At 50.2% G+C, this 57,671-nt stretch carries 47 protein-coding genes and 2 pseudogenes (1 of these 49 only partly in view); 23 read left to right on the top strand and 26 right to left on the bottom strand.

What is annotated here, in order from left to right; all coding sequences use genetic code 11:
* Nucleotides 1–189 precede the first annotated feature (189 nt).
* The 21 genes and pseudogenes from ACJHX4_RS07200 to ACJHX4_RS07300 all read left to right on the top strand — a co-directional run bounded on the left by ACJHX4_RS07200 (nucleotide 190) and on the right by ACJHX4_RS07300 (nucleotide 21,909).
* Nucleotides 190–1,062, top strand: coding sequence for a GTPase family protein (locus tag ACJHX4_RS07200; RefSeq protein WP_001531950.1), 873 nt, complete (start codon nucleotides 190–192; stop codon nucleotides 1,060–1,062).
* A gap of 371 nt (nucleotides 1,063–1,433) precedes the next feature.
* On the top strand, nucleotides 1,434–4,556 hold the full coding sequence (gene agn43 / locus ACJHX4_RS07205; protein ID WP_001531951.1) for an autotransporter adhesin Ag43: 3,123 nt from the start codon (nucleotides 1,434–1,436) through the stop codon (nucleotides 4,554–4,556).
* Between the two features lie 120 nt (nucleotides 4,557–4,676).
* A pseudogene (locus ACJHX4_RS07210) lies at nucleotides 4,677–7,194 on the top strand (hypothetical protein).
* Between the two features lie 75 nt (nucleotides 7,195–7,269).
* Nucleotides 7,270–7,725, top strand: coding sequence for an IrmA family protein (locus tag ACJHX4_RS07215; RefSeq protein ID WP_000581502.1), 456 nt, complete (start codon nucleotides 7,270–7,272; stop codon nucleotides 7,723–7,725).
* A gap of 142 nt (nucleotides 7,726–7,867) precedes the next feature.
* Nucleotides 7,868–7,957, top strand: a complete 90-nt coding sequence (locus tag ACJHX4_RS07220) for a DUF905 family protein (protein WP_112031555.1) — start codon at nucleotides 7,868–7,870, stop codon at nucleotides 7,955–7,957.
* Nucleotides 7,958–8,135: 178 nt separating this feature from the next.
* Nucleotides 8,136–8,957: a DUF932 domain-containing protein gene (locus ACJHX4_RS07225; protein ID WP_001531953.1), complete on the top strand. Its 822-nt coding sequence runs from the start codon at nucleotides 8,136–8,138 to the stop codon at nucleotides 8,955–8,957.
* 54 nt (nucleotides 8,958–9,011) lie between these two features.
* On the top strand, nucleotides 9,012–9,497 hold the full coding sequence (locus tag ACJHX4_RS07230) for an antirestriction protein (protein ID WP_001531954.1): 486 nt from the start codon (nucleotides 9,012–9,014) through the stop codon (nucleotides 9,495–9,497).
* 15 nt (nucleotides 9,498–9,512) lie between these two features.
* On the top strand, nucleotides 9,513–9,989 hold the full coding sequence (locus ACJHX4_RS07235) for a RadC family protein (RefSeq protein ID WP_001186726.1): 477 nt from the start codon (nucleotides 9,513–9,515) through the stop codon (nucleotides 9,987–9,989).
* Nucleotides 9,990–10,051: 62 nt separating this feature from the next.
* Nucleotides 10,052–10,273: a DUF987 domain-containing protein gene (locus ACJHX4_RS07240; RefSeq protein ID WP_000692329.1), complete on the top strand. Its 222-nt coding sequence runs from the start codon at nucleotides 10,052–10,054 to the stop codon at nucleotides 10,271–10,273.
* A 162-nt stretch (nucleotides 10,274–10,435) separates the two neighbouring features.
* The gene (locus ACJHX4_RS07245; RefSeq protein ID WP_001531802.1) at nucleotides 10,436–10,804 is read left to right on the top strand and encodes a type IV toxin-antitoxin system YeeU family antitoxin; all 369 of its coding nucleotides are present in this window, start codon (nucleotides 10,436–10,438) and stop codon (nucleotides 10,802–10,804) included.
* 89 nt (nucleotides 10,805–10,893) lie between these two features.
* Nucleotides 10,894–11,268 (top strand): TA system toxin CbtA family protein, encoded by a 375-nt coding sequence (locus ACJHX4_RS07250; protein WP_000854753.1) that lies wholly within the window; start codon nucleotides 10,894–10,896, stop codon nucleotides 11,266–11,268.
* Nucleotides 11,265–11,753 (top strand): DUF5983 family protein, encoded by a 489-nt coding sequence (locus ACJHX4_RS07255; RefSeq protein WP_000777541.1) that lies wholly within the window; start codon nucleotides 11,265–11,267, stop codon nucleotides 11,751–11,753. The genes ACJHX4_RS07250 and ACJHX4_RS07255 overlap by 4 nt, the downstream gene beginning before the upstream one ends.
* Before the next feature lie 11 nt (nucleotides 11,754–11,764).
* Nucleotides 11,765–11,962 carry a DUF957 domain-containing protein gene (locus ACJHX4_RS07260; RefSeq protein ID WP_000839281.1) on the top strand — a complete coding sequence of 66 codons (198 nt, stop codon included), beginning with the start codon at nucleotides 11,765–11,767 and terminating at the stop codon, nucleotides 11,960–11,962.
* Between the two features lie 96 nt (nucleotides 11,963–12,058).
* Nucleotides 12,059–12,628, top strand: coding sequence for a DUF4942 domain-containing protein (locus tag ACJHX4_RS07265; RefSeq protein WP_001290247.1), 570 nt, complete (start codon nucleotides 12,059–12,061; stop codon nucleotides 12,626–12,628).
* 329 nt (nucleotides 12,629–12,957) lie between these two features.
* A pseudogene (locus ACJHX4_RS07270) lies at nucleotides 12,958–13,140 on the top strand (IS110 family transposase); the annotation flags it as partial.
* A gap of 809 nt (nucleotides 13,141–13,949) precedes the next feature.
* On the top strand, nucleotides 13,950–14,933 hold the full coding sequence (locus tag ACJHX4_RS07275) for an SIS domain-containing protein (protein WP_001335608.1): 984 nt from the start codon (nucleotides 13,950–13,952) through the stop codon (nucleotides 14,931–14,933).
* Between the two features lie 71 nt (nucleotides 14,934–15,004).
* Nucleotides 15,005–16,153 (top strand): capsule polysaccharide transporter, encoded by a 1,149-nt coding sequence (locus ACJHX4_RS07280; RefSeq protein WP_000905914.1) that lies wholly within the window; start codon nucleotides 15,005–15,007, stop codon nucleotides 16,151–16,153.
* A 23-nt stretch (nucleotides 16,154–16,176) separates the two neighbouring features.
* Nucleotides 16,177–17,853 (top strand): polysaccharide biosynthesis/export family protein, encoded by a 1,677-nt coding sequence (locus ACJHX4_RS07285; RefSeq protein ID WP_001335609.1) that lies wholly within the window; start codon nucleotides 16,177–16,179, stop codon nucleotides 17,851–17,853.
* Between the two features lie 9 nt (nucleotides 17,854–17,862).
* Entirely contained in the window at nucleotides 17,863–18,603 is a 741-nt protein-coding gene (gene kdsB, locus ACJHX4_RS07290) for a 3-deoxy-manno-octulosonate cytidylyltransferase (protein WP_000030760.1), read from the top strand.
* Entirely contained in the window at nucleotides 18,600–20,627 is a 2,028-nt protein-coding gene (locus ACJHX4_RS07295; RefSeq protein WP_000579509.1) for a capsular polysaccharide biosynthesis protein, read from the top strand. Before kdsB ends, ACJHX4_RS07295 begins: the two co-directional genes overlap by 4 nt.
* Before the next feature lie 34 nt (nucleotides 20,628–20,661).
* Nucleotides 20,662–21,909: a capsule biosynthesis protein gene (locus ACJHX4_RS07300; protein WP_001161838.1), complete on the top strand. Its 1,248-nt coding sequence runs from the start codon at nucleotides 20,662–20,664 to the stop codon at nucleotides 21,907–21,909.
* 481 nt (nucleotides 21,910–22,390) lie between these two features.
* On the opposite strand, the gene ACJHX4_RS07305 is transcribed toward ACJHX4_RS07300, so the two are convergent.
* From ACJHX4_RS07305 to glcD, 25 genes are all read right to left on the bottom strand, one after another.
* The gene (locus tag ACJHX4_RS07305; RefSeq protein ID WP_000657788.1) at nucleotides 22,391–23,020 is read right to left on the bottom strand and encodes a CatB-related O-acetyltransferase; all 630 of its coding nucleotides are present in this window, start codon (nucleotides 23,018–23,020) and stop codon (nucleotides 22,391–22,393) included.
* On the bottom strand, nucleotides 23,017–25,299 hold the full coding sequence (locus tag ACJHX4_RS07310) for a hypothetical protein (protein ID WP_001534463.1): 2,283 nt from the start codon (nucleotides 25,297–25,299) through the stop codon (nucleotides 23,017–23,019). Before ACJHX4_RS07310 ends, ACJHX4_RS07305 begins: the two co-directional genes overlap by 4 nt.
* An 84-nt stretch (nucleotides 25,300–25,383) precedes the next feature.
* Nucleotides 25,384–26,403 carry a UDP-glucose 4-epimerase GalE gene (galE, locus tag ACJHX4_RS07315; protein WP_001024189.1) on the bottom strand — a complete coding sequence of 340 codons (1,020 nt, stop codon included), beginning with the start codon at nucleotides 26,401–26,403 and terminating at the stop codon, nucleotides 25,384–25,386.
* 21 nt (nucleotides 26,404–26,424) lie between these two features.
* Complete coding sequence (locus ACJHX4_RS07320) at nucleotides 26,425–27,093, bottom strand: ABC transporter ATP-binding protein (protein ID WP_000590241.1); 669 nt, start codon at nucleotides 27,091–27,093, stop codon at nucleotides 26,425–26,427.
* Nucleotides 27,090–27,866, bottom strand: a complete 777-nt coding sequence (locus tag ACJHX4_RS07325) for an ABC transporter permease (protein WP_000124294.1) — start codon at nucleotides 27,864–27,866, stop codon at nucleotides 27,090–27,092. Before ACJHX4_RS07325 ends, ACJHX4_RS07320 begins: the two co-directional genes overlap by 4 nt.
* 1,055 nt (nucleotides 27,867–28,921) lie before the next feature.
* Complete coding sequence (yghD, locus tag ACJHX4_RS07330; protein WP_000942822.1) at nucleotides 28,922–29,458, bottom strand: GspM family type II secretion system protein YghD; 537 nt, start codon at nucleotides 29,456–29,458, stop codon at nucleotides 28,922–28,924.
* Between the two features lies 1 nt (nucleotide 29,459).
* Entirely contained in the window at nucleotides 29,460–30,638 is a 1,179-nt protein-coding gene (gspL, locus tag ACJHX4_RS07335) for a type II secretion system protein GspL (protein ID WP_000097202.1), read from the bottom strand.
* Nucleotides 30,635–31,612, bottom strand: a complete 978-nt coding sequence (gene gspK / locus ACJHX4_RS07340; RefSeq protein WP_000631648.1) for a type II secretion system minor pseudopilin GspK — start codon at nucleotides 31,610–31,612, stop codon at nucleotides 30,635–30,637. Before gspK ends, gspL begins: the two co-directional genes overlap by 4 nt.
* Nucleotides 31,609–32,214, bottom strand: coding sequence for a type II secretion system minor pseudopilin GspJ (gene gspJ, locus ACJHX4_RS07345; RefSeq protein WP_001531957.1), 606 nt, complete (start codon nucleotides 32,212–32,214; stop codon nucleotides 31,609–31,611). Before gspJ ends, gspK begins: the two co-directional genes overlap by 4 nt.
* Nucleotides 32,211–32,582: a type II secretion system minor pseudopilin GspI gene (gene gspI, locus ACJHX4_RS07350; protein ID WP_001531959.1), complete on the bottom strand. Its 372-nt coding sequence runs from the start codon at nucleotides 32,580–32,582 to the stop codon at nucleotides 32,211–32,213. The genes gspJ and gspI overlap by 4 nt, the downstream gene beginning before the upstream one ends.
* The gene (gene gspH / locus ACJHX4_RS07355) at nucleotides 32,579–33,142 is read right to left on the bottom strand and encodes a type II secretion system minor pseudopilin GspH (protein WP_001115120.1); all 564 of its coding nucleotides are present in this window, start codon (nucleotides 33,140–33,142) and stop codon (nucleotides 32,579–32,581) included. Before gspH ends, gspI begins: the two co-directional genes overlap by 4 nt.
* Before the next feature lie 3 nt (nucleotides 33,143–33,145).
* Nucleotides 33,146–33,601 (bottom strand): type II secretion system major pseudopilin GspG, encoded by a 456-nt coding sequence (gene gspG / locus ACJHX4_RS07360; RefSeq protein ID WP_001087296.1) that lies wholly within the window; start codon nucleotides 33,599–33,601, stop codon nucleotides 33,146–33,148.
* 16 nt (nucleotides 33,602–33,617) lie between these two features.
* Nucleotides 33,618–34,841: a type II secretion system inner membrane protein GspF gene (gene gspF, locus ACJHX4_RS07365; protein ID WP_001173414.1), complete on the bottom strand. Its 1,224-nt coding sequence runs from the start codon at nucleotides 34,839–34,841 to the stop codon at nucleotides 33,618–33,620.
* Nucleotides 34,841–36,334 (bottom strand): type II secretion system ATPase GspE, encoded by a 1,494-nt coding sequence (gene gspE / locus ACJHX4_RS07370; RefSeq protein WP_000249339.1) that lies wholly within the window; start codon nucleotides 36,332–36,334, stop codon nucleotides 34,841–34,843. The genes gspF and gspE overlap by 1 nt, the downstream gene beginning before the upstream one ends.
* Nucleotides 36,334–38,394, bottom strand: a complete 2,061-nt coding sequence (gene gspD, locus ACJHX4_RS07375) for a type II secretion system secretin GspD (RefSeq protein WP_000498844.1) — start codon at nucleotides 38,392–38,394, stop codon at nucleotides 36,334–36,336. Before gspD ends, gspE begins: the two co-directional genes overlap by 1 nt.
* A gap of 29 nt (nucleotides 38,395–38,423) precedes the next feature.
* Nucleotides 38,424–39,383 (bottom strand): type II secretion system protein GspC, encoded by a 960-nt coding sequence (gspC, locus tag ACJHX4_RS07380; RefSeq protein WP_001531960.1) that lies wholly within the window; start codon nucleotides 39,381–39,383, stop codon nucleotides 38,424–38,426.
* 17 nt (nucleotides 39,384–39,400) lie between these two features.
* Nucleotides 39,401–39,811: a type II secretion system pilot lipoprotein GspS-beta gene (gene gspS2 / locus ACJHX4_RS07385; protein ID WP_001298257.1), complete on the bottom strand. Its 411-nt coding sequence runs from the start codon at nucleotides 39,809–39,811 to the stop codon at nucleotides 39,401–39,403.
* A gap of 65 nt (nucleotides 39,812–39,876) precedes the next feature.
* Nucleotides 39,877–40,686, bottom strand: a complete 810-nt coding sequence (pppA, locus tag ACJHX4_RS07390) for a prepilin peptidase PppA (protein ID WP_001531961.1) — start codon at nucleotides 40,684–40,686, stop codon at nucleotides 39,877–39,879.
* A gap of 129 nt (nucleotides 40,687–40,815) precedes the next feature.
* Nucleotides 40,816–45,378 carry a lipoprotein metalloprotease SslE gene (sslE, locus tag ACJHX4_RS07395; RefSeq protein ID WP_001531963.1) on the bottom strand — a complete coding sequence of 1,521 codons (4,563 nt, stop codon included), beginning with the start codon at nucleotides 45,376–45,378 and terminating at the stop codon, nucleotides 40,816–40,818.
* A 482-nt stretch (nucleotides 45,379–45,860) separates the two neighbouring features.
* Nucleotides 45,861–47,543 (bottom strand): glycolate permease GlcA, encoded by a 1,683-nt coding sequence (glcA, locus tag ACJHX4_RS07400; protein WP_000259280.1) that lies wholly within the window; start codon nucleotides 47,541–47,543, stop codon nucleotides 45,861–45,863.
* Nucleotides 47,544–47,898: 355 nt separating this feature from the next.
* Entirely contained in the window at nucleotides 47,899–50,070 is a 2,172-nt protein-coding gene (gene glcB, locus ACJHX4_RS07405) for a malate synthase G (protein WP_000084098.1), read from the bottom strand.
* Between the two features lie 21 nt (nucleotides 50,071–50,091).
* The gene (locus tag ACJHX4_RS07410) at nucleotides 50,092–50,496 is read right to left on the bottom strand and encodes a GlcG family protein (RefSeq protein ID WP_000853256.1); all 405 of its coding nucleotides are present in this window, start codon (nucleotides 50,494–50,496) and stop codon (nucleotides 50,092–50,094) included.
* Nucleotides 50,497–50,500: 4 nt separating this feature from the next.
* The gene (gene glcF, locus ACJHX4_RS07415; protein WP_001194814.1) at nucleotides 50,501–51,724 is read right to left on the bottom strand and encodes a glycolate oxidase subunit GlcF; all 1,224 of its coding nucleotides are present in this window, start codon (nucleotides 51,722–51,724) and stop codon (nucleotides 50,501–50,503) included.
* A gap of 10 nt (nucleotides 51,725–51,734) precedes the next feature.
* Nucleotides 51,735–52,787 (bottom strand): glycolate oxidase subunit GlcE, encoded by a 1,053-nt coding sequence (gene glcE, locus ACJHX4_RS07420; protein WP_000943075.1) that lies wholly within the window; start codon nucleotides 52,785–52,787, stop codon nucleotides 51,735–51,737.
* Nucleotides 52,787–54,286 carry a glycolate oxidase subunit GlcD gene (gene glcD, locus ACJHX4_RS07425; protein WP_000026146.1) on the bottom strand — a complete coding sequence of 500 codons (1,500 nt, stop codon included), beginning with the start codon at nucleotides 54,284–54,286 and terminating at the stop codon, nucleotides 52,787–52,789. Before glcD ends, glcE begins: the two co-directional genes overlap by 1 nt.
* A 250-nt stretch (nucleotides 54,287–54,536) precedes the next feature.
* Between glcD and glcC the strand changes: the two genes are divergently transcribed.
* Entirely contained in the window at nucleotides 54,537–55,301 is a 765-nt protein-coding gene (glcC, locus tag ACJHX4_RS07430) for a transcriptional regulator GlcC (RefSeq protein WP_001314155.1), read from the top strand.
* A 6-nt stretch (nucleotides 55,302–55,307) separates the two neighbouring features.
* Here the strand turns inward: glcC and yghO are convergent, their stop codons facing one another.
* Complete coding sequence (gene yghO, locus ACJHX4_RS07435) at nucleotides 55,308–56,450, bottom strand: protein YghO (RefSeq protein ID WP_001312102.1); 1,143 nt, start codon at nucleotides 56,448–56,450, stop codon at nucleotides 55,308–55,310.
* A gap of 370 nt (nucleotides 56,451–56,820) precedes the next feature.
* Here yghO and ACJHX4_RS07440 point away from each other — a divergent pair, with 370 nt between their 5' ends.
* Nucleotides 56,821–57,671 carry the start of a fatty acyl-AMP ligase gene (locus tag ACJHX4_RS07440; RefSeq protein ID WP_001531964.1) on the top strand. It continues 874 nt past the right edge of the window, so the window shows 851 of its 1,725 coding nt (coding positions 1–851); its start codon is at nucleotides 56,821–56,823; the stop codon falls past the right edge of the window.

Below are 57,671 nucleotides of genomic sequence, written 5' to 3' on the forward strand. Positions count from 1 at the left end.
CTGTTTAACAATAACGGCGTATTTTCATGGAAGGAGATCACCCAGTAACGGATAAGTCCTGATCTCCTTCATGTTAATACGCAACAATCCCATCGATTCAAAACAATTTCAGACAGATATTATCTCCGTGAATCCCCCGCCACCTTTCCGGTGCGCGGGGTTTTGTCTTTTTTCACCGGGAATACATGTATGAATCCGTCTGATGCCATTGAGGCAATTGAAAAACCGCTCTCCTCCCTGCCTTACTCGCTTTCCCGTCACATCCTGGAACATCTGCGCAAACTCACCCGTCACGAACCCGTGATTGGCATTATGGGTAAAAGCGGGGCCGGTAAATCCTCACTCTGTAATGCACTGTTTCAGGGGGAGGTCACCCCGGTCAGTGATGTTCACGCCGGCACCCGGGAAGTACGGCACTTCCGTCTGAGTGGCCACGGTCACAGCATGGTTATCACTGACCTGCCCGGGGTGGGCGAGAGCCGGGACAGGGATGCAGAGTATGAGGCCCTGTACCGTGACATTCTGCCTGAACTGGACCTGGTACTGTGGCTGATTAAAGCCGATGACCGTGCCCTGTCTGTGGATGAGTATTTCTGGCGACACATCCTGCACCGGGGACATCAGCGGGTACTGTTTGTGGTGACGCAGGCCGACAAAACGGAGCCCTGCCATGAATGGGATATGGCCGGTATTCAGCCTTCTCCTGCACAGGCACAGAATATTCGCGAAAAAACGGAGGCGGTATTCCGTCTGTTCCGGCCCGTACATCCGGTTGTGGCCGTATCGGCCCGCACCGGCTGGGAACTGGATACGCTGGTCAGTGCGCTCATGACAGCGCTTCCCGACCATGCCGCCAGTCCCCTGATGACCCGACTGCAGGACGAGCTGCGCACGGAATCTGTCCGGTCTCAGGCCCGTGAACAGTTTACCGGTGCGGTGGACCGGATATTTGACACGGCGGAGAGCGTCTGTATTGCCTCTGTTGCACGCACGGTTCTGCGTGCCGTCCGTGACTCGGTGGTCTCTGTTGCCCGCGCTGTATGGAACTGGATTTTCTTCTGAACACTCTGCCAGGGGAAATGCCTGATTATATTGCATTAACAAACTGAAAACATGACACAACCCCCTCATACCCTCCTGTTTCTCTTGCGTGACCGCCCTGCTATCAATAGAATAAAACGATCGATAAAACAGGTATCGATCGCTGATATCGATCGTTTATAGTGGTTAATGGCCTGCGAAAAGGCAGCTGAATCTCTTCATCATGCAGAACGGAATTGCACACAACGGACTGATACTTCTCTGGCGGATGAGAGAGGGGAAGCATTTATGTCCGGGAAAAACCACTTTATCTGACCATGCTGTTTTGTACCTGCCGGTATCCACATTTGTGGGTACCGGCTTTTTTATTCACCCTCTGTAAGGAAAAGCTGATGAAACGACATCTGAACACCAGCTACAGGCTGGTATGGAATCACATTACGGGCACCCTGGTGGTGGCCTCCGAACTGGCCCGCTCACGGGGAAAAGGCGCCGGTGTGGCGGTTGCTCTGTCTCTTGCTGCTGTCACGTCAGTCCCGGCCCTGGCTGCTGACAGTATTGTACAGGCAGGTGAAACCGTGAACGGCGGAACACTGGAAAATCATGACAACCAGATTGTCCTCGGTACGGCCAACGGAATGACCATCAGTACCGGGCTGGAACTGGGGCCGGACAGTGAAGAAAACACCGGTGGGCAATGGATACAGAATGGCGGGATAGCCGGAAACACCACTGTTACCACAAATGGTCGTCAGGTCGTGCTGGAGGGGGGAACAGCCAGTGATACGGTTATTCGTGACGGCGGGGGACAGAGCCTGAACGGGCTGGCGGTGAACACCACGCTGAATAACAGAGGCGAGCAGTGGGTTCATGAGGGCGGGGTTGCCACCGGTACAATTATCAACCGCGACGGTTACCAGAGCGTTAAAAGTGGCGGGCTGGCAACAGGAACCATCATCAACACCGGCGCAGAAGGCGGCCCGGATTCTGACAACTCGTACACGGGTCAGAAGGTCCAGGGAACAGCAGAATCCACCACCATCAACAAAAATGGACGGCAGATTATCTTATTTTCCGGGATAGCCCGTGACACTCTCATTTACGCAGGTGGTGACCAGTCGGTACACGGAAGGGCCCTGAATACCACACTGAATGGCGGTTACCAGTATGTGCACAAGGACGGACTTGCGCTGAACACGGTAATTAACGAGGGGGGCTGGCAGGTTGTTAAGGCAGGTGGTGCTGTCGGTAACACCACCGTTAATCAGAACGGTGAACTGAGGGTACATGCCGGCGGGGAAGCCACTGCAGTCACCCAGAACACGGGCGGTGCACTGGTTACCAGTACGGCTGCAACCGTTACCGGCATAAACCGCCTTGGAGCATTCTCGGTTGTGGAGGGTAAAGCTGATAATGTCGTACTGGAAAATGGCGGACGCCTGGATGTGCTGACCGGACACACAGCCACTAATACCCGCGTGGATGATGGCGGAACGCTGGATGTCCGCAACGGTGGTACCGCCACCACCGTATCCATGGGAAATGGCGGTGTACTGCTGGCCGATTCCGGTGCCGCTGTCAGTGGTACCCGGAGCGACGGAAAGGCATTCAGTATCGGAGGCGGTCAGGCGGATGCCCTGATGCTGGAAAAAGGCAGTTCATTCACGCTGAACGCCGGTGATACGGCCACGGATACCACGGTAAATGGCGGACTGTTCACCGCCAGGGGCGGCACACTGGCGGGCACCACCACGCTGAATAACGGCGCCATACTTACCCTTTCCGGGAAGACGGTGAACAACGATACCCTGACCATCCGTGAAGGCGATGCACTCCTGCAGGGAGGCTCTCTCACCGGTAACGGCAGCGTGGAAAAATCAGGAAGTGGCACACTTACTGTCAGCAACACCACACTCACCCAGAAAACCGTCAACCTGAATGAAGGCACGCTGACGCTGAACGACAGTACCGTCACCACGGATGTCATTGCTCAGCGCGGTACAGCCCTGAAGCTGACCGGCAGCACTGTGCTGAACGGTGCCATTGACCCCACGAATGTCACTCTCGCCTCCGGTGCCACCTGGAATATCCCCGATAACGCCACGGTGCAGTCGGTGGTGGATGACCTCAGCCATGCCGGACAGATTCATTTCACCTCCACCCGCACAGGGAAGTTCGTACCGGCAACCCTGAAAGTGAAAAACCTGAACGGACAGAATGGCACCATCAGCCTGCGTGTACGCCCGGATATGGCACAGAACAATGCTGACAGACTGGTCATTGACGGCGGCAGGGCAACCGGAAAAACCATCCTGAACCTGGTGAACGCCGGCAACAGTGCGTCGGGGCTGGCGACCAGCGGTAAGGGTATTCAGGTGGTTGAAGCCATTAACGGTGCCACCACGGAGGAAGGGGCCTTTGTCCAGGGGAACAGGCTGCAGGCCGGTGCCTTTAACTACTCCCTCAACCGGGACAGTGATGAGAGCTGGTATCTGCGCAGTGAAAATGCTTATCGTGCAGAAGTCCCCCTGTATGCCTCCATGCTGACACAGGCAATGGACTATGACCGGATTGTGGCAGGCTCCCGCAGCCATCAGACCGGTGTAAATGGTGAAAACAACAGCGTCCGTCTCAGCATTCAGGGCGGTCATCTCGGTCACGATAACAATGGCGGTATTGCCCGTGGGGCCACGCCGGAAAGCAGCGGCAGCTATGGATTCGTCCGTCTGGAGGGTGACCTGATGAGAACAGAGGTTGCCGGTATGTCTGTGACCGCGGGGGTATATGGTGCTGCTGGCCATTCTTCCGTTGATGTTAAGGATGATGACGGCTCCCGTGCCGGCACGGTCCGGGATGATGCCGGCAGCCTGGGCGGATACCTGAATCTGATACACAACGCCTCCGGACTGTGGGCTGACATTGTGGCCCTGGGAACCCGCCACAGCATGAAAGCGTCAACGGACAATAACGACTTCCGCGCCCGGGGTTGGGGCTGGCTGGGTTCACTGGAAACCGGTCTGCCCTTCAGTATCACTGACAACCTGATGCTGGAGCCACAACTGCAGTATACCTGGCAGGGACTTTCCCTGGATGACGGTAAGGACAACGCCGGTTATGTGAAGTTCGGGCATGGCAGTGCACAACATGTGCGTGCCGGTTTCCGTCTGGGCAGCCACAACGATATGACCTTTGGCGAAGGCACCTCATCCCGTGCCCCCCTGCGTGACAGTGCAAAACACAGTGTGAGTGAATTACCGGTGAACTGGTGGGTACAGCCTTCTGTTATCCGCACCTTCAGCTCCCGGGGAGATATGCGTGTGGGGACTTCCACTGCAGGCAGCGGGATGACGTTCTCTCCCTCACAGAATGGCACATCACTGGACCTGCAGGCCGGACTGGAAGCCCGTGTCCGGGAAAATATCACCCTGGGCGTTCAGGTCGGTTATGCCCACAGCGTCAGCGGCAGCAGCGCTGAAGGGTATAACGGTCAGGCCACACTGAATGTGACCTTCTGACAGAACCATCGCCTCTCTGTGGTCCCGGTCATCATGACCGGGACCCGGACCGGCGCAACGGATCTTCAACGCCACATTCGCTGGCATTAACAATAACATGATATTCATCACGGAGTGACTATGTTACAGATAGTCGGCGCGCTGATCCTGCTGATCGCAGGATTTGCCATTCTTCGCCTTTTGTTCAGAGCATTAATCAGCACGGCTTCTGCGCTGGCAGGGCTCATATTGCTGTGTCTGTTCGGCCCGGCCTTACTGGCTGGCTATATCACCGAACGCATAACCCGGTTGTTCCATATTCGCTGGCTGGCAGGCGTATTTCTGACGATTGCCGGAATGATCATCAGCTTCATGTGGGGACTTGATGGTAAACATATCGCGCTGGAGGCTCACACCTTTGACTCTGTGAAATTTATTCTGACCACCGCTCTCGCCGGTGGTCTGCTGGCTGTTCCCCTGCAGATCAAAAACATTCAGCAGTACGGGATCACACCAGAAGATATCAGCAAGGAAATTAACGGGTATTACTGCTGTTTTTATACTGCCTTTTTCCTTATGGCGTGTTCTGCATGCGCACCATTGATCGCGTTACAGTACGATATTTCACCGTCACTGATGTGGTGGGGCGGGTTGTTGTACTGGCTGGCTGCATTAGTGACGCTGCTATGGGCGGCCAGCCAGATCCAGGCGCTGAAAAAACTGACCTGTGCCATCAGCCAGACACTGGAAGAACAACCGGTGCTCAACAGTAAATCGTGGCTGACCAGTTTGCAAAACGATTACAGCCTTCCTGACTCACTGACGGAGCGCATCTGGCTGACGCTCATTTCACAACGGATTTCCCGGGGAGAGCTGAGGGAATTTGAACTGGCAGACGGAAACTGGTTACTGAACAATGCCTGGTATGAAAGAAACATGGCAGGGTTTAACGAACAGTTGAAAGAGAACCTGTCATTCACACCTGATGAACTGAAAACGCTCTTCCGGAACCGCCTGAATTTATCACCGGAAGCGAATGACGATTTTCTCGATCGTTGCCTGGACGGCGGTGACTGGTATCCCTTTTCAGAAGGTCGCCGTTTTGTATCATTCCATCACGTGGATGAGCTTCGTATCTGTGCCTCCTGCGGGCTGACAGAAGTACATCATGCCCCGGAAAATCATAAGCCGGATCCGGAATGGTACTGCTCCTCTCTTTGTCGCGAAACAGAAACACTGTGTCAGGAAATTTATGAACGCCCTTACAACAGCTTTATTTCCGATGCAACGGCGAATGGTCTGATTCTCATGAAACTGCCGGAAACCTGGAGTACAAATGAGAAAATGTTTGCTTCCGGAGGGCAGGGACATGGGTTTGCCGCTGAACGGGGAAACCATATTTGTCGACAGAGTCCGTCTGAAAAACGCACGGATCCTCGGTGATAATAATGCCAGAAATGGAGCAGACAGACTGGTCAGCGGAACAGAAATCCAGACGAAATATTGTTCAACTGCAGCCCGTAGCGTCGGTGCGGCATTCGACGGACAAAACGGACAGTATCGTTACATGGGAAATAATGGCCCCATGCAACTGGAAGTCCCCCGTGATCAGTATGCCGGCGCTGTTGAAACCATGAGGAATAAGATCCGCGAAGGTAAAGTACCCGGTGTAACCGATCCCGCAGAAGCGTCCCGGCTGATTCGTCGGGGACATCTGACTTATACTCAGGCCCGTAATATCACCCGGTTCGGGACCATCGAATCGGTCACTTATGATATTGCCGAGGGTTCGGTTGTCAGTCTGGCGGCCGGAGGGATCAGTTTTGCCCTGACGGCATCGGTCTTCTGGCTCAGCACCGGCGATCGCGATGCTGCCCTGCAGACAGCTGCTGTCCAGGCAGGAAAAACCTTCACCCGCACACTGGCTGTCTACGTCACAACCCAGCAACTTCACCGGCTCAGTGTTGTTCAGGGTATGCTGAAGCATATTGATTTTTCGACGGCCAGCCCGACTGTCCGGCAGGCGCTTCAGAAGGGGACCGGTGCAGGAAATATCAGTGCCCTGAACAAAGTGATGAAGGGTACGCTGGTGACATCTCTGGCACTGGTAGCTGTCACAACCGGCCCTGACATGATCAAAATGTTGCGGGGACGGATCTCCGGTGCGCAGTTCATCAGGAATCTTGCCGTGGCATCTTCCTGTGTGGCAGGTGGTGCTGTCGGGTCAGTGGCGGGCGGGATATTGTTCAGTCCACTGGGACCATTTGGTGCACTGACAGGGCGTGTGGTTGGCGGTGTTCTGGGGGGAATGATTGCCTCCGCTGTATCAGGAAAAATTGCCGGAGCGCTGGTTGAAGAAGATCGCGTCAAAATTCTGGCAATGATTCAGGAGCAGGTGACATGGCTTGCCGGCAGTTTCCTGCTGACCGGACATGAGATTGAAAATCTGAACGCGAATCTGGCCCGTGTTATCGATCAGAATGCTCTGGAGATCATTTTCGCTGCCGGTATACAACAACGGGCCGCGACCAACATGTTAATCAAACCACTGGTGGTCAGTATCATCAGGCAACGCCCCGTCATGGAATATGATGCATCCCATCTCGGCAATATGGTTAACCGACTGGAAGAAACATTACCCCCGGAGTTACCGGCATAACGGCTATTCTGCGCCTTTTACGTTTTATCACCTGATTTGTCAGTGTCATCGTCATGACTCAGAGAGGTAAATACCATGATTCACCTGTTCAAAACCTGCATGATTACCGCCTTCATTCTGGGGTTAACGTGGTCTGCCCCACTCCGGGCACAGGATCAACGTTACATCAGTATACGCAATACAGATACGATATGGCTCCCGGGAAATATTTGTGCTTACCAGTTCCGGCTGGATAATGGCGGAAACGATGAAGGATTTGGCCCCCTCACCATCACTCTGCAACTCAAAGACAAATATGGTCAGACGCTGGTGACCAGAAAAATGGAAACGGAAGCCTTTGGTGACAGTAATGCCACGCGAACCACAGACGCATTTCTGGAAACGGAGTGCGTGGAAAATGTCGCCACAACCGAAATCATTAAAGCAACTGAAGAAAGTAACGGCCATCGTGTCAGTCTGCCGTTATCGGTTTTCGATCCCCAGGACTACCATCCACTGCTGATTACCGTTTCCGGAAAAAATGTTAACTGATCCCTGAAGTCAGTTTCATGCTTCAGCCTCTGCCACAACGTATGGCAGAGGCTATTTATCAGGAGAAACCAGATATGCCGGGTTACACACAGAGTATGTCCTGGCTGAAGGATCTTTCTCATACGGGCAGGCGGTTGCTGTCATAACCGCTTACCGCAATGTGTTTATCCAGGATGACCCGGGAATGCATTTCCGTCGGGTTATCCGCAACGCGGAAGGTCAGCGACGCTGACGCAGTCGGAACTCTGAAGCTGATGCCGGAAAACAGCTTAATGCGTGGCTCGCCAGTGGAGGGCTTCTCAGACAATAAACCTCATTGATTTCATCCATCAGGCCGCGTCTTCTCCGGGAGACGCGGCTTTTTTCATTTATTGCACCAGTAAATCTTAACCACCGATAAGGAGCAAAGTATGCGATTAGCCAGTCGTTTTGGTTATGCTGCAAACCAGATACGCCGTGACCGTCCGCTGACACATGAAGAGCTGATGCACCATGTGCCGGGGATTTTCGGGGAAGATAAACACACGTCCCGAAGCCAGAACTATACGTACATCCCCACCATCACCGTACTGGAAAGTCTGCAGCGGGAAGGCTTCCAGCCATTCTTTGCCTGCCAGACCCGTGTGCGCGACCCGGGCCGTCGGGGATACACAAAACACATGCTGCGCCTGCGCCGTAACGGAGAGATAACCGGAGAACATGTCCCTGAAATCATTCTGCTCAACTCTCATGACGGTACCTCCAGCTACCAGATGCTGCCGGGTTACTTCAGGTTCGTCTGCCAGAACGGCTGCGTCTGTGGTCAGTCTCTGGGGGAAGTGCGTGTTCCGCACCGGGGAAATGTGGTGGACAGAGTCATTGAAGGGGCTTACGAGGTGGTGGGCGTGTTTGACCGGATTGAGGAAAAGCGTGATGCCATGCAGTCGCTGATTCTGCCGCCACCGGCACGCCAGGCGCTGGCACAGGCGGCACTGACTTACCGTTATGGTGACGAACATCAGCCCGTCACCACCGCCGACATTCTGACGCCACGACGCCGGGAGGATTACGGTAAGGACCTGTGGAGTGCTTATCAGACCATTCAGGAGAATATGCTGAAAGGCGGAATTTCAGGTCGCAGCGCTAAAGGAAAACGTATCCATACCCGTGCCATTCACAGCATTGACACTGACATTAAGCTCAACCGCGCATTGTGGGTGATGGCGGAAACCCTGCTGGAGAGCCTGCGCTGATTCAGCCATTACCCTGAAAACCACGCATTTATTTGTCCTTTAAGGAGTCATTTCATGAAAACCATTTCACATAATTCCACCACATCTTCTGTTTCCGTAACCGCTGCATCAGGGAATGACCAGCCTCAGTTGGTTGCCACCATAGTCCCTGATGAACAGCGCATCAGCTTCTGGCCGCAGCATTTTGGCCTCATTCCACAGTGGGTGCCCCTGGAGCCCCGTGTTTTCGGCTGGATGGACCGTCTGTGCGAAGACTACTGCGGTGGTATCTGGAATCTGTACACTCTGAACAACGGCGGGGCATTTATGGCCCCCGAACCGGATGACGATGATGACGAAACATGGGTACTGTTCAATGCCATGAACGGCAACCGCGCTGAAATGAGCCCGGAAGCCGCTGGCATTGCTGCCTGTCTGATGACGTACAGTCATCACGCCTGTCGTACGGAGTGTTATGCCATGACGGTCCATTATTACCGGCTGCGGGATTACGCCCTGCAGCATCCGGAATGCAGCGCCATTATGCGCATCATCGACTGAATGGAGGCAGGGACAATGCAGCAGCTTTCCTTTCTGCCCGGAGAAATGACGCCCGGCGAGCGCAGTCTCATTCTGCGGGCTCTGAAAACCCTGGACCGCCATCTTCATGAACCCGGTGTGGCCTTCACCTCCACCCGTGCGGCACGGGAATGGCTGATTCTGAACATGGCGGGACTGGAGCGTGAAGAGTTCCGGGTGCTGTATCTGAATAACCAGAATCAGCTGATTGCCGGTGAAACCCTCTTCACCGGCACCATCAACCGCACGGAAGTCCATCCCCGGGAAGTGATTAAACGCGCCCTGTACCACAATGCCGCTGCCGTGGTGCTGGCGCACAATCACCCGTCCGGTGAAGTCACACCCAGTAAGGCAGACCGGCTTATCACCGAACGTCTGGTACAGGCACTGGGCCTGGTGGATATCCGGGTGCCGGACCATCTGATAGTCGGTGGCAACCAGGTTTTCTCCTTTGCCGAACATGGTCTGCTTTAACCCGTCACAACCACATCACACCTGTTTTCACTTTTATCTTCTGTCTTCAGAGGTATCCCATTATGAAAATTATCACTCGTGGTGAAGCCATGCGTATTCACCAACAACATCCGACATCCCGTCTTTTCCCGTTCTGTACCGGCAAATACCGCTGGCACGGCAGCACTGAAGCGTATACCGGTCGTGAAGTGCAGGATATTCCCGGTGTGCTGGCCGTGTTTGCTGAACGTCGTAAGGACAGTTTTGGCCCGTATGTCCGGCTGATGAGCGTCACCCTGAACTGATGTTCCGTCACCCGGAAAACGAGTACGACTGGCTGAGCTCAGACGCCGCTGTGGATGAGGCCCTGCTCATAAACGAATACACCTTTACCGAAGGCGGTCTGCGCGCCGGCTGACCTGTCATCGTTAAACCATTCTTAACCGATTTTCTGTGAGGATTTTATCGTGTCAGACGCACTCTCCGGGACAATGCTTCCCGACGACAATCACGACCGCCCCTGGTGGGGGCTGCCCTGCACCGTGACGCCCTGTTTCGGCGCCCGTCTGGTGCAGGAGGGTAACAGCCTGCATTACCTTGCCGACCGCGCCGGTATCAGAGGCCTGTTCAGCGATGCAGATGCGTACCACCTGGACCAGGCCTTTCCGCTGCTGATGAAACAACTGGAACTCATGCTCACCAGCGGTGAACTGAATCCCCGCCATCAGCATACCGTCACGCTGTATGCAAAAGGTCTGACCTGCAAAGCTGACACTCTCGGTAGCGGTGGTTACGTTTATCTGGCTGTTTATCCGACGCCCGAAACGAAAAAGTAAACCACCGGAATAACCTTCTGCTCCGGCCTGGTGCTTTCACCACGCCACTTTTCCATTTTTCATCTCTGCATATCAGGAAAACCTTCAGTATGAAAACATTACCCGATACACACGTACGGGAGGCATCGAGCTGCCCGTCTCCCGTCACCATCTGGCAGACTCTGCTCTCCCGACTACTGGGCCAGCATTACGGCCTTACACTGAATGACACACCGTTCGCCGATGAACGTGTGATTGAGCAGCATATTGAAGCTGGCATTTCACTGTGTGATGCGGTGAATTTTCTCGTGGAAAAATACGCGCTGGTGCGTACCGACCAGCCGGGATTCAGCACTTGTCCCCGCTCTCAGTTAATAAACAGTATTGATATCCTCCGGGCTCGCCGGGCGACCGGCCTGATGACCCGCGACAATTACAGAACGGTAAATAACATTACCCTGGGTAAGCATCCGGAGAAACGATGAAACTTTCCCTGATGCTGGAAGCCGACAGAATTAATGTGCAGGCACTGAACATGGGGCAAATTGTCGTTGACGTCGATGGTGTTAATCTCACTGAACTGATTAACAAGGTCGCTGAAAACGGTTATTCACTCCGCGTGGTGGAGGAATCCGACCAACAGTCAACCTGCACACTACCACCGTTTGCAACCCTTGCCGGCATACGCTGCAGTACCGCACATATCACGGAAAAGGATAACGCCTGGCTGTACTCGCTGTCGCATCAGACCAGTGACGTTGGTGAATCAGAATGGATTCATTTCACAGGTAGCGGATATCTGTTACGTACCGATGCGTGGTCATATCCGGTTCTGCGGCTTAAACGCCTGGGGCTGTCAAAAACGTTCCGTCGTCTGGTTATCACACTTACCCGACGTTATGGCGTCAGTCTCATTCATCTGGATGCCAGCGCTGAATGCCTGCCGGGTTTACCCACTTTCAACTGGTAACCAGGAACAACATGAAATCATTAACCACGGAAACCGCACTGGATATTCTGATTGCGTGGCTGCAGGACAATATCGACTGCGAATCGGGAATTATCTTTGACAACAATGAGGATAAAACGGATTCAGCAGCACTGTTGCCCTGTATCGAACAGGCCAGAGAGGATATCCGTACCCTGCGCCAACTGCAGCTTCAGCACCAGAACCGGTGAGTCTCACTCATCATCTCACTCACCAGACTTCATTCCACTGACGCCAGCCTGAACACGGCTGGCGTTTTCATTTATCTGCAAAAAGGAATATCGATTATGTCTGAAATCACAGTCTCCCGTCCGGAAGTGGTCAACGAGAATACGGACGTTATCTGCTCCACCTCAGTCAGGTCCAGGTCACTGGAATATGATAATTTTCCGGAAATCAGCGAAGCGAACATTCTGAGCACATTTGAACAACTGCACCAGAACAAAGATGAAGTGTTTGAACGGGGAGTGATCAACGTCTTCAAAGGGCTGAGCTGGGATTACAAAACCAACTCACCCTGTAAATTTGGCAGTAAAATTATCGTCAACAATCTGGTGAGATGGGACCAGTGGGGATTTCATCTTATCAGTGGAATGCAGGCAGATCGCCTGGCTGACCTGGAAAGAATGTTGCATCTGCTCAGCGGTAAACCGATCCCCGACAACCGAGGGAATATCACCATTAATCTGGATGACCACATACAGTCCGTTCAGGGTAAAGGACGCTATGAAGATGAGATGTTCATCATTAAATACTTTAAGAAGGGATCTGCACACATCACTTTCAAAAGGCTGGAGCTGATTGACAGAATTAACGATATAATAGCCAGGCACTTTCCTTCTGTGCTCTCAGCCTGACCCCGAGTTTGATTCCCTTTCGATATCAAAAGGGACTGCGGGTACAAAAGAGGGTACATATTTCACCAAACCAAACAAAATAAACTAATATCAACATGATAGAAGCATTCTTCGATTCCGAGTCCGGCACCACTATTCTAAAGAACCCGCCCACAAGGCGGGTTTTTGCTTTTGGATCTTTATATAAAATAAACTTGGGAGCATAACGCCATCAGGTCTTAAACACTCCCGAATCATCAATAAACATCCCCCGTTAACAAAACACAGTTCAGTTCACATAACATCCCTGTAATCCCACACATATCTGCTGGCCGAACGACGCCAGTGCGCGTACGGAGGCAAGAGCAGCCCTGCACATGGCAGCGCTTGTGGTAACCTGGTTTAATCCGGTGATAAAGGCATTTTACATGCATCTGTCAGCAGCCGGAAAAACCAAAAAAGTGGCGCTGGTTGACTGTATGCGTAAATTGCTGACCATCCTGAACGCAATGCTCAGAAAGAACGAAGAGTGAAATGAATCGTAGCATCATGTTGCTCCATAATTTTTACGTTCAAGACAGTTGATTATCGGCGCATATGACTCAAAAAGAGCCTGATGATTGCCTCTTTTCCATAGGCTCTTTATCTGAAGTGAAGGAAGGCCCGGAAGAAAGCACTCGCTGGCATACGTGACTCCAGCTCAACCGGAGATAATCACCACTGTTATTTTTCTATTTAATAATAATCTCCTGAAAAACAGATATAGCAAAAATACAATCCGGCCAGATTTAATTCCGCATTCATTACCAGAAATAATCAACATCACAACTATCATATCATTCAATAGTCACCGCTAAAATTTTATTATTTTCCTCTTCTTTACATAGAAATTGTCAACCTGTTTATTATGCCGCTTTAAATAGTTAATCACAAAACAACATCACCATTATTTACGTGTTTTATTTATTAATAACATGGTCATACGTTCTTTTTTTACGAGGAAATAATCAATTGATAAATTGTTTTTGGTCTTAATAGTCAAGTGAGAAACATTTTAATAAATGATAAAAATCCTAAATTCCTTGTTCATAATGTAGGGGTGTGTTAAATAGGTGGGCAAAATTTGGTTCCCCTTCTCGCCTGTAATATTGCAGCATCTTCGCACCTCCATGAGACATTGCGACTTAATAAGAAGGTGATAAGTCCTGCATATAAGCATGGACTGACCATGGTTTTATATTCATTAAAAATTTTGTTACAACCCATTGATTTAGCATAAATAAATTATAGTGGGTTCGGGTTTGTTGTGACTGTGGCATTATTTCCGTGCAAAGGAGCTGATATGTCTGAAAGACATTTACCTGATGACCAGAGCAGTACTATCGATCCATATCTAATTACCTCTGTTCGCCAGACTCTGGCAGAACAAGGCGCAGCATTACAAAACTTGTCTAAACAACTGGATTCCGGGCAGTACCAGCGTGTCCTTAATTTGATAATGAACTGTAAAGGGCACGTTATTCTTTCGGGAATGGGTAAATCAGGGCATGTCGGTCGTAAAATGTCAGCGACGCTGGCCTCTACGGGTACGCCTAGTTTCTTTATTCATCCTGCAGAAGCTTTCCATGGCGATCTGGGCATGATTACGCCTTACGATCTTCTGATCCTTATTTCTGCCAGCGGTGAAACGGATGAAATCCTCAAGCTAGTTCCTTCACTGAAAAATTTCGGCAACCGAATTATCGCCATGACCAATAATGGAAATTCCACGCTGGCGAAAAATGCTGATGCCGTGCTGGAACTCCACATGGCGAATGAAACCTGCCCGAATAACCTTGCACCAACAACGTCTACCACGCTGACGATGGCGATCGGCGATGCGCTGGCGATTGCCATGATCCACCAACGCAAATTTATGCCGAATGATTTTGCGCGCTATCACCCGGGCGGTTCATTAGGTCGTCGCCTGCTGACCCGCGTTGCTGATGTCATGCTGCATGATGTTCCTGCGGTACAGCTGGATGCGTCATTTAAAACCGTGATTCAACGTATCACCAGCGGATGCCAGGGAATGGTGATGGTAGAAGACGCAGAAGGTGGGCTAGCGGGCATTATCACCGACGGTGACCTGCGTCGCTTTATGGAAAAAGAGGATTCTCTGACATCCGCCACGGCTGCGCAGATGATGACACGTGAACCGCTGACGCTACCGGAAGACACCATGATCATTGAAGCGGAAGAAAAAATGCAAAAACACCGCGTCTCAACGTTATTGGTGACCAACAAGGCAAATAAAGTCACTGGCCTTGTGCGCATTTTCGACTAATTAAGCAACGGGGTGCGAGAGGTTAGTCTCTCATTGAGTTTGCGCCCCACTGAAACTTTGATAATCGTTACATGTTGATAAAAGTGAAGTCTGCCGTATCCTGGATGTGTGCTCGTCTATCTGCCATCTCACTGGCAGATATCCAAAAACACCTGGCGAAAATCATCATTCTGGCACCGATGGCGGTGCTGCTGATCTATCTGGCTATCTTCAGCCAGCCTCGCTATATGAGCGAGTCGAAAGTCGCCATTAAACGCTCGGATGATTTAAACAGCGGCAGCCTGAATTTTGGTCTGCTTCTGGGTGCCTCTAACCCCAGTTCCGCAGAAGATGCGTTGTATCTGAAAGAGTACATCAACTCGCCGGATATGCTGGCGGCTCTGGATAAGCAACTAAATTTTCGTGAAGCGTTTAGCCACAGCGGGCTCGATTTTCTTAATCATCTTAGCAAGGATGAAACCGCAGAAGGCTTCCTGAAGTACTACAAGGACCGTATCAACGTCTCGTATGACGATAAAACCGGATTACTGAATATTCAGACGCAGGGCTTTAGCCCGGAGTTTGCGCTTAAGTTTAACCAGACCGTGCTGAAAGAGTCAGAGCGCTTTATCAATGAGATGTCACATCGCATCGCGCGTGACCAGCTTGCCTTTGCAGAAACGGAGATGGAAAAGGCACGCCAGCGTCTGGACGCCAGCAAAGCGGAATTGCTCTCTTATCAGGACAACAACAACGTTCTGGATCCACAGGCACAGGCACAGGCGGCGAGCACGTTAGTGAATACGCTGATGGGCCAGAAGATCCAGATGGAAGCGGACCTGCGGAACTTGCTGACGTATCTGCGTGAGGACGCCCCGCAAGTTGTGAGTGCGCGTAATGCGATTCAGTCATTGCAGGCACAAATTGACGAAGAAAAAAGCAAAATCACAGCGCCGCAGGGTGACAAGCTAAACCGTATGGCGGTGGATTTTGAAGAAATCAAATCAAAAGTAGAGTTCAACACCGAGCTGTACAAACTGACCCTGACCTCCATTGAAAAGACCCGTGTAGAAGCGGCTCGTAAGCTCAAGGTGCTGTCAGTGATCAGTTCGCCACAGTTGCCGCAGGAATCGTCTTTTCCAAATATCCCTTATTTGATCGCCTGCTGGTTACTGGTGTGCTGCCTGCTGTTCGGCACCCTGAAACTGTTGCTGGCTGTTATTGAAGATCACCGAGACTAACGCTGTCGCTGAATGAGTTTGTGATGAAATTATTTAAATCAATTTTACTGATTGCCGCCTGTCACGCGGCGCAGGCCAGCGCGGCCATTGATATTAACGCTGACCCAAACCTGACAGGAGCCGCGCCGCTTACCGGTATTCTGAACGGGCAACAGTCGGATACGCAAAACATGAGCGGCTTCGACAATACCCCGCCGCCCGCATCGCCGGTGGTAATGAGCCGTATGTTTGGTGCTCAACTTTTCAACGGCACCAGCGCGGATAGCGGTGCGACGGTAGGATTCAACCCTGACTATATTCTGAATCCGGGTGATAGCATTCAGGTTCGCTTGTGGGGTGCGTTCACCTTTGATGGTGCGTTACAGGTTGATCCCAAAGGTAATATTTTCCTGCCGAACGTTGGTCCGGTGAAAGTTGCTGGCGTCAGTAATAGTCAGCTAAATGCCCTGGTCACATCCAAAGTGAAGGAAGTATACCAGTCCAACGTCAACGTCTACGCCTCCTTATTACAGGCGCAGCCAGTAAAAGTGTACGTGACCGGATTTGTGCGTAATCCTGGTCTGTATGGCGGCGTGACGTCTGATTCGTTACTCAATTATCTGATCAAGGCTGGCGGCGTTGATCCAGAGCGCGGAAGTTACGTTGATATTGTGGTCAAGCGCGGTAACCGCGTGCGCTCCAACGTCAACCTGTACGACTTCCTGCTGAACGGCAAACTGGGGCTTTCGCAGTTCGCCGATGGTGACACCATCATCGTCGGGCCGCGTCAGCATACTTTCAGCGTTCAGGGCGATGTCTTTAACAGCTACGACTTTGAGTTCCGCGAAAGCAGCATTCCCGTAACGGAAGCGTTGAGCTGGGCGCGCCCTAAGCCTGGCGCGACTCACATTACGATTATGCGTAAACAGGGGCTGCAAAAACGCAGCGAATACTATCCGATCAGTTCTGCGCCAGGCCGTATGTTGCAAAATGGCGATACCTTAATCGTGAGCACTGACCGCTATGCCGGCACCATTCAGGTGCGGGTTGAAGGCGCACACTCCGGTGAACATGCCATGGTACTGCCTTATGGTTCCACTATGCGTGCGGTTCTGGAAAAAGTCCGCCCGAACAGCATGTCGCAGATGAACGCAGTTCAGCTTTATCGCCCATCAGTGGCTCAGCGTCAGAAAGAGATGCTGAATCTCTCGCTGCAAAAGCTGGAGGAAGCATCACTTTCTGCCCAGTCCTCCACCAAAGAAGAAGCCAGCCTGCGAATGCAGGAAGCACAACTGATCAGCCGCTTTGTGGCGAAAGCACGCACCGTTGTTCCGAAAGGTGAAGTGATCCTCAACGAATCCAATATTGATTCTGTTCTGCTTGAAGATGGCGACGTCATCAATATTCCGGAGAAAACATCGCTGGTTATGGTTCATGGCGAAGTGCTGTTCCCGAACGCGGTGAGCTGGCAGAAGGGTATGACCACCGAGGATTACATCGAGAAATGTGGTGGCCTGACGCAGAAATCGGGTAACGCCAGAATTATCGTCATTCGTCAGAACGGTGCAGCCGTCAACGCAGAAGATGTGGATTCACTCAAACCGGGCGATGAGATTATGGTTCTGCCGAAATATGAATCGAAAAACATTGAAGTTACCCGTGGTATTTCCACCATCCTCTATCAGCTGGCGGTGGGTGCAAAAGTGATTCTGTCTTTGTAAGGAGTTGAAATGAGCAAAGCAGTTATTGTCATTCCGGCTCGTTATGGCTCATCGCGCCTGCCGGGTAAGCCACTGCTCGATATTGTTGGTAAACCGATGATCCAGCATGTTTACGAGCGTGCGTTACAGGTGGCGGGCGTTGCGGAAGTTTGGGTGGCAACAGACGATCAGCGTGTTGAAAAGGCCGTGCAGGCATTTGGCGGGAAAGCCATCATGACGCGCAACGATCATGAATCCGGCACCGATCGGCTGGTCGAGGTGATGCATAAAGTCGAGGCAGATATCTACATTAACCTGCAGGGCGACGAACCAATGATTCGCCCGCGGGATGTAGAAACGCTGTTACAAGGAATGCGTGATGACCCCGCGTTGCCAGTGGCAACGCTATGCCACGCGATTTCTGCCGAAGAAGCGACCGAGCCAAGCACGGTAAAAGTGGTGGTAAATACCCACCAGGATGCGCTTTATTTCAGCCGTTCGCCTATTCCGTATCCGCGTAATGCTGAAAAAGCGCGCTACCTGAAACACGTTGGTATTTACGCTTATCGTCGCGATGTGCTGCAAAACTACAGCCAGTTACCGGAGTCCATGCAGGAGCAGGCAGAATCACTGGAGCAGCTGCGGTTGATGAGCGCGGGGATCAACATCCGTACATTTGAGGTTGCCGCAACCGGTCCGGGCGTCGACACCCCGGCATGCCTGGAAAAAGTGCGCGCCCTGATGGCACAGGAACTGGCTGAAAACGCATGATTGGCATTTACTCGCTTGGCATCTGGCGTATTCCGCATCTGGAGAAATTTCTGGCGCAACCGTGCCAGAAACTTTCTCTGCTGCGCCCTGTTCCGCAAGAAGTTGATGCTATCGCCGTGTGGGGACATCGTCCCAGCGCGGCGAAACCAGTCGCCATCGCCAAAGCAGCGGGAAAACCCGTCATTCGTCTGGAAGATGGATTTGTGCGTTCGCTGGATCTTGGCGTCAATGGCGAGCCGCCGCTTTCTCTGGTGGTGGATGATTGTGGCATTTACTACGATGCCAGCAAGCCTTCAGCACTGGAGAAACTGGTACAGGATAAAGCCGGAAATACAGCTCTGATAAGCCAGGCCAGAGAAGCGATGCACACCATCGTGACCGGGGATTTGTCGAAATATAACCTGGCACCTGCGTTTGTGGCTGATGAGTCAGAACGTGCAGACATCGTTCTGGTTGTCGATCAGACATTTAATGATATGTCAGTGACGTATGGCAATGCTGGCCCGCATGAGTTTGCTGCCATGCTGGAAGCCGCGATGGCGGAAAATCCTCAAGCCGAAATTTGGGTGAAGGTGCACCCAGATGTACTGGAAGGAAAGAAAACAGGTTATTTCGCTGATCTGCGTGCCACGCAACGAGTACGTTTGATTGCCGAGAATGTCAGCCCGCAGTCGCTATTGCGACACGTTTCCCAGGTTTACGTCGTGACCTCCCAGTACGGCTTTGAAGCCTTGCTGGCAGGAAAACCAGTAACATGTTTCGGCCAGCCTTGGTATGCAGGTTGGGGTTTAACCGACGATCGTCATCCACAGTCCGCTTTGTTATCTGCCCGACGCGGTTCTGCCACGCTGGAGGAACTTTTTGCCGCTGCATACCTGCGTTACTGTCGCTATATCGATCCGCAAACGGGAGAAGTAAGCAATCTATTTACCGTGCTGCAATGGCTGCAATTACAACGTCGGCATCTGCAACAGCGTAATGGTTATTTATGGGCGCCAGGCTTAACGCTGTGGAAGTCAGCGATCCTGAAACCTTTCTTGCAAACGGCAACAAACCGGCTGAGTTTTTCTCGTCGCTGTACTGCGGCGAGCGCCTGCGTGGTATGGGGTGTAAAGGGAGAACAGCAATGGCGAGCCGAAGCGCAGCGAAAATCACTGCCGTTATGGCGAATGGAAGATGGTTTTCTGCGTTCATCCGGACTTGGCTCTGACCTGCTGCCGCCGCTATCGCTGGTGCTGGATAAACGCGGTATTTACTATGACGCCACGCGCCCCAGCGATCTGGAAGTGCTGCTGAATCATAGCCAGCTAACGCTGGCGCAGAAGATGCGAGCTGAAAAATTACGCCAGCGACTGGTTGAAAGCAAACTGAGTAAGTACAACCTGGGAGCCGATTTCTCTCTACCAGCCGAAGCCAAAGATAAAAAAGTTATCCTGGTGCCGGGTCAGGTAGAAGACGATGCCTCAATTAAAACCGGCACCGTTTCTATTAAGAGCAACCTTGAGTTATTACGCACAGTACGCGAGCGTAATCCGCACGCTTACATTATTTATAAACCGCACCCGGATGTACTGGTGGGGAATCGCAAGGGCAATATTCCGACAGAACTAATTGCTGAACTCGCTGATTATCAGGCACTGGACGCAGATATTATTCAATGCATTCAGCGCGCAGATGAAGTGCACACCATGACATCATTGTCCGGGTTTGAAGCGTTATTACATGGCAAGCAAGTTCATTGTTACGGCCTGCCCTTCTATGCCGGTTGGGGTTTAACCGTTGATGAACATCATTGCCCGCGCCGCGAGCAAAAATTAACGATAGCAGACTTGATCTATCAGGCGTTGATTGTTTACCCAACATATATTCACCCAACACGGCTACAGCCTATTACGGTTGAGGAAGCTGCGGAATATTTAATCCAGACGCCGCGTAAGCCGATGTTTATTACCCGAAAAAAAGCGGGACGGGTAATACGCTATTACCGCAAATTAATTATGTTCTGCAAGGTCAGATTTGGCTAAACAATTTCATAGTTGACTATTACGCAGATTATTTATGCAAGGTAATGCACTAACCGTTTTATTATCCGGTAAAAAATATCTGCTATTGCAGGGGCCGATGGGACCTTTTTTCAATGACGTCGCCGAATGGTTAGAGTCATTAGGACGTAACGCTGTGAATGTTGTATTCAACGGTGGGGATCGTTTTTACTGCCGCCATCGACAATACCTAGCCTACTACCAAACGCCGAAAGAGTTCCCCGGATGGTTACGGGATCTCCACCGGCAATATGACTTTGATACCATCCTCTGCTTTGGTGACTGCCGCCCATTGCACAAAGAAGCAAAACGTTGGGCAAAGTCGAAAGGGATCCGCTTTCTGGCATTTGAGGAAGGATATTTACGCCCGCAATTTATTACCGTTGAAGAAGGCGGAGTAAACGCATATTCATCGCTACCGCGCGATCCGGATTTTTATCGTAAGTTACCAGATATGCCTGCGCCGCACGTTGAGAACTTAAAACCTTCAACGATGAAACGTATAGGTCATGCGATGTGGTATTACCTGATGGGCTGGCATTACCGCCATGAGTTCCCTCGCTACCGCCACCATAAATCGTTTTCCCCCTGGTATGAAGCACGTTGCTGGGTTCGTGCATACTGGCGCAAGCAACTTTACAAGGTAACACAGCGTAAGGTATTGCCGAGGTTAATGAATGAGCTGGATCAGCGTTATTATCTTGCCGTTTTGCAGGTGTATAACGATAGCCAGATTCGTAACCACAGCAATTATAACGATGTGCGTGACTATATTAATGAAGTCATGTACTCATTTTCACGTAAAGCACCGAAAGAAAGTTATTTGGTGATCAAGCACCATCCAATGGATCGTGGTCACAGACTCTATCGACCATTAATTAAGCGGTTGAGTAAGGAATATGGCTTAGGGGAACGAGTCATTTATGTGCACGATCTCCCGATGCCGGAATTATTACGCCACGCAAAAGCGGTGGTGACAATTAACAGTACGGCGGGGATCTCTGCGCTGATTCATAACAAACCACTCAAAGTGATGGGCAATGCCCTGTACGACATCAAAGGCTTGACGTATCAAGGACATTTGCACCAGTTCTGGCAGGCCGATTTTAAACCGGATATGAAACTGTTTAAGAAGTTTCGGGGGTATTTATTGGTGAAGACACAGGTTAATTGGGTTTATTATGGAGATGTAAAGAAAGGGTTAAGATGGATTATAAGGACAGATTTTTCTTACATCAAAAATAATAAGATACAATCACCGTGATTATAACAAAAGTCATAATAACAATAACCACATAGGAACTCTTCATATTATTAAAATAAATTATTTTGACATAGGTTATTTTATGATTCAACATTTCATTTTACATTAACCATTTAAAATACATTAAAGTTTAAAAGCAAGAATACTTACAACTCACAATTTCTATAAAAACCAACATTTCTTAATTAAATATTTTTTGTTTTCACTTGAAATAAGTTAGCTCAAGTAAAATAAATCTTCATTATTTTTTAGATGTTTTCATTCTTGCATTTACTTTTAATTAAGTAACATTCAAACCATTATAGTTGATTTTTTGATATTTTTATTACTCCAAAAAATATATATGCGTAAATTATTATGATGTTATGTAAATATTGCTGGGTATTATTGAAATACACCCCATGCATACCATCCAAGTTGAAATACAAGAGGTGTTCCTATACTTACGTCAAAAACATAGAGTTACATTGAAGTTTGTTTTTTACAAATGCTCAATACGCCTTATTTTTAACAATGATTCAATACAAGAATCAATATTTCCAAACTCCAGATCCGAAATCTCTTCTAATGATAACTCCCACCAACGTAGTTCTAAGAGTTTAGAAATTTGCTCTGCATTAAAACGCATCCTTATTACCTTTGCAGGACTTCCTCCGACTATTGAATACGGTGCAATATTTTTAGTAACCACCGAATTTGCTGCAATTATTGCACCATGACCGATATTAACACCGGCTTTAACAATCGATTGAGCACCAATCCAAACATCACTACCAATAATAGTATCTGGATGTGCTCTCCAGGATGTCCTGTTTATACCATTTTTATAAAAAGGATGTTTGGGAAACTGTGCAAAGTGATACTGGAAACTATGTGTAGACAAAAAATTGACTGGATGACGGGCAACACCAATTTCACAATTTCTTGCAATAGAGCAGAAACGACCTATTTTAACATTCGGATATAAGACACTTGATATATTTATAAATGTGAATTGGCCGACATTACATCCTCCATGTATTTGAGAGTTTGGGCCACAATGTATCGGATACTCAACGATGGCATCATTTGATATATGAGCACTTTTTGCTATTTCTGAAAATTCTTTCATTGTATCTGACTTCCTTTGGCATTAATTATTATTTTCTTTGTTTTTACCCCAATATTTTTGATTGCATCTTTAAAAAAGAGATAGGGATGTTTATTTAGTTTTTTTAACTTTGCTTGCATCGCACCTGTTCTGACTATGCTATTGTGTGTATCTTTATTGGAATAAGTATCTTCTTCAATTATCTTGGTTGTCTTGTTTGTTTTTAGCTTATTAATTAATGAATTTAAATCAGAGATATTCTTTTTATATTTTTCAATTTCATCCCTAAGACTAATTCCAGAACGATAATAATCAAAATAGACTGAATTTATTTTAAATGGTTCTTTTCTACGTGAAATATTAATTTCATGCATAATACCATTATCCAATGGTATTTTAATATTCTCGAAATCAATATATGTCGCATTAGTTGTTTTTGATTTTGTCTTCGGATCTACGATCTCAATATAATTAGCCTTACCAAAAGAATAAAACCTAGTAATTAGATAATGTATAAATTTCTCAACTTTATCTTTTGAAGGATAAGATAAATCATTCATACATTTTTTAAAATCTTCAGGATTTTTTATTTTTATTGATAAACCTTCATGGCAATAGTATGCATTACCAACATTATAAGTAGGCTTTCCTGCCATCAGAGAATAAAGACCAACTCCTGAATTTATAAGCATTACTGCATCTGAAGAATTAATTGCATCATAGAAATGATCGGTTGGCTTCAGCACAATTAGGTTCTCTTTTTCGCCTATTTCGGTAGACTCTTCCAAAGGATGTTGTTTTACAATAACAACCCAACCTTTATCCTTTATGCTCTTAGCAAGAGTAACTACATTATTTAAAAAATCCTGCACACTTCTAATTTCATCCGAAAAATGACGTATGACAGAATCATTTGGTCTTTGCAAAGGAACAAAAAGAATTTTTTTATTGAGTATGTTATATTTTGTTTTGAAATTATGAGCACCTATTCTGGTACCATTTTTCTCTAACGTATCGTTTGATGAAAGAACGTTGATGATATATTCCTGAACGCTTTCCCGTTCATCTTTTGTAATTTGCAGATCCCAATTATTAGGGTTATATGAATGACTAGAGTAATTGAAACCATGTGGATCAAAGAACCATGTATGAGGCAATCCCCCCCTATCAAAATTAATTGTTTTTATTTTATTTAATTGACAAGCGTGGTAAAGATTTAATCTGTGTTCATTGCCGTATGAATTGAAAAATAACACCCTCCTTACCATATTTTTTTTAATAAAATCCAAAAACACATTTTCATCTTTGAATTCCGTGTCTTTAGCATATACACATTCACCAAGAAAAGGTATAGCAACTCTTAATGAATTCGCAGTTTTTCCATTAAATGGTGATAGTATTAAAGACTTACCATCATAGTAATATGAATCACCACTTAGAGCTGGAGGCATATAGTTCTCTTTATCAAACCTTCTTATTAACCTCTCAAATATTATTTTATTATCTTTGTTTCGTTTAGCATAAGATGGCGCAATATTATGAGGATGCCAAAAATGGACAAAAAACACTCTCTCATTCATTAATTGGCGACCAAATAAACTAAAAAATGTTCTATACCCACAGAAATGAGGTGAATCATATTTAAAATCATGATTATAATAATCTCGAGAACGAGAAAACTTATTAGCTCTATTGGCTAATCTGTTCAATGCCTCAAAATCTTCATATCCATGTCCATGAAATTCATTATTGTTACCTCCACATTCCATAAAGTATCGCCGCCTAGTTAAGATCATTGACGTAACAGGAGCATACATCTGGATACTTGGTGTTTTTAATTGATAATTTTGATAAGCATCATTATGTGCATCATCCCAAGATTCTTTTTTTTTGTATTCCTCTGTATAATCCTCACTTAAATAAAGGCATGGAACAGATTCGATATAATTATACTCTTTACTACTGGACAATCTCAGCAAAATTGATTTATATATTGATTGTGGGGCATAAAGATCCACATCCTGGAAGGTAATAAATTCTTTTTTGGCTTTAGTTACACCATAGTTCCTGCACAAACCAATAGAAAAGGACTCCCCTTTTAACCCTAAACTATAAAACTCAATTCCTTTATTTTTTGAGAGAGTCTTAAACTCCTCCATTATAGAATCTAAACTTCCAAAATCAACTATAATCCTTTCTATCTTTGAGTCTATATAAGAATTTTCTATAAAATATTTCGTTCTCTGATATAAATAATCATTTCGTGAAGTGCAATGTACCGGTGTAATTATTGTCAACATAATATTAGCTCTTTACATTTTTTTAAATTATGTGTTAGCTTACATATTATAATTATATGCTTTAGCTATTTTTTCATAGTGTTATTATTTATAACCATTTGGATTCTTCAATTGCCAGCGCCAGGCATCCTCAAGCATTGTTTCCAACGCCCTTTTAGCACTCCAATTGAGATACTTATTTGCTTTTTCGGGTGATGACCAACTTTCAGCAACATCCCCTTCTCTTCTCGAAACAATTTCATACGGAATTCCAACCCCAGATATTTTTTCAAAGGTAGAAACCAATTCTAAAACAGAATATCCTTTACCAGTACCTAAATTAAAAACATGATAATTAGTGTTATTGCAACTGGAAAGGTAAGATAAAGCAGCCACATGCCCTTCTGCTAAATCCATTACGTGTATATAATCACGAACACCGGTTCCATCCTTTGTAGGATAATCCCCCCCAAATACCATAAGTTTTTCTAGCTTACCCATCGCAACTTGTAATATATATGGAACTAAATTGCTTGGTATATCTGCAGGATTTTCCCCGATTATTCCCGACTCGTGAGCACCTGTTGGGTTAAAATATCTCAGACATAAAAAATTAGTGTCACTATATTTTTTTGCAATATCTCTAATCATCAGTTCTGATATATACTTCGATGTGCCATATGGGTTTAATGTTCCGCCTATATGGCAATCTTCTGTAACAGGCATTATTTCGCTTTCGCCATAAACCGTTGCAGAAGAGCTAAAAATAAAATTAGCCACATCGTTTTTTATAGCGCAATTGATTAATTGCAACGTCCCTGCAACATTATTATCATAATAAAATATAGGTTTTATTAAAGATTCGGCAACAGACTTTGCACCGGCAAAATGCATTACACAATCAACTTTGTGTTTTTTTAATATTTGATCAACTTTTTTTTCATTATTGATGTTTAATTCATAGAAAACAACTTTTTTTTTAGCTAGTAATTCAATCCTTCGAATGCTCTCGCAAGATGAATTACTTAAGTTGTCAATTATTACAACATTGTAACCTTTATTCAGAAGACATAAACTAGTATGCGAGCCAATATAGCCTGCTCCACCTGTAACTAATATATTCATGTTTCACCCTCGAAAACAACATCAGTAATTATTTTGTTCCGTTATATACTCAGCAACACCCTCCTGAACATCCTCATGAAAACTAACCGCATTGTCATCCTTAAACACAATCGCCACATCACAAAACTCTTTCAATGAATTCAAGCTATGTGAAACCATTAAAAAACTAGATTCTTTATGCCTTTCTTTAAACAATTGAGCGCATTTTTCTTTAAACCTGGCATCACCGACTGCGGTTACTTCATCGACGATATAATAATCAAACTTAAATGCCATGCTTAAACCGAAGCCTAAACGCGATCGCATACCGGATGAGTAAGTTTTAATCGGCATATCAAAGTACTTGCCCAGTTCGGCAAATTCTTCGACAAACTCAATTTTCTCTTTCAGTTCTTCTTGCTTTGCGTATAACCGCGCAACAAATTTTACGTTCTCGCGTCCAGTTAAACTTCCCTGAAATCCACCGGCGAGGCCGACTGGCCATGATATTGTTTTATTGGTGATGATCTTTCCACTGTCGGGGCGGTCAATACCACCAATCATTCTCAGTAACGTTGATTTACCCGCTCCGTTGCGACCAATAAAGGCAACACTTTTTCCTGAAGGGATTTCAATATTTAAATCCTTAAACACATAGTGTCGACCCGTTGGCGTGCGATATGACTTCGTCAAATTTTCAATCTTAATCATGATGTCAGCATTGCCTCTTCACGCGTTCGGTATAACGCCAGACCGATGAACAGGGTGACCAGAGTGAACATTGCCAGGTAGTTCAGACTCACACCTTCGCTGATATAGCCAGGCATAACTGCCTCGCGGCTTAACTCCACGACATGCACTAATGGGTTCCAGAGTAGATACGACCAGTATTGCTTTGGAATTGAGTGCAGAGGGAACATGATGCAGGAGATGAAATACAGCGGCTTAAGCAGTATCGGCAGGACCTTTTGCATTTCAGGGAAGGTTTTACCAACGACCATGAATATTAAGCCAACGCCACATGAAAGAATGATTAACAAACTCCAGGTAAGCACAAGTTGTAAAAAGTTTGTTATTTCGAAATATTCGCCTGCCATCCAGACGATAAGCATAAGCAATATATAAACAGCAACGTAAATCAGTGTCTCAAGCAATGCACGCGCAATGATCGTATCGATGGGTTTTACTGGTCGATAATTAAACAGCCCCTGATTCGCTTCAATAGCACCTACAGAACGATTGCTGATACTGCTAAAGATAAAAAAGGGAATCAGGCCATTAAGTAAAAACACCGGGAATGAGATGTCTGGCATCGTGCGGTGCATAATGTAACCAAAAATACCCAACAGTATCAGCAAATGCGCAGAGGGTTCGAGAATCGCCCACAAATATCCCAGACGGAACTTACCAAAGCGTGTTCGTATTTCTCGTAGAAATAATGCCTCTACGGTGACTTTCTGGACTTCAAATCCACTTCTTGCCATTTGATGATGTGATCCTAATCTCTTCAGGTACGCTACCGCCCTTGGCTTAACAGCTACCAATACACTGGAGGTAATGCTTATTTGTAACTGGATAAAATTTACTCAGACGGTTTGACCTTTTTAATAGCCGCAAAAAATTTCAGCAGAAATTATTTCCGCAGGGATAAATAGATCTATTTCCGTCTCGTTTCTTCTAATCCATTCTTCAGGCATGAATGTATTCGGTCTTCTGGTAACTTCAGAAAACTGGCCGTTTTAGAATGTAGAGTTAATTTCTCAGGAAATTATTTTTGTTGTTACTGTTAACTACTTGATTATAATACCCCCTATGGATTTTATGCGTAACAATACCTGCAATCTGTTTCAAACCAGAACGCACGCGATTGATTACCAATAAATTGTTCACCGAGAAACTATTTCCCTATTTAAAATTCACTCATGTACTTCTTATTTATATCTACAGCCCCCTCTTTACAGTCACATTTGTGATTTACATCACATTTAAACGGTGTTATTTAAGTCCCATTAATAATTCCGTGAGTAATTATTTTCGTCAATTAAAGTATACGCCTTGATTATTTTGTGCATTTATTTTAACCAGCGTTACAGCCAGCATTATCCCTCAGTAGATATACCTGAGCAGACATTTCTTAAAATCGACGAATAGTTTCCCTGGAAATTATTATGCTTATTTGAAATTCCCTTTCTGATTATCTCCAGTAATTTTACTAATTTCCAGGCTACACAAAATACAGATCACATAAGAATTATCCTATATGTTTTGACCTATCAATTGTTACTCAATGATTTATTACAACTATTAATAATCATAATGTGTCAAAACACTTAAGCATCTTTACAGTCTTAGAAAGGTGTCGATTAACGAAGGCTACATGGTGAAAAACAGGTTCCTTCAGTGTTACCGAATATTCCGTGGTGGTCTGGAGGGAGATAATTCTTGCTACATCGAAACTCAGCCCGGTGAGCGGGTTTGACAGTTCCGCACTCACCATTGGGCTAAGGGTTATCAGGTGGGGTTAAGGAAATGGCAATACCTACCCCCGCCCAAATTCCAGTCGCTGCACATTCACCATCCCAGGCTTCTCACCTGCGCTGACATCAATTTGTATCACCCGCAGCGCATATTTTTCATCCAGTGCCTTTAACCAGTTCTGCAGGTCATTAAACACCACAGGTTCTATCCAGACTTGAATATTCTCCCCACGCTCGGCAATCCGTTTGATGACCACCGAGTGCGCGGAAGCGCTGTCGCTGATGACCCGCGATACCTGTGCTGGCGTTGTCGTGCCGGATTTTCGCGCCGCAACAATATCCGGCGCAGTGCTCTTCAGTCGCGCGTTCATCGCCACGAGCTGCTGCAACATCGTCTCCTGTTGTTCTATCCGTTCGCTCAACGGCTGCCAGATGAGAACGTAATATCCGGCGCTAAACAGGAACACTACCGCTGCCAGTAACATGCCTTTTTCACGCGGAGAACGCCCCGCCAGGTGTTGTGTCAGCCAGTGTTCGCCACGACTTAACTGGCGTTCACGCCATTGCTGAAAATAGTGAATAAATTTATCGCGTAACATGTTATTTCCTCCGCAACGTTACGCCGCCGGAAACCGCATCCCCCTCTTTCTGTAACGCGTCCTGTTGCACAACATAATCTGCCACCAGTGCGCTACGCAGTTTGTCGAAGCTGGCAAAGTTCGCAGCCCGCAGTTGGAGGTGAAGCGTCTGGCGTTTTTGATCAAAGGTGAAACCACGCATCTCAATGTCGGAAAGTGATGCGGATTTCAGGGTACTGGCGATCGCTGACAATTCTGCGAGCAGCCGGGTATCGTCGGCCTGTGGGCGATATTTTTTCAGCGCCATCGTCACCTGAGAGCGTAAATTCACAATCCGCTTCTGCTCCGGGAATAGCGTTAAGAACTGTTTCTCCGCCTGGGTGCGGCTTTGCGCCACCTGTTCGCTGACGCTCCATAACGTCACGCCCCGTTCCACTACCAGCGCAACCAGAATCAGCAATATCGGCAGAATCATCACCCGCCAGCGCGCCCACTGTTTTCGGTAGCTGACACGAGGCTGCCACGGCCCTGTTAGCAGGTTCCCTTCCGGTTCGCCATAAGTGATAATGGCTGGCAGAGCCGTAACGGTCAGGCGTTCGGCGTCCGCACCAGCCCATGCAGACAGTTCTTCCGGTGCAATGCCGACCACGGTTAGTGAAAGCGGTATATCCTGCTCATTGAGCTGTGCGCGGAACATGACCGGAGCCAGCGCCCGCCCGGCGCTCCATCCCCGGCATTCATCGATGCGGCAGATAACCCGTTGCGCATCGCCAGCCATAAACCCACAAGGAATGGACATCCAGTCCGGCGCGACGGTAGCGCGGGTGATGCCGTTTGCCTGCAACCACTGCGCAATGTTGCGCATATGCTGCTGGTGAATCACAGCTACGGTTGCCAGTTGCTGGTCGATTTTCAACGGGGCGAAATGCAGTTCATCGATATCCTGGTTCAGCTCTTCTTCCAGCAAGGCGGGCAGAATCGTCGGTATCTGCTTGCGGGGCACATCAGGCAGTTCAACCTGCCAGACGCTGATCCATTCGCCGGGAATGTAGAGTCGAATCGCATCAGTTTGCAGCCATTGCTGGAGACGTTCGTCAGCAACGTCAGGCCAGATACCGTGCTCCACGTCGGGTGTATGGCGCTGCCAACGGATGGGATCAGCGGCGCAAAGCGGGAAAAAAATCTCAAGCATGGAACTCACTCACTTTCTCCTGTCTGATGCCAGAGAACAGAAAAGTGTTGTGGGCCCATGCGGACAATTAACGAATTCATCGTCAGTTCAATCTCATTCACGGTGATATCTGAACGCAGCCAGAAGTAATTGCTGTCCACGCTCAGGACGGTTTTTAGCTGTTTTTTAGTACGCTCATCGACGTCTGCAAGTAGCGGCTGAGCAAGAAACTGATCGACATCTTCCCAGCCCTTCGCCGGACGTTGTTGTAATAATGCCCGCGCCTGAACAGGGCTTAACCACGGGTCAAACAGCGCCTCAAGAATCACACTTTGCGTGACATCTAATGTATTGATGTTGATTTGCTGGCGGGCCATCGGCAGCGCACAGACCAGCGGTTTCAGTTTTTGATAAAGCCCGGCGTCCATTCCCTGCACCACGCGCATCTCGCTGATATCAGCCAGCGGTTGATTAGCGGCGTAGAACGGCACCGAGCGGGCGAGATACTCGCTGTCTTCACGACCCAGACGCGTCTGCACGCTGCGGTCTTCGTCAATAAACTCCCACAGGCTTTCGGCTATCAGTTCGGCCCGATAAGCAGGCACATCGAGGCGCGAGATCAGGGCAATCAGTTGTTGTACCGCGAGCGGACGCGACGCCGTCGTCGGCTGAGCGAGGGCATTCAGGTTAAAGCAGGCCTGTGCGTCACGCAGAGTGACGGCGATTTGCCCCTGCGGCAGTGGGAAAAAACGCGGGCCAGAAGCCCACGGCTGTGCCAGATGCACACGCTTTTCATTTTTCAGGCTCAGACTGAGTGCGCTCAACGCCAGGCTTTCTGCACTGGCGCTGTACCACAGCGCCTGCTGGTACTCCTGCTGGCTGCGTGTTCGCCCAAGTTGTTGCTGCATCCGCCCGGAAAGCGTGATGGTCACCAGCATCATAACCGCCAGCAATACCAGCACCACGACCAGTGCCATTCCGCGTTTTGGTGGTAAGGTGATCATGATAATTGCGGCCCGCGTAACAACCAGATGCGTTCAATTTCGCCCCATTGCGGCGAGTGCAGGGTTATGCGTACTGCCACAGGAATCGCCTGCACTGATGACCAGCTCTCCTGCCAGCGCGTGCCGTCGTAGAACTGCAAACGGAGCGAATCCGCCGGAATCAACTTTTGCATTGTCGGCTTCACACTGCCTGCTGCGTCGGTCAGCGACCAGGCTAACCGTTCGAGATAACCACCATGAATGCGGTAACCGACGGTGAGCAGATTACTGCGCGGCAGACGCATCAACGGATTAACCACGCCACCACGTACAAAACGCATCCCTTCACTCTCAGACGCCAGCACGCCAGCGCCCGCCAGTAACGCAGGTTCACGCTGGCCCTGCTCGCCTCTTACCGGACGCGGCATCATTTGGGTCAGATCGTGGGTCAGAAAACTCATCGTTTGCTGCATGAGGTTTAGTTTTTGATCGTGTCCGGCGACGGCGCTATTCACGCGTGTAACGCCGTTTGTCACCTGCTGTGCCATCAGTGCCAGCGAGGCAAAAATGGCGATTGCCACCAGCATTTCCAGTAACGTGAAACCAGCGCGAGCCCTTCTCACTGCTGGCCTCCCACGGCGCTAAACCAGGCGCGTCTTGACTGAATCACCGACGAAAAGTCTTCGTGACGGCTGACTTCAATATCCACCGCCTGAAGTAGCGCGTTACCGGTATTCAGCGGTGTGGTTCGCCAGTACCAGCGGCTTCCTGCCATATCACTCTCGCCCTGGTGCCTGACCGCTCGTTGTTCACGGGTCATCAGGTAAAGCAGCGCGGTCTGATTTTCAGCTACCCAACCCGCTACCGTTTTTTCCTCAAGAACGTGCTGATTACTCAGCGCGCCGCTGGCAATCTGTAACACCGCCGTGGCAGCCAGCGCAAAAATCGCCAGCGCGAGTATTACTTCCAGCAAGGTAAATCCACGCTTCATGGCATCCCCTCATCACATTGATTGAGAGATAACGCGCCATCGTGCGCCAGCTTTACCGCCCAACACGCGTTTTGTGCCGACGAGTAAAAACGTAGTGTAAACGGCGTGACAGGTTCAAAAGGCGAAAAACGGATCTGCGGTGTCTTCTTTTTCGCCTCTTTTTGCAGCTCCAGTTCAATATCGTGCAGCGTCAGGCGACGACGCTGCAGCTCCAGCGCATATTCCTTCTGCCAGATATCACTGCCGGGTTGTAACAGCATCTGCACCTGTTTCGGCACCGTAACCTGTGCCGATAACCGGGTCGCAGAAACGGGCAACCATTGCCCGTGACGACGCTGCATAAACTGGTAACCTGGCGGGTCGATTAGCACACCGAGTGTTTGCCCTTCGATCACTGCCCTGTCCTTAAACTGCGCAAAGCGAGTCAGAAAATCCTGCGCCGCTTTTTTCGCAGGCGGCTCTGAAGCGGTCGCAAACGTCTGTACCACGCCCGCACTGGCAAGGCCGATAAGGAAAATCACCAGCATGATTTCCAGAAGTGTGAATCCGCGTTCAGGCACTGATTACTGAAACTCCTGCAAATTCCAGTTACCGATATCTGCGCCAGCGCCCTCCCCGTTTTCCTGACCATCTGCTCCCAGGGTATAAACATCAAACAGCCCTTTTTCACCTGGGCTGAGATACTGATAATCATTGCCCCACGGATCCTTTGGCAGTCGTTTGATGTATCCACCAGTACGGTAGTTGCGGGAGTCCGCCATATTGGCCGGTTGCTGGATCAGCGCCTCCAGTCCCTGCTCGGTGGTCGGATAACGCCCGTTATCCAGTCGGTACATATCCAGCGCGTTTTCCAGCGCCACGATATCGCTGATGGCTTTTTGCCGATCGGCTTTCTCTTTGTTGCCCAGCAGGTTAGGCACCACCAGACTTGCCAGGACGCCAAGAATAACAATCACCACCATCACTTCCAGCAGGGTAAAACCTGCCCGTGGTTTTTGTGTGCGGGATAACGAATTCATGTGATAACTCCGTAAATTACATTCCAACCATATTGTTCAGTTGCAGCATCGGCTCGAGGATGGCGATGACGATAAACAGCACCACGCCCGCCATCATCACCACCAGCGCCGGCTCAAACAGCCCTAACGCCAGCCCCACCTGGGTATCAAATTCCCGTTCCTGGTTGACCGCGGCCTGTTCAAGCATGGTTTCCAGCTCGCCGCTCTGTTCGCCGGAGGCGATCATGTACAGCATCATCGGCGGGAACAGGCGCAGATCCGCCAGCGCGGCGCGCAGGCTGCTTCCTTCGCGGACGCGATCTGCCGCCAGCAGCAGTTGTTGCTCGACATAACGATTTGCCGACACGGCGGCGGCGGTCTGAATGCCTTCCAGCAGCGGAACACTGCTGGCGGTGAGGATGCTTAATGTGCGGGAAAAACGCGCCGTATTCAGTCCGCGCGCAACACGCCCCGTCACGGGCAAACGCAGCAAGGTTTTATCCCAGCGCAGGCGCATCGCAGGATTTTTGAGTAGCCGTTGCCCCAGCACCAGAAGCCCCAGCAAACCCGCCAGCCAGTACACGCCGCTGGTCTGTAACGTGTCGCTCATGGCGATGAGCATTCGGGTGGAGGCGGGCAGCGCGTGTCCGAGATGATCAAACTGTTCGATAATTTTCGGCACTACTGCCGTCAGCAAAATAGTGACCACGCCCGTTGCCACCACCAGCAGTACCAGCGGGTAGAGCATGGCCTGCAGCAGGCGTGATTTCAGACGCTGCCGCTGTTCGGTGTAATCCGCCAGGCGATTGAGCACCACGTCGAGATGTCCGGATTTTTCTCCGGCAGCGACCATCGAACAAAACAGGGAGTCAAAGACGCGGGGATGTTCGCGCAGGCTGTCCGACAGGGTATAACCTTCCTGAATCCGGCTGCGCAGCGCCATTCCGAGGCTTTTTACATGCAGTTTTTCGCTTTGCTCACTGACCGCCTGTAAGCAGGTTTCCAGCGGCATTGCTGCCTGCACCAGCGTTGCCAGTTGACGAGTGAACAGCGCCAGATCTGCCGCCGCCACGCGACGATGTGCGTGCCGCCGACGCTGCAACATTCCCCCTGCCGATGCATTCATCCGGGCTTCAATGTGCACGGGAATGAGGTCTTTACCACGCAACAATTGACGGGCATGACGCGCGGAATCCGCCTCAATCATGCCTTTGGTTTTGCGACCATTACGCTCCAGCGCCTGATAGTAAAACAGTGCCATTACGCCTCCATGGTTACCCGCAGAACTTCATCGAGAGAGGTTTCTCCGGCGAGCACTTTCTCAATGCCGTTGCTGCGGATACCCGCAGAGTGTTGCCGGACATAACGTTCCAGCTCCAGTTCCCCGGCCTGACGGTGGATCAAATCACGCAATGTGGCGTCCACCACAATCAGTTCATGGATAGCGGTGCGTCCGCGAAAACCTTTGTGATTACAGGCGGGGCAGCCCTGCGGATGGTACAGCGTGACGGTACGCGCATCGGTAATCCCCAGCAGGCGTTTTTCTTCGTCAGTGGCAGGCACGGACTGGCGGCAATCGGGACACAGCGTGCGAACCAGTCGCTGCGCCATCACGCCCGTCAGACTGGAAGAGAGCAGGAAAGGCTCCACGCCCATATCCTGCAAACGCGTGATCGCCCCCACCGCTGTGTTGGTATGCAGCGTGGAAAGTACCAGGTGTCCGGTCAGTGAAGCCTGAACAGCGATTTCTGCGGTTTCGGTATCGCGGATTTCACCGACCATCACCACATCCGGGTCCTGACGCAAAATTGCGCGCAGGCCACGGGCGAATGTCATGCCGACGCGGGTGTTAACCTGCGTCTGACCGATCCCTTCAATCATGTATTCGATAGGGTCTTCAACCGTGAGAATGTTACGCGAGTGGTTGTTCAGCTCCTGCAATCCAGCGTACAGCGTGGTGCTTTTGCCGGAACCGGTCGGCCCCGTCACCAGAAAAATGCCGTGCGGTTTGTGTAACAGCTGGCGCAACTGCGCAGTCAGTTCGAGACTTAAACCCAGACGCTCCAGCGTCAGGCGAGCCTGGTTTTTGTCCAGCAGTCGCAGCACCACCCGTTCCCCCCAGGCGGAAGGCATGGTAGATACACGGACGTCAATCGCCCGACCGCCCAGCAGCAGCGCAATACGGCCATCCTGCGGTACGCGCTTTTCGGCGATATCCAGCCGCGCCATCACCTTGATACGCGAGACCAGCAGCGAGGCCAGTTTACGACCGGGGCGCAACATTTCATGTAATGTGCCGTCAACACGAAAACGGATCACCAGACTCTTTTCAAACGTCTCGATGTGGATATCCGAAGCGCCTTCTTTGATTGCCTCTGCCAGCATGGCGTTGATCAGTTTGATGATCGGCGCATCGTCGTCACTTTCCAGCAGATCTTCCGTTTCCGGCAGTTCTTCAGCGAGGGTAAAAAAGTCCTCGGCGGAACCGAGATCTTCCATCAGCTGGCGAGCTTCGGAAGAGTCCCGCTGCCAGACCGCATTCAGCCGCTGTTCAAATTCGGCCTCGTCGATTTGCCGCAGCGTAAAGGGCGCATTCAGCCCCCGCTGTAGCTCCTGTAAAACAGAGAGCGACAACGGATGAACATGGAGGATCTCCAGCGACGCTTCGCACCATGCCACCAGGCTAAACCGACGGCTGAAACTGTAGGGCAGACGCACGGTGTTAGCGGTGGTTTCCTGTGCTACAGGCACCATTAACGCGTTCTCCCGGCATTGAGGAACGCGCGTACTTCCGGCGGTAAGGCCTGATTTTGCGCTGGCAATATCGGCTGCGCGGTGTGCGGCATCAGGCTTAAGCCTTGCTCATCGCGGTAGATTTGCTCAGCGCGCATGTAGTTATATTTGCGCTGCGACACGCCGTCTGCCGCCATACCGTCACGCAAAATGGTCGGGCGGATAAACACCATCAGGTTACGTTTTTCTTTTTTATCCGCCGTCGATTTAAACAGGTTACCAATCAACGGGATATCGCCCAGCAGCGGCACTTTCGCCACGCTTTCTCCCGCCTGGTCGTCCATCAGACCGCCAAGCACGATCAGCTCACCATCGTTAGCCAGCACGGTGGTTTTCAGTTTGCGCTCGCCAAACACGACATCGAGGCTGGTCTGCCCTTCCACTTTCGAGACTTCCTGCTCAATCACCATCTGTACCGCGTTACCTTCGTTAATCTGCGGCGTGACTTTCAGCATGATGCCGACTTTTTTCCTCTCTACCGTATTGAAAGGATTGCTGTTATTGGAACCAACGGTAGAGCCGGTTAATACCGGAACGTCCTGGCCCACCATGAAGAAGGCTTCCTGGTTGTCCAGCGTGGTGATACTCGGCGTGGAGAGCACGTTCGAGCTGGAGTCGTTTTTGACCGCCTGTACCAGCGCCATCCAGTCGCCTTTCACCACGCCAACCGCCGTACCACTAAAGCCAGAAAGGAGCTGAGCGAGCGTGGAGAGATCGCCGTTAGTATCCGGATTTATGGTGGTAGCACCGTTTTCGCTGATCACCGTGGAACCTTTCTGCGGCTTGGCTGCAGAAATCGCTGCCCCCAGCGTACCAATAGGGATTTGCGTACCGTTGGCAAACTGCATTAATCCAGCATCTTTTGACCCCCACTGCACGCCGAAGTTGATATTGCTACCTTCGGCAACTTCCACGATTAACGCCTCGACATGCACCTGAGCACGGCGAATATCCAGTTGTTCAATCACGCTTTGCAGCGACTGCATAATGTCCTGCGGCGCAGTAACAATCAGGGCATTACTGTGTTTGCTGGCGGCGATGGAGACAACCTCGCGCCCGCTACCAACCGTGCCTTCCGCCTCTTCTTTAGCCGCCGTGAGCGTACCGCTGACCTGCTTCAGCACATCGACCAGATCTTCGGCTTTGCTGTATTTGAGATAGAACACCTGGCTGTTGCCGCTGCGCTCCATTTCTGAATCCAGCCGACGGATCAGACGGCGCATTTTGTCTCGCGTGGCGGGGTCACCACTGACAATCACGCTGTTGGTGCGTTCATCGGCGACAATTTGAGATTTCAGCGTTGCTGGCTGGTTCTCGCCGCTGTTTTTGGTCAGGCTTTCCAGCACGCGGGCAATTTCCGAGGCTGAGGCGTTATCCAGCGGGATCACCTCTTCGGTGCGATTACCCGCGTGATCCACGCGCTGGATCACTTCCGTCAGGCGCTCCACAACTGAGGCGCGTCCGGTAAGCATAATCACGTTGGAGGGATCGTAATTAACAACGTTGCCTGAGCCTGCGCTGTCAATCATCTGGCGCAGAATCGGTGCCAGCTCGCGTACCGACACATTACGTACCGGCACGACTTTGGTGACCATTTCATCGCCCGCGTAGTTGTCGCTGCCTTCACCGACCAGCGGCAGCGGCTCGACTTTCGCGGCGCTTGATTTCACCACCTTCAGCACGTCGTTTTCCATCGGTACGACCGCATACCCCTGTGCTTCCAGCAGGTTAAGGAATAACTGGTAATACTGGCGTTCATTGAGCGGAGTCATAGTGCGAATACTCACTTTCCCCTGAACGCCCGGCCCCATAATGATGGTTTTATTAAGGTTAGCGCCGACGGTTTCGATGAACGATTTCAGGTCAGTATCTTTAAAATTAGCGGTGAAAGTGGCTTCTTCCGCCCAGACCGGTGAACTACACAATGCCGCTGCCAGCATCAGCGGCAGTAAACGCTTTTTTGTTTTGAGGCCAGTTGTCTTCTTACGCCAGATAGACAACGTCATATCACGCCAAAACACGATGAATGATTCTCCTGGATTAAATGCGGTTAGCGCAGTGCGATGGAAATGTCGTAGCGCGCACCCTTGCGTAAAACCGTAAGTTGAATGGAATCCATTGAAGGTAACTGCCGCATCAGAGCAATCATTGCTCGTGGATCAGTGAAATCCTGCTGATTTAGTGCAATGGCGATATCGCCTTCCCTGAAACCGCTGGCATCGAACAGAGAACGATCTGCCCCCGGCTTCACTGCATAACCGACAATTCCCTCCTTACGCACAGGCGTAAGCTGGATATAGTTAAAAATTTTCTGCGGATCTTTCGCCAGTGCCTGACGCACGGCAGCCGGGATCTCAACTGGCGCACTGGCAGCAGGCTCAGCAACAGCTTGCTTTGCTTCGTCGCTGATGGATTTTTTGTTGGTCACGGCAACGGTGGAACGCTCCTCTTCAGCCAGGCTCAGGCGCTCTATTTTTCCCTGATAGCGCAGCATCACATGGTCGCGGTTAATTTCCTCAATCACCGCGTTGTGCGAGCCAAGCCGTTCACCCTGCAAATAGACCTGCTGTTTGCCGCCTTCTTCAATCACCGCGCCGGGTCTGGCACCAAAGGCGATCCCACGCAGCACCACATTAAGACGCGTTTCTGCCACAGGCGCAGATTCAGGTTGTTTTACCGGTGCGGCGACGGGTTGATATTTGCCAAACCAGTTTTGTTGGCTGACTAATTGCACGTCATTTTTATCGAACGGTTTTGCATCCGCACGGAGCGGTTTATTCGCCGATGAGGAAACCGCCGTATATTCCGCAGAAAAGGAGAAATAGCGCCAGAGTGAATACGCCATTTTTGCAGAAATAATAAGCAGCATCAGCCAGAACATCGCGCGTGCAATTTTGCGCAGATGCTCTTTGTCTGTATTAAGAGATTGTCTCTGGCTAAGAATGTGACGAATTTTAGTCAGCCATTGAATGAGATAAATTCGTGCGTCACGAAAAACAACCCGCGCCAATTTATATCTACCCGACGTTATGCTTTGACTATTCCACAGGTGGTACGATCCAGTTTCCGCTGATACTGGTTACCTGTACGTGTATCATTAATCGTTATGCTGTAATTAATTCCCTCGGTAATCATTAATTTCACCGTTGGGTCAGCGCACATTTGTCGTTGATAGCTGGTTAAAAAGGCGTCAGGTGTCTGCGTGGTCTGAGTACCCGATTCGCTGATAATGGTCATTTTTACCGTCGTGCCACTACTTTGCGCCAGCACTAAGGTATATCCCGCAGATTTAATCGGCAGGTTTTGGCTGATATTTTGCGCCTGTTTTTTCGCCAGTAAACTGGCGTTTTCATTATGGCTGGCGCAGCCACTTAATAATCCTGTAACGCTCAACAATAGCGATATTAATACCCTCCCTGGCATCTGTTTTATCGACATGGTAAATAATCTCTAAGGTTATTAATAAGAGTTAAAATGTCACTTTGATAATGACGTGGTTATCATTAAAACAATGCCTGTAGATAAAGTGTTGCTATACCGCCCAGACTTAAACACGGTCCAAAAGGCAGTGTGGTTGATCCTCTTTTTGTAATAACGGCATATATCAGACCGCAGCATGATGCGATTAAAGCAACATTGGGTAGCGACAACGGCCCCACCCAGCCACCTAACGCAGCGAAAAGTAATACATCGCCCATGCCTAATGCTTCTTTACGCAGAACTATTCCGGCTATCCAGCGCAGGGAGTAAAAAGTGATAAACCCCACCAGAACGCCGGTGACTGCGTCTTGTAGCGTTAACGGACTCTGTTGCGCCCATGCCGCAATCAGCCCGGTCCACAATACGCCCTGAGTAAAAACATCGGGCAGCCATTGGTTGTCGAGGTCGATGATGCTCGCGGTAATCAGCCAGGCGGATAATATCATCACAGCCAGCCCCCATCCACTTTCTGGCCACACCAGACTCGCCAGCAAAAAAGCGAGTGCTGTCAATAACTCAACCAGCGGATAACGCTTGCTGATTTTCGCCTGACAGTCGCGGCAGCGCCCTTTGAGCATCAACCATGAGAGCAGCGGAATATTGTCACGAACGCGGATAGTCTGCTGGCAATGCGGACAGTGCGAACGCGGTAGCGCAAGGCTTATTTTTGACTGCGTACTCGGCGTTTCACCATGAAACTCCGCCATTTGTTGGCGCAGCATGATGGGGTAACGCCAAATCACCACATTCAAAAAACTGCCGATGATCAATCCTCCGACGGTTGCCAGTATGGGCATCGCCGCGGGATATTGCTGAAAAACATCAAAATGCATGGTTAAAGGTTGTTTGTTGTAATTTGCCGGATACGGGCCTGCAGGTGTATGCCATGTGGCTTTCCTCCAGGCCCGATGCGCCTTATTTCATGCCGGATGCGGCGTGAACGCCTTATCCGGCCTACAGGCTTACTCGGCAGACATCTTATGCTCGGTAACCTTGTTAATGGTTTCCGGCCCTTTTTCCGGTTTCGGCAGATTAAGCGACGCGAGCGTGCTGTAAGCCGAAGAGCTCACACCGCCCTGGAAACTCATCTCCGTTGCCCCCGGCAACTGGTAAGCACTTGCACCCGGATTCCATTTCTTAAAGAACTCCGAAAGATCCGTCTGGGCGACCCAGGAGGCACACAGCATCAGCGTGTCGGCAGCGTTACCGTTGGATTCAGCACAGTAATTCTTGCCGCCAAAGGTGCTGTTACCAACATCATCGCCGCGTGCTTTGCGATGCATCAACTGGAACAGGTTCCAGCCTTTCATCCCTTCACGATCGCTGTAGAACGCTGGCAGAGAGCCTTCTGGATACCATTTCTTGATATCAAAGTTTTTCTCTGCCCATTCCTTCAGTTGTGCGTACATCAGCAGACGGTCACCCGCACCGCCGCGCGCCCATGCCTGACCGTTGCTCTCGTCCAGATATTCCGGCGCGACGGTAATGTCGTCAGCGACACGGTTCATCTTGCCAAGATAGCGATCCTGCATGTACAGCGCCAGCACGTTGTTCGCCACTTCAGTTGCACCCGGTACGTTCAGCGGTGTTTCTGCAGCGTTATGACCGACTTCGTGCCAAATCAGCCAGTCGTTCAGCGGCGTCGTCGGCAGCGTGGAGCTGTTCGTCGAGAAGCTGCTGTTCATTACCGGATAACCCGAGTGCGCATCACCGATGGAGATCTGCACATCGTTGGCGAAACGGTGTTTATGCCCCGTCAATGCTTCATAGGTAAACATCCGGTGGTTACCGCTCGTTTCATTGCGACCGTAGAAGTCATTCATCGAGCTGGCAAAGGTATCCAGATCTTTAGCGAATTCTGCTACACCACCAGTGAAATTGCTGGCCTCAAGGTTCTTCTTCGGCGTGGTATAGACGAACGACGCAGACTCCAGCTCGCCCAGCGGCGCCGGTGAGTCCAGATCGTTTTTCCATTCGCCGTCTTTATAGAACGGCGCTTTTACTACACCGGTAAAGGTGAAGTTAGCAGAAACATCATCCTTACTGTCGCCCTTGATATAAATCAGACCACCATAAGGCACCTTGAAGGTCACTTCACCGTTAGCCTCCAGAGTATACGTTTTAGTCACTCTTGGCGGACGGTTCAGCGCAACTTCATGCTTCTCACGTCCGGTCAGGTCGTCAGCCAGCGCCACGGTAACAGTCACTGGGACTGACGCCGAAGACTTAATGGTGACGTCCTGCTGGGCCGGTGCCCACAGGCCGGTTGACTGCATGTTACCCGCAAACCATTTGGTCGGATTCGAGTACAGGCTGATGTTTTCCGTAACGCTCTCACCCTTTGCCGATACGGATCCTGGGTACTTCTCCACATCAACCTTAATGTTCAGATCCCACCAGGAACGGCCCAGCATCAGACGCGTCAGCGGTTTTTCCATATAGTTGAGCGGATAGCTTGGGTTCATCATGCCCGCTTTGCTGCTACCGTCACCGTAGATCATGTTGTTATCGACCAGCGATTTTTTCAGATCTGCGGAGCACTTGGTGCCGCCTGCATAGGCATCATTGGCGTAGCAGTTCAGGAACTCGGTGAACGTTTTAAAGCCCAGCTCATCTTCCTTGCCCTCTTCGTAACGATATTTCGTATCGTTCCACAGCCAGACCGACATGTTCTGGTACAGACGTTCCAGATCAACACTGTTCAGACGCTCACCTTTACTGCCTTTGGTACGGAAATAAAGCTCATGCTGATACAGGCGCTGAATGTTGGTGCCTAAATCCGCCGCCTGCACCATCGCTTTCGCGGTGTCGGCGTCAAGATTCAGTTGCGTATAGCGCGGAACATACATGCCACCTGTTACCGGAACATCCGTGCCTGGGCGGCGCTCCAAACAGTTAATCTCGTAATGGTAAGTCGAGTCCTTACACTCCTGTAACCCAGGAAACTTCTCAAAGATTTTTGCCTTTGCCGCTTCCAGAGATTCTTCTGTTGTGTATTCCGCTTCATCAATAAAGGCATAACGCGTTACCTGTTTGCCCTCAACTTCCTCCTGCCAGCTCGCAACTTCCAGTTTCGGCTTGTCATCAGGCTTGTTGTCTTGCTGGTATTTCCAGGTCACTTCCCCTGTATTTGGGTCGATGGTGTACGGCGGTTGCGCGCCGTCTGCAGCAGGATAACGTTCATAAACCCAAATGCCAGTCGCGCGACGCTGACGAACGCGATCCGGATACCCTTGAGGATCGTTATTCACCACCGATTTGTTCAGAGCCATTGACAGACCCGCGGCATCCAGCAGACGCACAAAACTGGACGCGCTCTCTTCCTTAAGATTGCTCATCACGTTTTCCATGATCAGCACCGAGCCACCTTTGTTCAGATAGGCGATCAGATCGGTCACATCCTGCTGGGTCAGCTTCGGTTTGCTGGTATCTGCTCGCAGAGGAATAGAGTAAGGATCGCTACCCCATTGTGTGACGTATTCAAAGCCATTGAGGATCAACAGAGGAACTTCATCTGGATTCAGATTGCCATAGCTGGTCATCGGTTTGACCGTGATGCCAGCGAAGTCCTTGTGGAAAGCAAACGGTGCACTATTTCCTAATACCTGACCCGCTTTTTTGAAATAAACCGTATCCAGGTTAGTGCCCACGGTCATACTGCTCTTCGCATCCGGCAGCCAGCGTTCATTTGACAGATAGCGCAACACGTTCTCCATGAAGTTCTTCATGTCGTCCGGGTCGCTGTTGAGCGTACACTGCCCGTCTTTATTAACGCTCCCGTTCCAACTGTAACCATTAGGGCAACGCAAAATGCTGTTGTAGTGCGGGTTACCGATAACCATCAGCTTGCCCTCACCAACTTGCCCCAGCGAAATAAATGGCAGGTTGAAGGTGGCGGTATCGCGCGTAACGTTTTCCGGCTCAACCAGAGAAGGCGCTTCCGTAATGTACGCCAGCTCATTTTTATCCCAGGCGCGTTTTTCGCCAAACGCCAGCCAGTAGTTTTTATCATTACGCGCCATCAGAATCGGGAAGGCAGCGTTGGAGATATTCACCACCGCCTGACCGCGCGCATTACCCGTGCTGCCATAGAAGTTGGTAGAGTCATGGAAGACGTGGAATTTCGTCACCGATTTGTAATCTTCATCCACACCCCACAGCTTGTTGATAACGCCCTGAATCTGACCTTCGTTAACATTGCGTGCAGTCAACGAGAACCAACGTTGAGAGTTGCAGCCCCCGAGAGAATTACAAATCGCCGTATCAATCTCTTTAGCCTGCCCGGATTTAAGCTGCTCAAGAAATTCGTTTGTCCGCGGAAAGTTTTGATCGCCTTCGCTCAACGCCTCGCCATTGGATAACGAGAGATTGATAATCTCGTTGATCACGTTGGGGTACTCGGCAAAGACCTGGCGCACGACGTCCGGCACTTCACGCTCATCATTTTTTCCGGCCTGGGAATAACGATGAATAAGTTGATCGATATTCGCGCCGCGAACTTCGTCGCCCAATTCAGTCAATGCAATGGTCGACTTATTGCCGCGTACTGAACCCAGTTCAAAGGTGTCGATACCAAAGGAGATGGTTTCGCCCCAGCTGAAGTTGAATTTGCCGTTTTCGCCAGTTACACCACGGCCTGAGCTGGTGTAGTAATTTACGCCAACCACACCATTGCCCATGCTATCTACCAGGCGACCTTCTGAGAGAATAATTTCAGTAGGTTGATACTGATAAAACTGTTCCGCGTTAGCTGACACGAAGGAAGCGTTCAGATCCGGTTTTGTTCCCGGCGTGGTGACTGGCACGACCGATGAGGTATGAGTGGATGGCGCTTTATCGGTCGCGGCATTGTTTTCCACCTCTTCATTGACCAGCTTTTTGAACTCCTCCGGTGCCAGATCAATTTGCTTATACAGCGAGTCGAAACGTTTACTCTCGATCACCGAAGAGAACGTCAGGCAAACCTGTTCTGTATCCGCCGGACAGCTGTTACTGGACGTTACCAACGAAACCGCATTGCTTTTCTTGTTGTCGGAAGCCGCCAGTTCTTGCGCGTCCTCAAGACTAAACGATACTTTTTCAACCGCACGCAGGCTACGCGCAGCTTCTGACTGAGTGTTGAAGGTGGCAATTGTCGTGTTACCCGCCACGCAAGTAACGTCCTTGCCAGGTGTAAAAGTAAAGCCATCGCTGGATTCACCATTACAGGTAGCACCAGTTACCCGCTGGCTTCCGCCCAGGGTCAGATAACCCGTTTTCGTGGGAACAGGTTCTGGCTCCGGTTCTGGTGTCGGCTCAGGATCAGGTGTTGGATCCGGCGTAGGTTCTGGGTCCGGAGTCGGCTCAGGCGTCGGCTCCGGGTTTGGTGTTGGATCAGGTTTCACATCCGGCAAAGACCCTGAACCAGAATCTGCATGTGGCGTATCGGAGGATGACCCCGAACCACCGCCATCACAACCGGCTAACAGGGTTGCGCTTAAAATAGCCGCTAAAAGCGATTTCTTATATTTAAATTTCTTATTCATTAATAACGCAAGTGACAAAACAAAGTTAAAAGATTCGTAACCGGGGAAATAGTTTTATGCTTTATCTTCTTTAATAACTTCCTCCATTCTTAAGAAAACGGCATCATTGATAGAAAAACAGGTAAAATTTATAAGAATAACCCCTATTCGATGTCTGGATGGTTATTTTTACGAAATTTCAATAAACAAAAAATTAACAACCATTCACAACGTAACTATATAAATTTGTTGGTAGTTTTAACGATTAAGATTGCAAAAGCAACAGATAGAACGGTGTTTGCTCATCAAGCGAACATAATTAATACAGACTTGTTTTGCGTGATAAAAAATAGATGTTCTCACGCTCTTAATTATTTAGCATGTTATCTGAACGCAAAACATTATTGCCGCATGGATAATAAAGCGGGAAATAATTTCCATTAATAAGACAGAATAATGTAAACGAAGCCGGATGATATTAACGATCATCCGGCTTTATTGACTTACGAAACTAACATCCCGGTAAACACATACGCCTGCAACAGCGTGATAATGCCGATAACGCTGGCAAAAATCAGACTGTGCTTCACGGTGTAGCGGAACAGTTCAGATTCTCGACCCACCATGCCCGTCGCGGCGCAGGCCACGGCGATAGATTGCGGGGAGATCATCTTGCCAGTTACGCCGCCGCTGGTGTTTGCTGCCACCAGCAGGGTGTCAGAGACGTTGATTTGCTGCGCCGTGGTCGATTGCAGTGAACCAAACAGGGCGTTTGAAGAAGTGTCCGAGCCGGTAAGGAATACGCCCAGCCAGCCGAGGAACGGTGAGAAGAACGGGAACATCACGCCTGTACCAGCCAGTACCAGCGCCAGCGTGGTGGACATGCCGGAATAGTTGGTCACGAAGGCGAACGCCAGCACCATGCCAATCGACAATATCGGCCACTTCAGACTAATTAGCGTTTCGGCAAAGACGCCAATACCTTTCTTGATCCCCACGCCGAGGATGAAGATCGAGATAATCGCCGCAATAAAAATAGCTGTGCCGCCAGCGGAGAGAGGGTCGAACTTAAACACCGCATCCATTGGCGTTGGCTGAGCGACAATGGGTGCCGCTTTCAAGACTTGTTGATGCAAATGAGGGATCTGGAAATTAATCACCAGCGAATAAAAGGCACCGCCCGGAGCAAATAACGCTTTAAACGGCTTCATGGTCCAGATGGTAACCAGTACCGTTAAGATTAAAAACGGTGACCATGCACGAATGATTTGCCCCAGACGATATTCTGAAGGCACGGGACCGCCAGAAGACGGTTTATTCACCACCATCGCACCTGCGGATTGTCCCATACTGATTGCCGTTTCGGTATTTTTTGGCCGCCACACTTTAAGAAATAAAGAAAGTGAGACGATACTCACCAGCGCCGAAGTAATATCCGGCAGTTCCGGACCAATATAGTTAGAGGTAAAGAACTGAGTGACAGCGAAGCTTCCCCCTGCAACCAGCGCCGCTGGCCACGTCTCTTTCACCCCTTTCCAGCCGTCCATCATTGCTACCAGCCAGAATGGCACAAGAACCGACAGGAACGGTAACTGACGTCCCGCCATTGCGCCAATGTCGAACGGATCGATTCCCGTTACCTGACCGGCGACCAGAATTGGCACACCCAACGCACCAAACGCCACCGGCGCAGTGTTGGCAATCAGACACAGCCCCGCCGCGTATAACGGTTTGAAGCCCAGGCCCACCAGCAGCGCACCGGTAATCGCCACCGGAGCACCAAAGCCAGCCGCCCCTTCCAGCAACGCGCCAAAGGAGAAACCAATCAGTAACACCTGCAAACGCTGATCGTCGGTGATGGAGATAACCGAGCTGCGGATAATATCGAACTGACCGCTGGCAACGGTTAATTTATACAGGAATACCGCCGCGACAATAATCCATGCAATTGGCCATAATCCATAAATAAAGCCATAGCCTGCAGCAGCAAATGCCATATCAATCGGCATTTTAAAGGCGAATATCGCAATCAGAATAGATAATATAAGGGTTATTGCTCCGGCGACATGTCCTTTCAGACGTAATACCGCGAGTGCAACGAAGAAGAATATTATCGGGATCAGGGCGACCAGAGCGGATAGCCCCAGTCCTCCCATCGGCATATACATTTGGGTCCAGGTAACCATATTGTTCAGTCTCTTATTATCTTTATATGCTTGATATACTTAAGGTTGTAATAAGCAAAAGAGGACTGAACTGTAAAATATAGGCGTTATACTTTACAGCAACAGTACGCCGCTAACGCAATTGCTACCTCTGGCATAACAAGTATATCGGGTAAGGGCTTCTGTTCCGCACACGCAGGCGCAGAGTATCGTTAAGATGTCCATATTGTTGTTTTAATCCCGCTAGTGATGCGCTACGGGTATTTAATATTGTTAAACCCTGATAATCGCTCCGGTTATTTCCGGGATAAATGTACTACCGCAGTTACTATCATAGCCCCGACAATAAATCTTGCCGGGGCTTTTTTTGACGCTATTAATGATTTTCTTTTTCGCGTAAACGCCATGCGTGTAATAACGGTTCGGTATAGCCGTTTGGCTGTTTCACGCCGAGGAAGATCAAATCGCTGGCAGCTTTAAAAGCACACGAGTTAGCGAAATTCTCCACCATTGGACGATAAGCCGGATCGCCAGCGTTTTGCTGATCAACCACTTTCGCCATATTCTCCAGCGAGGCCTGCACCTGTTCTTTGGTCAGAATACCGTGACGTAACCAGTTGGCGATATGCTGGCTGGAGATACGCAGCGTTGCGCGGTCTTCCATCAACGCCACGTTGTGAATATCCGGCACTTTTGAACAACCAATCCCCTGCTCCACCCAACGCACCACGTACCCCAGAATCCCCTGCACGTTGTTATCCAGCTCTTGTTGGATCTCTTGCGCCGACCAGTTAGCGTTTTCAGCAACCGGAATAGTCAGCAGATCGTCCAGCAGCGGTTCAAATTCAGCATTGAACTCGGTCTGGGCAATGTTGGCTTGCACGCTCTGTACGTTGGTTTGGTGGTAGTGCAGCGCATGGAGCGTAGCGGCAGTTGGCGACGGAACCCAGGCCGTGTTTGCCCCGGCACGCAGTTGGTCGCCCTTCTGGCTGTACATGTCTGCCATCAGGTCCGGCATTGCCCACATCCCTTTACCGATTTGCGCTTTTCCACGTAGCCCACAGAACAGACCGGAAAGCACGTTATTACGTTCGTAGGCTTTGATCCACGGCGTCGATTTCATCTGGTTTTTACGCAGCATCGGGCCCGCTTCCATCACCGAATGCATTTCATCGCCGGTACGGTCGAGGAAACCGGTATTGATGAACGCCACGCGGTTGCGCGCCTGAGCGATACAGCTACGCAAGTTCAGCGAGGTCCGGCGTTCTTCATCCATAATGCCCATTTTCAGGGTATTCGGTGCCATACCGAGCATTGTCTCAACGCGGGAAAACAGTTTGTTGGCGAACGCCACTTCCTGCGGACCGTGCATTTTCGGTTTCACAATATAGACGCTGCCAGTGCGCGAGTTTTTCTGCACTTTTAAATCATAGAGGGCAATCGCGCCAGTCATGACGCCATCAAGAATGCCTTCCGGGATTTCATTGCCTTCGCTGTCCCAAATCACAGGAATGGTCATCAAATGACCCACGTTGCGGATAAACAGCAACGAGCGTCCGTGCAGAGAAATTTCAGAGCCATCGGCGGCAGTGTACTGACGATCGTCATTCAGTTTACGCACGATTTGACGACCGTTCTTCTCCATTTTCTCTTGCAGAGTCCCCTGCATCAGGCCCAGCAGGTTGCGGTACAGCAGGATTTTATCTTCCGCATCAACCGCCGCGACCGAATCTTCGCAGTCGAGAATGGTACTGATGGCCGCTTCGACGATAACATCGTTGATGTGCGCCGGATCGTCTTTGCCAATCCGCCCGTTGGCATCGATTTGTAGCTCAATATGCAGGCCGTTATTTTTCAGCAAAATGCAGGTCAGCGCAGCAGTATCGCCACGGTAACCGACAAACTGTGCTGGAGTACGTAACGTGGTTTCTTTACCATTTTTCAACTGGATGCGTAATTGTTTATCGACCACCTTAAACGCCACCACATCCTGATAGCTGCCGTTTTCCAGCGGTAGTGATTCATCGAGGAAACGCCGAACCCAGGCGATAACCTGCTCACCACGCTGCGGATCGTAGCCGCTGACCATCGCCCCTTCCTGCGGGATGATGTCGCTGCCGTATAACGCATCGTACAGTGAGCCCCAGCGAGCGTTCGCCGCGTTCAGCGCGTAGCGGGCGTTCATCGCCGGAACCACCAGCTGTGGCCCCGCCTGACTGGTGATTTCGCTGTCGATGCCCGTGGTTTCCACCGTCACGTGGTCAGGCTGTGGCACCAGGTAGCCCAGTTCACGCAGGAAAGATTTATAGGCCGCTTTATCTTTTACCGGCCCCGGATTGCTGCGATGCCACTCATCAAGCGCCGCCTGAATGCGATCACGCTCTGCCAGCAACTGACGATTCTCTGGCGCCAGATCGTGAACGATCTCATCAACATTGTGCCAGAACGCGGCAGCATCCAGTTCCACGCCAGGCAAAACTTCTTCATCCACAAAACGTTTAAAATTGGCGTCAATGCGTAAACGGCCCTGGGTTATGGTTTGACTCATTGTTTATCTCCTCGTTTTCGCTTATTTCGCCAACACCGCTGCTGCCGCTTTCGCGACCTGCGCATCCTGTGCTCCGGTTAAACCAGAAACGCCCACGGCACCAATAATTTGCCCATCCACAACAACCGGTACGCCACCTTCCAGCGACGTCAGTAACGGCGCAGTCACGAACGCGGTACGTCCGTTGTTCACCATCTCTTCATAGCCCTTAGTTTCACGACGCCCCAGCGCGGCGGTACGCGCTTTCTCCTGGGAGATGTAAGCCGCAATCGGCGCGCAATCGTCCATGCGACTTAACGCCAGCAGATGACCGCCGTCATCGGCAACAGCAATGGAAACAGACCAGTTATTTTTCTGCGCCTCTTCCTGACCTGCGGCAATAATTGCACTCGCCATTTGCTGGCTAAGAATGACTTTAGTTTTCATTTTGTTATTCCTTTTCAAGGGCTTGTTCTACAATTTCAATCCAGTGACGCACAGAGGTACGACCGGCGCTCGCCAGATGCGTCTGGCAACCAATGTTGGCGGTGACGATCATTTCCGGTTTGCCGCTTTCCAGCGCATTCATTTTGTTATCCCGCAGCTGGCGTGCCAGATCGGGATGCGTTAACGCATATGTTCCCGCTGAACCGCAGCACAGATGGCTGTCGGGAACGTCCGTTAAGGTAAATCCAAGACGAAGCAACACTTTTTCCACTTCGCCGTTCAGCTTTTGCGCATGTTGTAGGGTACACGGGCAGTGGAAGGCCAGTTTTTTATCGCCGCGAATTGCCAGTTTTTCCAGCGGTTCCTCGCGCAGAAGTTCGACTAAATCGACCGCCAGCTCACTGACCTGACGCGCTTTATCGGCATACAACGCATCGTTTTTCAGCATCTGCCCATACTCTTTAACGAACGCGCCGCAGCCGCTGGCAGTCTGCAAAATAGCCTCGGCACCTGCTTCAATCGCGGGCCACCAGGCATCAATATTATTGCGCGCCCGCGCTAACCCTTTCTCTTGCGCATTAAGATGATAGTCCGCCGCGCCACAACAGCCTGCTTCGTTAGCTGGCATGACGCTGATCCCCAGACGATCCAGCACTCGCGCAGTTGCCGCGTTGGTGTTGGGCGAAAGCGTAGGCTGGGCGCAGCCTTCCAGCATTAAAACCCGACGCTTATGGCGCAGCGGTGGACGCGGTTTAGCTTTTACGGTTTCAGCAGGCAGTTTTGCTCTGACCTGTTCCGGTAAAAACGGTCGCAGCACCAGCCCTACCTGCGTCAGCGCACGGAAGACCGCCGGACGCGGCACTACCTGGCGCAATCCTTCGCGCAGCATTCGCTCCGGCAGTGGGCGTTTCACTTTCTGCTCGACAATATCACGCCCGATATCCAGCAAATTGTGATAACGCACACCAGAAGGACAGGTGGTTTCACAATTGCGGCAAGTGAGACAGCGATCGAGATGCTCCTGTGTTTTAAGCGTGACTTCGTTACCTTCCAGCACCTGTTTAATCAGATAGATGCGCCCGCGCGGCCCGTCCAGTTCATCGCCCAGAAGCTGATAGGTTGGGCAGGTTGCGGTACAAAATCCGCAGTGAACACAGGCGCGCAGGATGCTGTCGGCTTCCAGCGCGCGCGCGTTCTGCCGCATCTCTTCTGTTAATCGGGTTTGCATAGCCTGCTCCTCAAAGTTCCGCGTACATGCGACCGGGGTTAAACACGCCGCAAGGATCGAGCTGCTGTTTAAGCTGCTGGTGATAGCGGAATAAAGGAGCCGGTAGCGGGGCAAAGCCACCATCTCCGGCACTAAAGCGGGTCGCATGACCGCCCGCGTTGCGGGCGATGCGATGGATTTGATTGTCATCGGCTGTCGATTTCAGCCAGCGTAACGCCCCGCCCCAGTCGATCAGTTGCTCGCCGGGTAAATCCATCATCGGCGCATCGCTGGGTAATGAAATGCGCCATAAGGTACCTGGTAACGAGAAGAACGGCAGTTGTTGTTCACGCAATTGCTGCCAGAACTGACCTGCAACCTCTTCGCCACCCAGCAGTTCACGCGCTGCTTTTACCGATCCTTCGCCGCCCTCAAGGCGGATCCACAACGCATTGTCGAAGTAACATAAGCCACTAATGGGTAATGGCTGAAGTTGCCACTGGGCGATTTCATTCATGGCTTCTTGCAGGCTGATTTCCCGACGCAGGCTCAGGGAGGCGCGCGGTCGCGGTAACACTTTCATCGAGATTTCAGTGAGCACGCCAAGACAACCGTAGCTTCCGGCCATTAACCGTGAGAGATCGTATCCGGCAACGTTTTTCATCACTTCGCCACCAAAACGCAGATGTTTTCCAGTGCCGGTAATGATGCGCGTGCCGAGGACAAAATCGCGGACCGAACCACTCCACGGGCGACGCGGCCCCGCCAGCCCGCAAGCGACCATCCCGCCCCAGGTGGCTTCTTCACCATAATGCGGCGGCTCGCAGGGGAGCATTTGCCCGGCGCTCTCCAGCGCTGCTTCAATCGCCACCAGCGGCGTTCCGGCACGCGCGGTTATCACCAGCTCGGTCGGGTCGTAATTAACAATGCCGCGATGACAACGCACATCCAGCGTTTGCCCGGTGACAGGGCGACCTAAAAAGGCTTTACTATTGCTGCCCTGAATCACCAGCGGCGTTTTATCGCTAATCGCCTGATTCACCTGCTCTAGCAGCGCCTGGCTGTAATCACACTCGCGTAGCATCAGAAACGCTCCAGTTCAGGAAAAGGTAAATGACCGTGATGCACATGCATGGCACCAAATTCAGCACAGCGGTGTAGCGTGGGAATGTTTTTTCCTGGGTTCAGCAAACCATCGGGGTCAAACGCCGCCTTGACCGCATGGAAGGTCGTGATTTCATCGCTGTTGAACTGGGCGCACATTTGATTGATTTTTTCGCGCCCGATGCCATGTTCCCCACTGATGCTGCCGCCAACTTCAACGCAGAGTTCGAGGATCTTCCCGCCCAGTTCTTCCGCGCGGGCAAATTCACCGGGTTCGTTGGCATCGAAAAGGATTAACGGGTGCATGTTGCCGTCTCCGGCATGAAAGACGTTGGCAACGCGTAAATCATATTGCTGCGATAAACGGGCAATGCCTTCCAGTACGCCAGGCAGGGCGCGGCGCGGGATGGTGCCATCCATGCAGTAGTAATCCGGGGAGATACGTCCTACCGCCGGGAACGCATTTTTGCGACCGGCCCAGAAACGTACGCGCTCTGCTTCGTCCTGTGCCAGACGGACGTCAGTCGCACCCGCGTTCAACAAGATGTCGTTAACCCGCTCGCAGTCTTCCTGTACGTCAGACTCCACGCCGTCCAGTTCGCATAATAAAATCGCTTCGGCATCGACGGGATAACCGGCATGAATAAAATCTTCCGCCGCGCGAATCGACAGGTTATCCATCATCTCCAGCCCGCCGGGGATAATGCCATTGGCGATGATGTTACCAACCGCAAGTCCGGCTTTTTCTACCGAGTCAAAGCTGGCTAACAGAACCCGCGCCACGGGCGGCTTCGGCAGCAGCTTTACCGTCACTTCGGTGGTCACGCCAAGCATGCCTTCCGATCCGGTAAACAGCGCCAGCAGGTCAAAACCAGGCGAATCCAGCGCGTCCGATCCCAGCGTCAGCGCCTCGCCATCCAGCGTTTGCACTTCAATTTTCAGCAGGTTATGTACGGTTAGACCATATTTCAGGCAGTGAACGCCACCGGCATTTTCCGCCACATTGCCGCCAATCGAACAGGCGATTTGTGAGGACGGATCCGGCGCGTAATAGAGATTATGCGGCGCAACGGCCTGGGAGATCGCCAGGTTACGCACGCCCGGCTGCACGCGCGCGCGGCGACCAATGGGGTTAATGTCGAGGATCTCTTTAAAGCGCGCCATCACCAACAACACACCTTTTTCCAGCGGCAGCGCGCCACCAGAAAGCCCGGTGCCTGCGCCACGGGTCACCACCGGCACACGCAGGCTGTGGCAGACAGCCAGAATCGCCGTCACCTGTTCCATCTGCTTAGGCAGAACAACCAGTAATGGACGCGTGCGATACGCGCTCAACCCGTCACACTCGTAAGGAATGGTCTCCTCATCGGTATGCAGGATCTCCAGTCCAGGGACATGCTCACGCAGTGCCATCAGTACCGATGTGCGGTCGACATCGGGTAAAGCGCCATCAAGACGCTCTTCGTACAAGATGCTCATGAGTAGGGTTCGCTTTGTTGTGTTGTGTGGCAGCTGATTTTTTCGCGCTGCTTCTGTGAACAGTTATTAAGCGGGCTTTTCGTTTTCGTCTATCTCTTTAGCTACCGGTCAGACCATTTTTTTTCCAGCTCTGTGACCTTGCTTTGGTTAACCTAATGTTAAATTGATGTAACATAATCACTTACGTGATGTGCGTGTTTTGCGAGTTAAGAACAGAAAAATTGGTCCTACCTGTGCACGAGGTCCGGGAATGAAAGATGAACGTCGCCCTATTTGCGAAGTGGTTGCAGAGAGTATCGAACGGTTAATTATCGACGGCGTACTGAAGGTCGGTCAGCCGCTTCCCTCGGAACGTCGACTGTGTGAAAAGCTCGGCTTCTCACGCTCCGCACTGCGTGAAGGGCTGACCGTGCTGCGCGGGCGCGGGATTATTGAAACGGCGCAGGGTCGCGATTCTCGTGTCGCACGGCTTAATCGGGTGCAGGACGCCAGCCCGCTGATCCATCTGTTCAGTACGCAGCCGCGAACGCTGTACGATCTGCTCGACGTTCGCGCATTACTGGAGGGCGAATCGGCAAGGCTGGCGGCAACGCTGGGAACCCAGGCTGATTTTGTTGTGATAACCCGCTGTTATGAAAAAATGCTCGCCGCCAGTGAGAACAACAAAGAGATTTCGCTGATCGAACATGCGCAGTTGGATCACGCTTTCCATCTCGCCATTTGTCAGGCTTCTCACAATCAGGTGCTGGTGTTTACGCTGCAATCATTGACCGACCTGATGTTTAATTCGGTGTTTGCCAGCGTAAATAATCTCTACCATCGACCACAGCAAAAAAAGCAGATCGATCGCCAGCATGCGCGGATCTACAACGCGGTGTTGCAGCGGCTGCCGCACGTTGCCCAGCGCGCAGCACGCGATCATGTGCGGACCGTGAAAAAGAATCTCCACGATATCGAGCTGGAAGGCCACCATTTGATTCGCTCGGCGGTGCCGCTGGAGATGAAGCAGGGGTGACTGCCATCAAATCTGCTTTTCATACAATCGGTAACGCTTGTACGGCTCCGCCCCAATGCGTTCCAGCATGTTATTCATGCCTGTATTGGTTTCGAGGATCCATGACATTTCCAGCGCATCGATCTTCCGGCGGGCAAACGGATCGCGTAAGGCTTCAATCAATAACAGCGCAATCACCGGGCCGATGCGGCTGAACTGATACTCGTCCCGCACGCCCATCAGCGGCACTCGCGCAGTTCGCACACCGCTGACTTTCAAACGCCACAGCAATTTTGCCCAGCCGAAGGGAAAGAGCGATCCGTTCAGATCGGCAATCGCCTCGTTGATGTTCGGCAAGCCAACAATAAACGCGCAGGGTGCAGAATCAATCTCAGCGATGTAGATCATATCGTCCGGCACCAGATATTTAAGTTGATCGCCCATGGTCGCGAATTCATGTTCGGTAAACGGCACAAATCCCCAGTTGTGCTGCCAGCCAGAATTGAAAATCTCACGCAGGATCTGCATCTCTTCGGCAAACCGCTGGCGATTGATGCAGCGAATGGTCACTTTTTTGCGCACCTGATCCATCAGTTTTTTTAGCGCCGGAGAGAAAGTGAGATCGGTTCGCTGCATCCACCACGCCAGTAAATCAATGCCTTTGTGATAACCCAGTTGTTCAATATGCGCGGCATACCACGGTTTGCCGTGTGGCATCATCGCACAGGGAGGTGTGTCAAAACCTTCAATCAGTAATCCGCTTTCCTGATTGATATTCAGGCTGAAAGGCCCGCTGATCTTACTTGCACCTTGTGACTTTAACCACGCTTCCGCTGCGCCAAACAACGCGGCAAAAACCTGCGGATCATCAATGGCATCAATCATTCCGAAATGACCGGTATCTTCTCCGTAACGCTCACGGTGCAAGGTATCTATTTGCGCGGTAATACGCCCAACTATCTGCCCCGCTTTTTTTGCCACCCACGCCTGCCAGATGATATGGTCCGTCCCCGGATTCTTCGCAGACAAATGCTCGCTGCGTTCAATGAATAAAGGGGGTATCCAGTTTGGATCATCGGGATAAAGTGATGACGGAAAAGCGATAAATGCCTTAAGGTCTTTTTTATTAATTACTTTTTCAATTTTAATCATCAGCAGATCGCATTCCATATCTCTGTGGATAACAAATAATTAACGGTGAAAAACAAGTTGCAACAGCAACGAACGGGATCTTAATAATCAACCCAATGAATATAAACAAGGAATAAATAGTATTTATTAATGATTACGATAAGGTCAGAGACTACACAGAAGCGCTACAATGCCTCTTGTCGATTTAAGGCGACCGGACAAGGCTCCTTCTTAATATATTCATAAATTAAATATCATTCACAATAAAAACAAAAAAGCCAAACCTATTATTTAAATCAATGTTCATTTTCACACCGATGAAAATACTATCTCATTTATCTTTTATGCCTATATAATCCACTGCATTATTGTCATTTTATTTTTGATATCCAATTTTTTCGTGGTGTATATGTCTAATAAAATCTTTACGCATTCCCTACCTATGCGCTATGCCGATTTTCCAACGCTGGTTGATGCTTTGGACTACGCCGCTCTGAGTAGCGCCGGAATGAATTTTTATGACAGACGTTGCCAACTTGAAGATCAACTGGAATATCAGACGTTAAAAGCGCGTGCCGAAGCTGGTGCGAAGAGGTTGTTATCGCTGAACCTGAAAAAAGGCGATCGCGTGGCGCTGATTGCCGAAACGAGTAGCGGGTTTGTAGAGGCTTTTTTTGCCTGCCAGTATGCCGGCTTAGTCGCCGTCCCGTTGGCGATTCCAATGGGCGTCGGTCAGCGGGATTCCTGGAGCGCCAAACTGCAGGGTTTACTGGCAAGTTGCCAGCCCGCAGCCATTATCACTGGTGATGAGTGGTTGCCACTGGTCAATGCCGCGACGCATAACAACAACCCCGAATTACATGTTTTAAGCCACGCCTGGTTTAAGGCATTACCGGAAGCCGATGTTGCGCTCCAGCGTCCAGTTCCAAACGATATCGCCTACCTCCAGTACACCTCCGGCAGCACCCGTTTTCCCCGTGGCGTTATCATTACTCACCGCGAAGTGATGGCTAATCTACGTGCTATAAGCCACGATGGGATTAAATTACGCCCTGGCGACCGCTGCGTCTCCTGGCTGCCTTTCTACCATGATATGGGACTGGTCGGCTTTCTCCTGACCCCCGTCGCCACACAGCTTTCAGTAGATTATTTGCGCACTCAGGATTTTGCCATGCGTCCTCTGCAATGGCTTAAATTGATCAGTAAAAATCGCGGCACCGTTTCCGTTGCACCGCCGTTTGGCTATGAATTGTGCCAGCG

The sequence above is a fragment of the Escherichia sp. WS2035 genome (assembly GCF_046487065.1).
In the GTDB taxonomy this organism is placed as follows: Bacteria; Pseudomonadota; Gammaproteobacteria; order Enterobacterales; family Enterobacteriaceae; genus Escherichia; species Escherichia coli.

Coding starts and splice junctions, on each gene's coding strand:
- gspI (WP_001531959.1), bottom strand. CDS start 32,582: ATGAAGCGTGGATTTACCTTGCTGGAAGTAATACTCGCGCTGGCGATT.
- ACJHX4_RS07240 (WP_000692329.1), top strand. CDS start 10,052: ATGAAAATTATCACTCGTGGTGAAGCCATGCGTATTCACCAACAACAT.
- pppA (WP_001531961.1), bottom strand. CDS start 40,686: ATGCATTTTGATGTTTTTCAGCAATATCCCGCGGCGATGCCCATACTG.
- ACJHX4_RS07265 (WP_001290247.1), top strand. CDS start 12,059: ATGTCTGAAATCACAGTCTCCCGTCCGGAAGTGGTCAACGAGAATACG.
- glcA (WP_000259280.1), bottom strand. CDS start 47,543: ATGGTTACCTGGACCCAAATGTATATGCCGATGGGAGGACTGGGGCTA.
- ACJHX4_RS07200 (WP_001531950.1), top strand. CDS start 190: ATGAATCCGTCTGATGCCATTGAGGCAATTGAAAAACCGCTCTCCTCC.
- kdsB (WP_000030760.1), top strand. CDS start 17,863: ATGAGCAAAGCAGTTATTGTCATTCCGGCTCGTTATGGCTCATCGCGC.
- ACJHX4_RS07300 (WP_001161838.1), top strand. CDS start 20,662: ATGCAAGGTAATGCACTAACCGTTTTATTATCCGGTAAAAAATATCTG.
- gspG (WP_001087296.1), bottom strand. CDS start 33,601: ATGAATTCGTTATCCCGCACACAAAAACCACGGGCAGGTTTTACCCTG.
- ACJHX4_RS07275 (WP_001335608.1), top strand. CDS start 13,950: ATGTCTGAAAGACATTTACCTGATGACCAGAGCAGTACTATCGATCCA.
- ACJHX4_RS07295 (WP_000579509.1), top strand. CDS start 18,600: ATGATTGGCATTTACTCGCTTGGCATCTGGCGTATTCCGCATCTGGAG.
- yghO (WP_001312102.1), bottom strand. CDS start 56,450: ATGGAATGCGATCTGCTGATGATTAAAATTGAAAAAGTAATTAATAAA.
- ACJHX4_RS07285 (WP_001335609.1), top strand. CDS start 16,177: ATGAAATTATTTAAATCAATTTTACTGATTGCCGCCTGTCACGCGGCG.
- ACJHX4_RS07225 (WP_001531953.1), top strand. CDS start 8,136: ATGCGATTAGCCAGTCGTTTTGGTTATGCTGCAAACCAGATACGCCGT.
- ACJHX4_RS07410 (WP_000853256.1), bottom strand. CDS start 50,496: ATGAAAACTAAAGTCATTCTTAGCCAGCAAATGGCGAGTGCAATTATT.
- ACJHX4_RS07215 (WP_000581502.1), top strand. CDS start 7,270: ATGATTCACCTGTTCAAAACCTGCATGATTACCGCCTTCATTCTGGGG.
- gspK (WP_000631648.1), bottom strand. CDS start 31,612: ATGATCACCTTACCACCAAAACGCGGAATGGCACTGGTCGTGGTGCTG.
- glcB (WP_000084098.1), bottom strand. CDS start 50,070: ATGAGTCAAACCATAACCCAGGGCCGTTTACGCATTGACGCCAATTTT.
- gspF (WP_001173414.1), bottom strand. CDS start 34,841: ATGGCACTGTTTTACTATCAGGCGCTGGAGCGTAATGGTCGCAAAACC.
- glcC (WP_001314155.1), top strand. CDS start 54,537: ATGAAAGATGAACGTCGCCCTATTTGCGAAGTGGTTGCAGAGAGTATC.
- glcE (WP_000943075.1), bottom strand. CDS start 52,787: ATGCTACGCGAGTGTGATTACAGCCAGGCGCTGCTAGAGCAGGTGAAT.
- ACJHX4_RS07250 (WP_000854753.1), top strand. CDS start 10,894: ATGAAAACATTACCCGATACACACGTACGGGAGGCATCGAGCTGCCCG.
- ACJHX4_RS07235 (WP_001186726.1), top strand. CDS start 9,513: ATGCAGCAGCTTTCCTTTCTGCCCGGAGAAATGACGCCCGGCGAGCGC.
- gspS2 (WP_001298257.1), bottom strand. CDS start 39,811: ATGTCGATAAAACAGATGCCAGGGAGGGTATTAATATCGCTATTGTTG.
- ACJHX4_RS07325 (WP_000124294.1), bottom strand. CDS start 27,866: ATGGCAAGAAGTGGATTTGAAGTCCAGAAAGTCACCGTAGAGGCATTA.
- ACJHX4_RS07280 (WP_000905914.1), top strand. CDS start 15,005: ATGTTGATAAAAGTGAAGTCTGCCGTATCCTGGATGTGTGCTCGTCTA.
- ACJHX4_RS07255 (WP_000777541.1), top strand. CDS start 11,265: ATGAAACTTTCCCTGATGCTGGAAGCCGACAGAATTAATGTGCAGGCA.
- yghD (WP_000942822.1), bottom strand. CDS start 29,458: ATGTTACGCGATAAATTTATTCACTATTTTCAGCAATGGCGTGAACGC.
- ACJHX4_RS07305 (WP_000657788.1), bottom strand. CDS start 23,020: ATGAAAGAATTTTCAGAAATAGCAAAAAGTGCTCATATATCAAATGAT.
- glcF (WP_001194814.1), bottom strand. CDS start 51,724: ATGCAAACCCGATTAACAGAAGAGATGCGGCAGAACGCGCGCGCGCTG.
- ACJHX4_RS07260 (WP_000839281.1), top strand. CDS start 11,765: ATGAAATCATTAACCACGGAAACCGCACTGGATATTCTGATTGCGTGG.
- ACJHX4_RS07310 (WP_001534463.1), bottom strand. CDS start 25,299: ATGTTGACAATAATTACACCGGTACATTGCACTTCACGAAATGATTAT.
- ACJHX4_RS07230 (WP_001531954.1), top strand. CDS start 9,012: ATGAAAACCATTTCACATAATTCCACCACATCTTCTGTTTCCGTAACC.
- ACJHX4_RS07320 (WP_000590241.1), bottom strand. CDS start 27,093: ATGATTAAGATTGAAAATTTGACGAAGTCATATCGCACGCCAACGGGT.
- sslE (WP_001531963.1), bottom strand. CDS start 45,378: ATGAATAAGAAATTTAAATATAAGAAATCGCTTTTAGCGGCTATTTTA.
- galE (WP_001024189.1), bottom strand. CDS start 26,403: ATGAATATATTAGTTACAGGTGGAGCAGGCTATATTGGCTCGCATACT.
- glcD (WP_000026146.1), bottom strand. CDS start 54,286: ATGAGCATCTTGTACGAAGAGCGTCTTGATGGCGCTTTACCCGATGTC.
- gspE (WP_000249339.1), bottom strand. CDS start 36,334: ATGGTGCCTGTAGCACAGGAAACCACCGCTAACACCGTGCGTCTGCCC.
- agn43 (WP_001531951.1), top strand. CDS start 1,434: ATGAAACGACATCTGAACACCAGCTACAGGCTGGTATGGAATCACATT.